Source organism: Bifidobacterium animalis subsp. animalis ATCC 25527, assembly GCF_000260715.1.
Classification (GTDB): domain Bacteria; phylum Actinomycetota; class Actinomycetes; order Actinomycetales; family Bifidobacteriaceae; genus Bifidobacterium; species Bifidobacterium animalis.
Genome location: NC_017834.1, coordinates 865072 through 922080, shown reverse-complemented (window position 1 = coordinate 922080; position 57009 = coordinate 865072). Strand labels below are relative to the sequence as shown.

The 57009-nt window shown below is 59.1% G+C and carries 55 protein-coding genes, 5 tRNA genes and 1 pseudogene (2 of these 61 cut by a window edge); 6 read left to right on the top strand and 55 right to left on the bottom strand.

Going from position 1 to position 57009, the window contains the following annotated elements; translation table 11 throughout:
* Positions 1–238 carry the 5' end (the start) of a ThuA domain-containing protein gene (locus tag BANAN_RS03915; protein WP_014697634.1) on the bottom strand. Its footprint begins 407 nt before the window's first position, so 238 of the gene's 645 nt are visible here — the first part of the coding sequence; the start codon lies at positions 236–238; the stop codon falls past the left edge of the window.
* 251 nt (positions 239–489) lie between these two features.
* Here BANAN_RS03915 and BANAN_RS08435 point away from each other — a divergent pair, with 251 nt between their 5' ends.
* On the top strand, positions 490–639 hold the full coding sequence (locus BANAN_RS08435; RefSeq protein ID WP_014697633.1) for a hypothetical protein: 150 nt from the start codon (positions 490–492) through the stop codon (positions 637–639).
* Between the two features lie 239 nt (positions 640–878).
* A complete protein-coding gene (locus tag BANAN_RS03910) occupies positions 879–1469 on the top strand; it encodes a uracil-DNA glycosylase family protein (protein ID WP_014697632.1) in 591 nt (196 codons plus the stop codon).
* Between the two features lie 77 nt (positions 1470–1546).
* Here the strand turns inward: BANAN_RS03910 and BANAN_RS03905 are convergent, their stop codons facing one another.
* From BANAN_RS03905 to BANAN_RS03830, 17 genes and pseudogenes are all read right to left on the bottom strand, one after another.
* Entirely contained in the window at positions 1547–3106 is a 1560-nt protein-coding gene (locus BANAN_RS03905) for a chorismate-binding protein (RefSeq protein ID WP_041776996.1), read from the bottom strand.
* A 2-nt stretch (positions 3107–3108) separates the two neighbouring features.
* The gene (gene hisI, locus BANAN_RS03900; protein WP_041777118.1) at positions 3109–3522 is read right to left on the bottom strand and encodes a phosphoribosyl-AMP cyclohydrolase; all 414 of its coding nucleotides are present in this window, start codon (positions 3520–3522) and stop codon (positions 3109–3111) included.
* 81 nt (positions 3523–3603) lie between these two features.
* Complete coding sequence (hisF, locus tag BANAN_RS03895; RefSeq protein ID WP_014697629.1) at positions 3604–4374, bottom strand: imidazole glycerol phosphate synthase subunit HisF; 771 nt, start codon at positions 4372–4374, stop codon at positions 3604–3606.
* Positions 4375–4515: 141 nt separating this feature from the next.
* Complete coding sequence (locus BANAN_RS08715; protein ID WP_232311467.1) at positions 4516–4854, bottom strand: ABC transporter permease; 339 nt, start codon at positions 4852–4854, stop codon at positions 4516–4518.
* Positions 4855–4960: 106 nt separating this feature from the next.
* Positions 4961–5215 (bottom strand): annotated as a pseudogene (locus BANAN_RS08710) (ABC transporter permease); the annotation flags it as partial.
* A gap of 37 nt (positions 5216–5252) precedes the next feature.
* Positions 5253–5918, bottom strand: a complete 666-nt coding sequence (locus tag BANAN_RS03885) for an ATP-binding cassette domain-containing protein (RefSeq protein ID WP_080988421.1) — start codon at positions 5916–5918, stop codon at positions 5253–5255.
* Between the two features lie 54 nt (positions 5919–5972).
* A complete protein-coding gene (locus BANAN_RS03880; protein ID WP_014697627.1) occupies positions 5973–6557 on the bottom strand; it encodes a TetR-like C-terminal domain-containing protein in 585 nt (194 codons plus the stop codon).
* A gap of 133 nt (positions 6558–6690) precedes the next feature.
* Complete coding sequence (rlmN, locus tag BANAN_RS03875; RefSeq protein ID WP_014697626.1) at positions 6691–7887, bottom strand: dual-specificity RNA methyltransferase RlmN; 1197 nt, start codon at positions 7885–7887, stop codon at positions 6691–6693.
* Between the two features lie 13 nt (positions 7888–7900).
* Positions 7901–8869 carry a phosphatidate cytidylyltransferase gene (locus BANAN_RS03870; RefSeq protein WP_014697625.1) on the bottom strand — a complete coding sequence of 323 codons (969 nt, stop codon included), beginning with the start codon at positions 8867–8869 and terminating at the stop codon, positions 7901–7903.
* Positions 8870–8961: 92 nt separating this feature from the next.
* Positions 8962–9516, bottom strand: coding sequence for a ribosome recycling factor (frr, locus tag BANAN_RS03865; protein ID WP_041776995.1), 555 nt, complete (start codon positions 9514–9516; stop codon positions 8962–8964).
* A 51-nt stretch (positions 9517–9567) separates the two neighbouring features.
* Positions 9568–10314 (bottom strand): UMP kinase, encoded by a 747-nt coding sequence (gene pyrH, locus BANAN_RS03860; RefSeq protein WP_014697623.1) that lies wholly within the window; start codon positions 10312–10314, stop codon positions 9568–9570.
* A gap of 144 nt (positions 10315–10458) precedes the next feature.
* Entirely contained in the window at positions 10459–11316 is an 858-nt protein-coding gene (tsf, locus tag BANAN_RS03855; RefSeq protein ID WP_004218011.1) for a translation elongation factor Ts, read from the bottom strand.
* A 109-nt stretch (positions 11317–11425) separates the two neighbouring features.
* Entirely contained in the window at positions 11426–12337 is a 912-nt protein-coding gene (rpsB, locus tag BANAN_RS03850; RefSeq protein ID WP_014697622.1) for a 30S ribosomal protein S2, read from the bottom strand.
* A 277-nt stretch (positions 12338–12614) separates the two neighbouring features.
* Positions 12615–13097: a peptide deformylase gene (locus BANAN_RS03845; protein WP_014697621.1), complete on the bottom strand. Its 483-nt coding sequence runs from the start codon at positions 13095–13097 to the stop codon at positions 12615–12617.
* Positions 13098–13102: 5 nt separating this feature from the next.
* On the bottom strand, positions 13103–15178 hold the full coding sequence (locus tag BANAN_RS03840) for an AMP-dependent synthetase/ligase (protein WP_014697620.1): 2076 nt from the start codon (positions 15176–15178) through the stop codon (positions 13103–13105).
* Between the two features lie 48 nt (positions 15179–15226).
* Entirely contained in the window at positions 15227–15808 is a 582-nt protein-coding gene (locus BANAN_RS03835; RefSeq protein ID WP_014697619.1) for a hypothetical protein, read from the bottom strand.
* Positions 15809–16021: 213 nt separating this feature from the next.
* Positions 16022–17143: a GuaB3 family IMP dehydrogenase-related protein gene (locus tag BANAN_RS03830; protein ID WP_014697618.1), complete on the bottom strand. Its 1122-nt coding sequence runs from the start codon at positions 17141–17143 to the stop codon at positions 16022–16024.
* Positions 17144–17269: 126 nt separating this feature from the next.
* On the opposite strand from BANAN_RS03830, the gene BANAN_RS03825 reads away from it, so the two are divergent.
* Both BANAN_RS03825 and BANAN_RS03820 read left to right on the top strand, forming a co-directional pair.
* Positions 17270–18493, top strand: a complete 1224-nt coding sequence (locus tag BANAN_RS03825) for an NADP-dependent isocitrate dehydrogenase (RefSeq protein WP_014697617.1) — start codon at positions 17270–17272, stop codon at positions 18491–18493.
* 115 nt (positions 18494–18608) lie between these two features.
* Positions 18609–20123 (top strand): type 1 periplasmic-binding domain-containing protein, encoded by a 1515-nt coding sequence (locus BANAN_RS03820; protein ID WP_014697616.1) that lies wholly within the window; start codon positions 18609–18611, stop codon positions 20121–20123.
* Positions 20124–20143: 20 nt separating this feature from the next.
* Here the strand turns inward: BANAN_RS03820 and BANAN_RS03815 are convergent, their stop codons facing one another.
* From BANAN_RS03815 to BANAN_RS03805, 3 genes are all read right to left on the bottom strand, one after another.
* Positions 20144–20722: a M23 family metallopeptidase gene (locus tag BANAN_RS03815; RefSeq protein ID WP_014697615.1), complete on the bottom strand. Its 579-nt coding sequence runs from the start codon at positions 20720–20722 to the stop codon at positions 20144–20146.
* Positions 20723–20958: 236 nt separating this feature from the next.
* Positions 20959–21336, bottom strand: a complete 378-nt coding sequence (locus BANAN_RS03810; protein ID WP_004218027.1) for a hypothetical protein — start codon at positions 21334–21336, stop codon at positions 20959–20961.
* A gap of 51 nt (positions 21337–21387) precedes the next feature.
* Positions 21388–21463, bottom strand: a tRNA-Asn gene (locus tag BANAN_RS03805).
* A gap of 202 nt (positions 21464–21665) precedes the next feature.
* Between BANAN_RS03805 and BANAN_RS08225 the strand changes: the two genes are divergently transcribed.
* A complete protein-coding gene (locus BANAN_RS08225) occupies positions 21666–22217 on the top strand; it encodes a hypothetical protein (RefSeq protein ID WP_014697614.1) in 552 nt (183 codons plus the stop codon).
* On the opposite strand, the gene BANAN_RS03795 is transcribed toward BANAN_RS08225, so the two are convergent.
* The 24 genes from BANAN_RS03795 to BANAN_RS03680 form a co-directional block, all read right to left on the bottom strand.
* A tRNA-Asn gene (locus tag BANAN_RS03795) sits at positions 22196–22271 on the bottom strand. The genes BANAN_RS08225 and BANAN_RS03795 overlap by 22 nt on opposite strands.
* A gap of 133 nt (positions 22272–22404) precedes the next feature.
* Positions 22405–23448, bottom strand: a complete 1044-nt coding sequence (gene tsaD / locus BANAN_RS03790; RefSeq protein WP_014697613.1) for a tRNA (adenosine(37)-N6)-threonylcarbamoyltransferase complex transferase subunit TsaD — start codon at positions 23446–23448, stop codon at positions 22405–22407.
* A gap of 40 nt (positions 23449–23488) precedes the next feature.
* A complete protein-coding gene (rimI, locus tag BANAN_RS03785; protein ID WP_014697612.1) occupies positions 23489–23986 on the bottom strand; it encodes a ribosomal protein S18-alanine N-acetyltransferase in 498 nt (165 codons plus the stop codon).
* A complete protein-coding gene (tsaB, locus tag BANAN_RS03780) occupies positions 23983–24825 on the bottom strand; it encodes a tRNA (adenosine(37)-N6)-threonylcarbamoyltransferase complex dimerization subunit type 1 TsaB (protein ID WP_014697611.1) in 843 nt (280 codons plus the stop codon). Before tsaB ends, rimI begins: the two co-directional genes overlap by 4 nt.
* Positions 24826–24900: 75 nt before the next feature.
* The gene (gene tsaE / locus BANAN_RS03775; protein ID WP_014697610.1) at positions 24901–25530 is read right to left on the bottom strand and encodes a tRNA (adenosine(37)-N6)-threonylcarbamoyltransferase complex ATPase subunit type 1 TsaE; all 630 of its coding nucleotides are present in this window, start codon (positions 25528–25530) and stop codon (positions 24901–24903) included.
* Entirely contained in the window at positions 25527–26489 is a 963-nt protein-coding gene (gene holA / locus BANAN_RS03770) for a DNA polymerase III subunit delta (RefSeq protein WP_014697609.1), read from the bottom strand. The genes tsaE and holA overlap by 4 nt, the downstream gene beginning before the upstream one ends.
* Before the next feature lie 65 nt (positions 26490–26554).
* Entirely contained in the window at positions 26555–28321 is a 1767-nt protein-coding gene (locus BANAN_RS03765; RefSeq protein ID WP_041776992.1) for a ComEC/Rec2 family competence protein, read from the bottom strand.
* A complete protein-coding gene (locus BANAN_RS03760; protein ID WP_041776991.1) occupies positions 28303–29079 on the bottom strand; it encodes a ComEA family DNA-binding protein in 777 nt (258 codons plus the stop codon). Before BANAN_RS03760 ends, BANAN_RS03765 begins: the two co-directional genes overlap by 19 nt.
* A 111-nt stretch (positions 29080–29190) precedes the next feature.
* Positions 29191–32157 (bottom strand): leucine--tRNA ligase, encoded by a 2967-nt coding sequence (gene leuS / locus BANAN_RS03755; protein WP_014697606.1) that lies wholly within the window; start codon positions 32155–32157, stop codon positions 29191–29193.
* Between the two features lie 85 nt (positions 32158–32242).
* Positions 32243–33133 (bottom strand): transporter substrate-binding domain-containing protein, encoded by an 891-nt coding sequence (locus tag BANAN_RS03750; RefSeq protein WP_041776990.1) that lies wholly within the window; start codon positions 33131–33133, stop codon positions 32243–32245.
* Positions 33134–33141: 8 nt separating this feature from the next.
* Positions 33142–34092 (bottom strand): magnesium transporter CorA family protein, encoded by a 951-nt coding sequence (locus BANAN_RS03745; RefSeq protein ID WP_014697604.1) that lies wholly within the window; start codon positions 34090–34092, stop codon positions 33142–33144.
* Positions 34093–34233: 141 nt separating this feature from the next.
* Positions 34234–35058, bottom strand: coding sequence for a histidine phosphatase family protein (locus BANAN_RS03740; protein ID WP_014697603.1), 825 nt, complete (start codon positions 35056–35058; stop codon positions 34234–34236).
* 98 nt (positions 35059–35156) lie between these two features.
* Positions 35157–35561 (bottom strand): pyridoxamine 5'-phosphate oxidase family protein, encoded by a 405-nt coding sequence (locus BANAN_RS03735; protein WP_014697602.1) that lies wholly within the window; start codon positions 35559–35561, stop codon positions 35157–35159.
* Between the two features lie 134 nt (positions 35562–35695).
* Positions 35696–35771, bottom strand: a tRNA-Ala gene (locus tag BANAN_RS03730).
* Between the two features lie 48 nt (positions 35772–35819).
* Positions 35820–35892: transfer RNA gene (locus BANAN_RS03725), tRNA-Ala, on the bottom strand.
* 139 nt (positions 35893–36031) lie between these two features.
* Positions 36032–36979 (bottom strand): hypothetical protein, encoded by a 948-nt coding sequence (locus BANAN_RS03720; RefSeq protein ID WP_014697601.1) that lies wholly within the window; start codon positions 36977–36979, stop codon positions 36032–36034.
* A gap of 99 nt (positions 36980–37078) precedes the next feature.
* Complete coding sequence (locus BANAN_RS03715) at positions 37079–37783, bottom strand: histidine phosphatase family protein (RefSeq protein WP_014697600.1); 705 nt, start codon at positions 37781–37783, stop codon at positions 37079–37081.
* A 10-nt stretch (positions 37784–37793) separates the two neighbouring features.
* Positions 37794–38207: a ribosome silencing factor gene (gene rsfS / locus BANAN_RS03710; protein WP_041776989.1), complete on the bottom strand. Its 414-nt coding sequence runs from the start codon at positions 38205–38207 to the stop codon at positions 37794–37796.
* Between the two features lies 1 nt (position 38208).
* Complete coding sequence (glmU, locus tag BANAN_RS03705) at positions 38209–39591, bottom strand: bifunctional UDP-N-acetylglucosamine diphosphorylase/glucosamine-1-phosphate N-acetyltransferase GlmU (RefSeq protein WP_014697598.1); 1383 nt, start codon at positions 39589–39591, stop codon at positions 38209–38211.
* 65 nt (positions 39592–39656) lie between these two features.
* Positions 39657–39727, bottom strand: a tRNA-Gln gene (locus BANAN_RS03700).
* 87 nt (positions 39728–39814) lie between these two features.
* Positions 39815–40834: a ribose-phosphate diphosphokinase gene (locus BANAN_RS03695; RefSeq protein WP_014697597.1), complete on the bottom strand. Its 1020-nt coding sequence runs from the start codon at positions 40832–40834 to the stop codon at positions 39815–39817.
* A 91-nt stretch (positions 40835–40925) separates the two neighbouring features.
* The gene (gene nadD / locus BANAN_RS03690) at positions 40926–41630 is read right to left on the bottom strand and encodes a nicotinate-nucleotide adenylyltransferase (protein WP_041776988.1); all 705 of its coding nucleotides are present in this window, start codon (positions 41628–41630) and stop codon (positions 40926–40928) included.
* Entirely contained in the window at positions 41627–42244 is a 618-nt protein-coding gene (locus BANAN_RS03685; RefSeq protein WP_014697595.1) for a hypothetical protein, read from the bottom strand. The genes nadD and BANAN_RS03685 overlap by 4 nt, the downstream gene beginning before the upstream one ends.
* A gap of 17 nt (positions 42245–42261) precedes the next feature.
* Positions 42262–43575 (bottom strand): glutamate-5-semialdehyde dehydrogenase, encoded by a 1314-nt coding sequence (locus BANAN_RS03680; protein WP_014697594.1) that lies wholly within the window; start codon positions 43573–43575, stop codon positions 42262–42264.
* A gap of 136 nt (positions 43576–43711) precedes the next feature.
* On the opposite strand from BANAN_RS03680, the gene thrC reads away from it, so the two are divergent.
* Positions 43712–45199 (top strand): threonine synthase, encoded by a 1488-nt coding sequence (gene thrC / locus BANAN_RS03675; protein ID WP_014697593.1) that lies wholly within the window; start codon positions 43712–43714, stop codon positions 45197–45199.
* 94 nt (positions 45200–45293) lie between these two features.
* Here thrC and BANAN_RS03670 read toward each other — a convergent pair whose 3' ends face one another.
* The 10 genes from BANAN_RS03670 to BANAN_RS03625 form a co-directional block, all read right to left on the bottom strand.
* Complete coding sequence (locus BANAN_RS03670) at positions 45294–45977, bottom strand: HAD family hydrolase (protein ID WP_014697592.1); 684 nt, start codon at positions 45975–45977, stop codon at positions 45294–45296.
* Positions 45978–45984: 7 nt separating this feature from the next.
* Positions 45985–47706 (bottom strand): DNA repair protein RecN, encoded by a 1722-nt coding sequence (gene recN, locus BANAN_RS03665; protein ID WP_014697591.1) that lies wholly within the window; start codon positions 47704–47706, stop codon positions 45985–45987.
* Between the two features lie 133 nt (positions 47707–47839).
* A complete protein-coding gene (locus BANAN_RS03660; RefSeq protein WP_041776987.1) occupies positions 47840–48808 on the bottom strand; it encodes an NAD kinase in 969 nt (322 codons plus the stop codon).
* Positions 48809–48903: 95 nt separating this feature from the next.
* Complete coding sequence (locus tag BANAN_RS03655) at positions 48904–49554, bottom strand: potassium channel family protein (RefSeq protein WP_004218061.1); 651 nt, start codon at positions 49552–49554, stop codon at positions 48904–48906.
* 91 nt (positions 49555–49645) lie between these two features.
* Positions 49646–51109 (bottom strand): TrkH family potassium uptake protein, encoded by a 1464-nt coding sequence (locus BANAN_RS03650; RefSeq protein WP_014697589.1) that lies wholly within the window; start codon positions 51107–51109, stop codon positions 49646–49648.
* Between the two features lie 257 nt (positions 51110–51366).
* The gene (locus BANAN_RS03645) at positions 51367–52155 is read right to left on the bottom strand and encodes a TlyA family RNA methyltransferase (protein ID WP_004218063.1); all 789 of its coding nucleotides are present in this window, start codon (positions 52153–52155) and stop codon (positions 51367–51369) included.
* Between the two features lie 29 nt (positions 52156–52184).
* On the bottom strand, positions 52185–53225 hold the full coding sequence (locus BANAN_RS03640) for an HAD-IIA family hydrolase (protein ID WP_014697588.1): 1041 nt from the start codon (positions 53223–53225) through the stop codon (positions 52185–52187).
* Entirely contained in the window at positions 53222–54895 is a 1674-nt protein-coding gene (locus BANAN_RS03635) for a helicase (protein ID WP_014697587.1), read from the bottom strand. Before BANAN_RS03635 ends, BANAN_RS03640 begins: the two co-directional genes overlap by 4 nt.
* Before the next feature lie 135 nt (positions 54896–55030).
* The gene (tyrS, locus tag BANAN_RS03630) at positions 55031–56353 is read right to left on the bottom strand and encodes a tyrosine--tRNA ligase (RefSeq protein ID WP_014697586.1); all 1323 of its coding nucleotides are present in this window, start codon (positions 56351–56353) and stop codon (positions 55031–55033) included.
* Positions 56354–56441: 88 nt separating this feature from the next.
* A protein-coding gene (locus BANAN_RS03625) for an HD domain-containing protein (RefSeq protein ID WP_014697585.1) crosses the window boundary here: on the bottom strand, positions 56442–57009 show its 3' portion. 20 nt of this gene lie beyond the right edge of the window; only the last 568 of its 588 coding nucleotides appear in the window; the start codon falls outside the window, past its right edge — the gene reads right to left on this strand; its stop codon occupies positions 56442–56444.

The following is a 57009-nucleotide window of genomic DNA, read 5'->3' as shown; positions in this document are numbered from 1 at the left end:
GCGCTACCAGTCCCATGCCGGAGAGCACGGTCTGTTGCACACGAGCGACAACCTCGTCACTGAATTCAGTCTGCAGGGCATGACTCCAGAACACCAGCACATCGGTGTCGTCAAGCACGGACTGGGTGAGCCCATGCTCGGATTCCCCGAAAGTGGCGGTGCGAACCGACAGGTCTGCATCCACACCAAGCGCACGGGCCAGGCATGTATGAATACCGTCGGGGTAGATTGCGTGCACCCCTCGTACTCACGATCGTGTTTGAATTCATTCCAGATTGTCACCCGTATCATATGCCCTCCGTAACGCCCTGACCATCGACTATCCTCAGCATACGCCATCGCAATGGTCGGCCGTGTAGGCCCTGAGTAGACGCAGGCAGCGACAAGAATCCACATTGTCCTTACCGAACAATCTGGAATGGCATACCCCAGAACATGCTGTAATGGATGAAGTGCCACAAAGGCACACACAAGCGAAAGGAGCCAATCATGAGTGATATGGCTGAAAAGATCGGTGAACTCAAGGGCAAGGCCGAAGTCAAGGCAGACGAGGTCAAAATGAAGGCCGGCGAGCTCAAGGGCAAGGCCGAGGCCAAGCTCGACGAACTCAAGAAGGATCACGAGGACCAGTCCAAGTGACATCGCGTCCCCAGACCGCTTCGAATCCAATGAAAGGCGTGAACCTCAGGTTCGCGCCTTTTCCTTTTGAACCGCAGAGTGTTCCGGGCAATCAGCTGCCACCCCATGCTCGATTACGCCCGAGTCCTATTCGACGGGGCGCTCCGCGTGACGCCGTCGGCGGAAGTGGGCCACGTTTCTGCGCCGGTTCGCCCAGAACGTGCTAAGCCGGTCTGGTGGAGGCATGCTAAGGAGTGTATATGGAAACGATTGAATCGATAACCAAGCAGATCATGGACGACCCGTGTGACGCGGAGTTCACGAAGCGCGGCGAGAAGCCGGTTTTCTCGGCGCCGTCCACCGCGCTCATCACGATAGTCGGGCAATCACCGAGCCTGGACGCGCAGACGCGCGGCCTGTGCTGGGACGACCGCAGCGGTGATACCCTGCGCAAATGGCTCGATGTGGACAAAGAGACGTTCTACGATTCCGGAAAGTTCGCACTCGTGCCGATGGACTTCTACTATCTTGGCGACGTGCCTGGAGACAAGGGCATGGAGGAGCCGCGCGAGTGGGTCGCCCCAACCTACCATCCCGCGATCATGAAGCTGCTGCCGGATGTCAAGTTGACGATTCTGGCCGGATCGTATGCCGTGAAGTACTACCTCAATCAATGGTCGAAGGCGCGTCTCGAGGACACGGTGAAGAACTTCCAGGAATACCTGCCCAAGTACTTCCCGATTGTGCATCCGTCGGGCCGTACCGACATCTGGCGCACCGAGCATCCGTGGTTCGATGGGACGGTGGTGCCGGCACTGCGCGAGCATGTGCATGCCATCCTCGGCAAGTGAAATCGCTCAATTCCAGTGGTGTAAGTCCCCTGTATTCGTTGTGACGGCGAATACAGGGGACTTCGACATGCGGGCGCTCACACCTGTTTGAGTTGTGCGGCGATTTTGATCGCCTCGACGCTCGCGCCCGCTTTGTTGCGCGTCTCCATCCATTCGTTCTCCGGAACGGAGTCGAGCACCAGACCGGCTCCCGCCTGCACACTCGCCTTGTGATCGCGAATGAATGCGGTTCGGATTGCAATGGCCATGTCCATATTGCCGGAGAAATCGAAATAACCGACGGTGCCCCCGTATATGCCGCGATCCGCTGGTTCCATCTGATCGATGAGTTCGATGGCCTTGGGCTTCGGCGCGCCCGACAACGTACCTGCCGGGAATGCCGACGTGAACACGTCCATCACGGAAAGTCCCGGCAGCACACGTCCGGTGACGGTGGAACAGATGTGCATGATGTGGCTGTAGCGCAACACATCCATCAGGGAAACCACCTCCACCGATTCCGGCTCACAGACACGACTCAGGTCGTTGCGGGCCAGATCGACGAGCATGATGTGCTCACTGCGCTCCTTCGGATCCGCAAGCAACTCGTCATGGAGACGTTCATCCTCCTCCGGGGTCTTGCCTCGCGGGCGTGACCCCGCAATCGGGAAACTCATCGCCAATCCGTTGTCGACTTTGATGAGTGTCTCCGGAGAAGATCCGATCACGTTGAAATCACGGCCCTTCGCGTCGGTGAGCGTCATGAAGTACATGTATGGACTCGGGTTGAGCGTGCGCAGTACACGGTAGACGTCAAAGGGATCGGCCGGCGAATCGATGTCGAGACGCTGCGAGCCCACCACCTGGAACACGTCTCCGTCAATGATGTGCCGGCGGGATCGTTCGACCATCGTGATGAAATCTTCCTTCGCCGTCCGGAAGCGCAGCTGCGGTTGGGGAATGGATGTGTCTACGACGTTGACGCGGAATTCGTCCTGTGCCGGAGTCGCGGCCTGGATCTCCATCTGCCCGACGCGCGCGACCGCCTCGTTGTAAGCGGCATCGGCACGGGTCGGCTTGTCGTCCACGTTCACGGCATTGGCGATGAGCCACACGGATCCCGTCTTGTGGTCCACCACGGCAATGTCGGTGGCCAAAGCCAACGTGAGCTCGGGCTGCTCGGTCTCATCGGGCGCATTCGCAGGCAACGTCGGTTCCCAATGTCGAATGGCATCCCAGCCGACATTGCCCACCAGCCCACTGGTCAGATTCGGCAGGCCCTCCACTTTCGGCGATCTGAGCACATCGAGTGTCGCACGCGCCACATCGATGACATCTCCGGTGAGAGGAACACCGGCAGGTACCTTTCCCAGCCAGTCGGCCTCGCCTTGATTCGAACGCAGCTGCGCCATGGAATTGACGCCGATGAAGCTGTACTGACTCCAGGTGCCATTAGTCTCGGCGGATTCGAGAATGAAGGTCCCCGACCGGTGCCCTGCAAGACGTTCATATAACCCCACGGGGGTCAACGAATCGGCAAGGATCCTTCGCACGATGGGGATGATGCGGTACCCTTCACCGGCAAGTTCATGGAACCGCTCGCGCGACGGCCAGGTTTCCCCCCAACCCAGATTCTTCACACTGCTGGAGTCCTGCATGCTCACTCTGCCTCCTCCTGAGGTTCGCGCTCGCCCATGACCACCGGCAACGGCCCACCCTCGTCGAAGCAGCTGCGCTTGCCGGTGTGGCATGCAGCGCCCACCTGATCCACTTCCACGAGAATGGCGTCGCCGTCGCAATCCAGGCTGAGACCCTTCACATACTGCACATGACCGGACGTATCTCCTTTGCGCCAGTATTCCTGCCGCGATCGCGACCAGAACGTGACTCGACCAGTGGTAAGGGTTCGGCGCAATGCCTCATCGTCCATGTACCCCACCATGAGCACCTCATGGGTGTCGTATTGTTGGACGACGGCGCAGACCAGCCCCTTGTCGTCATATTTGAGACGGTCCTTGATACGCTGATCCAGCGTCTTGGTGTTGTCGTATACGATTTCAGATTCACAACTCATGCCTGCTCCAATGCTGTCGGTGTTCATTCATGTTCATTCAATTGATGGCTGGGGAGTATCCAGAGCATCCCCTTGGCCTCTCTAGCGCACGGCGTAGCCGGCACGGCGCAACTCGTCCTTGACCTCGCCGATTGTCACCTTGCCGTAGTGGAAGATTGATGCGGCAAGTACGGCGTCCGCGCCGGCGGCGATGGCAGGCGGGAAATCCTGTGCTTTTCCTGCGCCTCCGGAGGCGATGATCGGAATCGACACCACCTCGCGCATTGCACGGATCATCTCCAGATCGAAGCCCTGCTGCGTGCCATCCGCATCCATCGAATTGAGCAGCACCTCGCCGGCACCAAGCTCCTCGGCACGTCTCGCCCACCACAGGGCGTCGATGCCGGTGGATTTACGGCCACCCATCGTCGTGACCTCGAATCCGGATTGCGTATGCTGCTCCCCACGCTCACGCCGGGCATCCACCGACAGCACCAGCACCTGATTGCCGAAACGCTCGGCAACGCGGCTGATCAGCGTCGGATCGTTAATGGCCGCGGTGTTCACGCTCACCTTGTCTGCACCGCAACGCAGCAACGAATCGACATCTTCGGGCGTGCGCACGCCTCCTCCGACCGTGAGCGGAATGAAAATCTGTTCCGCGGTGCGCGTGACGACGTCGACCATAGTCTGACGATGCGAGCTCGAGGCGGTCACATCGAGGAACGTGAGCTCATCGGCCCCCTGACGGTAATATTCCGCCGCGAGCTCCACTGGATCCCCGGCATCCCTGAGGTTTTCGAAATGAACGCCCTTGACCACACGTCCGTCATCGACATCCAGGCAGGGAATCACACGTACCGCCAACGACATGCTCATGCTCTCCGTTTCATCTTGGGACTTGCATACCGTGCTCTAGCGTACCGATTCCCTGTTACATCGCCATGTGCCTGCTATGGGGCGCCCATATTGTGATATCGCGACCCTGCATATATTCCTCAGGAATACCGGCAACTACCGGTTCACATTGCGTTTGGGCAGACCGAACACGATGACTGCGGCAAGCCAGAACCCCACGGCATACGCAATCACGATCCATGAATGAGGCCAGATTCTCCCGTAGCCGCCCCCAACGGCCGCTACAGCGGACTGCGCGGCATTGTAGAACGGTAATGCCTTCGCGATATCCTGGAATGTCGACCCCATGATCTGGATCGGCACCGTGACCCCGGAGAGAATGAACGCGATTGTCGTGAGCATCGCGCCGCACACACCACCCACGGCCTTGTTGCTCATCAGCGTGCCGCACAGCAGGCTTATCGCCGTGTACATGAGCGCCGTCGGCAAAACCACAATCACCCCAAGCAACATGCGCACGCCGATCGGATGCCCCGAACAGCCTGGCGAACAGGAACGTAACAAGCGACTGTGCCAGTGCCACCACGAGCATGGGCAGCGAATACCCGAGAATGAAATCCGCGGCGGTCATCGGCGAGGCAAACAGGCGTGCGAGAAACGACGACGTGCGATCCTTGGCGATCAGCATGCCGGAGAACAACGAGACGAACACCGGCGCATAGGCGGCGATGGCCGCGGCCAGCTCATCGCTGGAGATTGTCGCAGCATCTGGCACCTGCTTGTATATCAACGACAATGCCCACAGCAGGAGCATCAGGAATGCGAGGCCGAAGAACAGATTCACCGGATCGCGCATGATCTCCTTCATGGTGCGGCGTGCGAACAGCCACGTCCTATGCCAGCTCATTGTTCCCTCCCGCCAGTTTCACGAATGCGTCTTCCAGACTGTCTTCACCGGATTGCTTCTTGAGCTCGGCCAAGGTGCCGACGGCGATGATCCTGCCGGTGACCATGATGGCGATACGGTCGGCCAGCGCCTCCACCTCTTCCAGATAATGCGTGGTGAGCAGTATCGTCACCTGCCCCTTAAGCCCTTTGATCACGTTCCACAGCTCACGACGGGCGAATACATCCAGCCCTACCGTCGGCTCGTCGAGGAACAGGATCTTCGGATTGGTGATGAGACCCATTGCGATGCTGAGCCGGCGTTGCATGCCGCCGGAGAGCGTGTGCGCCTTCTGGGTGGCCACAGCGGTGAGTCCGAATTCATCAAGCGCCTGCTGTGCGCTCGCCTTGGCCTGCCGCACTGTCTGCCCATAGATTCCGGCGATGAGTCTGAGATTCTCGGCGACGCTCAGATTCGGTGCCACGGCCGTTTCCTGGGGCGAGAGATTGATCTGCGGCTTGATGCGCTTCGCATCGGCCAGTATCGATTCTCCCAGCAAGTATGCATTGCCGCTTGTCGGTTTGGTCAATCCGCACAGCATCGAGATCGTCGTCGTCTTGCCTGCGCCGTTCACGCCGAGCAATGCGAAGATCTCGCCCTGCGCCACGGTGATGTTGAGTTTGTCGACCGCGGTGAGGCTGCCGAAGGTCTTGGTCAGGTCGACGGTTCATATGGCGTCCATCTCACTCCCCTGTTTCGTTTCCGTGTACTCGCTCAGCGCATGGAACATGTCGGAAAGGGAACGTTCCGTGAATGTCTCGTCCCAGTCGAGATAACCGGTGACGATCATTGAGGCGATGCCATGCACATACACCCACATTCGCATATGGAAGGCATAGGCTTCGTCATACCCCACACCCAATCGCCTGGCGATGAGTTCGATCACCGGACGCAGTTGGATGCCGGATTGTTCCATCTGCTCAGGCGTGCGCCGATGCATGAACAGCAACGTGAACAGATTTGGCTCCGTGCGCGCGAACTCGATGTATGCGAGACCGCTGGCCAGATATGGCGGTCGATCACCTGCACTCATCGCCGCATCAAGCCTCTCGAGGTACCATGCATTCGCCCGTTCCCAAACGGCCTGCCGTACCTCGTCCATGGTGTCGAACAGGCCGAAGATCGGCTTGACCGAACATCCAAGCTTCTCGGCGAGGGAACGGGCAGTGAGGGATTCCTCGCCGTCGTCGCGGACAATGTCGAACGCGGCTACGGCGACCTTCTCCTGCGTGAATCGTGGTGGACGTGGCAAGGCAATCTCCTCAATCTATTAAGTAACATTTGTTGCGCAACTTATGTTACCTTACAAGAGCAGACTGCTTATGTCAAGTTGGGTATGAAAAAGCGGCACCGAATTGGTGCCGCCTCTACCGAGAATATGCCCATTATGCGTTGTTGGTTTTGGCCGCAAGCTGGCCGCACGCGCCATCGATGTCCTGCCCGCGGGTGTCACGCAATGTGGCGGTGATGCCGGCATTGTGCAGAATCTCGAGGAACCGGCGCTCGTCCTCGGGCTTCGATGCCGTCCACTTCGATCCTTCAATGGGATTGAGGGGAATCGGGTTGACGTGGGCCCAGTTGTCACCGTAATGGTTGAGCCGGTTCGCCAGTTGACGTGCATGCACCTCCTGATCGTTGATGCCCCGCATCAACGCGTATTCGATGCTCACGCGGCGTTTGCTCGCCAGATAATAGTCATGTGCGGCATCGAGCACTTCATCCACATTGAAGCGACGGTTCATCGGTACCAACTCATCACGGAGCGCGTTGTTGGGGGCGTGCAACGAGACCGCCAACCGCACCGGCATGCCTTCCTGCGCGAGTCTGCGAATACCAGGAACCACGCCCACGGTCGATACGGTGATGTTGCGCGCAGAGATCCCGAAGCCTTCCGGAGGCATCGCACTGATCTGTCGGACTGCGGAAACAATCGCCCGATAGTTGCCCATCGGCTCCCCCATGCCCATGAACACGACATTGCTCAATCGGCCGGGACCTCCGGCCACCTCACCCCGTTCCATCATTGCGGCGGCGATGCGCACCTGTTCGAGAATCTCGCCGGTGGACATGTTTCGTGTCAACCCCAATTGGCCGGTGGCGCAGAAAGGGCATCCCATGCCGCAACCCACCTGCGACGAGATGCACAACGTGGTGCGGTTCGGGTAACGCATGAGCACCGACTCGATCTTCGAACCATCGAACAGCTCCCACAGAGTCTTGATCGTCTGCCCGTCATCAGCGACCTGCCGGGTCACTTCGCGAATCAACGTCGGGAAGAATTCACGCGCCACCTCATCGCGTTTGCCTGCCGGGAAATCGGTGAAATTCCCAGCATCTGCGTCAAAGTGCCCATAGTAGTGATTGGCGAGCTGCCGAACCCGGAATTTCGGCAATCCGAGCTCCTTCGCCTTGGCGATGCGCTCATCGTCCGTCAGATCGGCGAAATGAACCGGCGGTTTGCCGCGGCGCGCGTGGTCCTTGCTGAGTACGTCACGGAATGCGCCATTGCGGCCACCTTCAGTGATGCCGGTCTCGACGGTCTCGGAAACCTGATTATCGTCAGTCACTCTGAAATCGCTCATAATCCTTATTCGTCTACAGTCCAGTTGCCCACAGCAATACGCATATGAAAGGCGCGCACATGAGGATCGAATCCACACGATCGAGCACCCCTCCATGGCCTTTCAACATATGCCCCATGTCTTTTATGCCCATATCACGCTTGAGCATCGACGCGCACAGATCACCATAGGTGCCCACAATGCCGATGATCACGCCGGTCAACAACGGCGCCCACCAACGCGTGGTCCACAACGCCGGCTCATAGGTGCAGGCGAATACGGCATAGGCTCCGGCCACCGCGAAGAGCATGGATCCGCACAGCCCCTCCACGGATTTCTTCGGAGAGATGCGCGGACTCAGCTTGTGCCTACCGAACAGTATGCCTGCAAACAGGCCACCAGTGTCGCTCAACGCCGGCATGAACACAATCAACATCGCGTGGGCGAAATAATGCTCGTTGAACGTGAGAGGCATCACGATGCAGGAGGCCAGCAGTGGAATGTACAACACGGTGAACATCGCGACAGCCACCTGAGTCAGATGGCTGTGTTGCTCGGTGCGACGATCGGGCGCATCTGGCGTGGTCAGGGCCTTATTATCAAGTTCCTTCTCCACACGACGTCCATGCCAGACATGCAGAGTGGCGCTGAATGCGACGGCTATGAGCGACACGGCAACACAGACCGCCATGGCCACGACGTGGCGTGGGTAGAAGTACACCGCCAGCAATGTGACCGTGGAACAGATCCATAGTGTGACAAGCGGAATGTGCAGGTTGATCGTCGCGAAGTCCACGCGCAATTCCCATAGCCCCGCGATCATGAACAGCACCACCAGCACCACGAACAGTACGGGGCTGGCCCATAGGCATAGCAGAATGATGGCGATGAGTGCGATTGCCGTACCCACTGCCTGTGGCATATTGCGGCCGGCTTTCCTATTGATCGCGTTGATTGCCTCGTCGGCCTTGGCTTCCCTGTCGCGCTGCGTTTGTGAATCCATTTCCCTACGCCTTACTCATGACGTGACCACTCAAGATGAAAGGCAATGGCATGCTGGATATGCATGCCATTGCCTTTTGGACCATTTGGAGATCAGACCTCCATGATCTCCTTCTGTTTTGCCTCCAGCAATGCATCGAGCTCATCGGTGGTGGACTTCGTCACCTTGTCAAGTTCCTTGAGCAGGCGATCGCCTTCGTCCTCGCCCATCTCGCCATCTTTGACGGCCTTGTCGATGGCTTCCTTGGCCTTGCGGCGAATGTTGCGCACGGCGACCTTGCCATCCTCGGCCTTCGACTTGGCGAGTTTGACGTATTCCTTGCGGCGGTCTTCCGTCAGCTCCGGCATCGTCAGCAGAATGGTGGCTCCGTTGCGACGTGGGCTTGCCCCCAGATCTGAGTCGCGCAGGGCCTTCTCCACTGCATTGGCCTGCGATGGGTCAAATGGTGTGACGGAAAGTGTGCGAGGCTCTGGGACACCAATGGTGGCCACATGCTTGAGCGGGGTGGGAGCGCCATAGTATTCTACCACGATGCCGTTAAGCAAGGCGGGATTGGCTCGGCCTGTGCGGATGCCTGCAAAGTTCTCCTTGGTGGACTCCACCGACTTCTTCATTTGTTCCTTGGACTGATCTACAACGTTTGCCATATGCATGCTCCTCTAGTTTTTGCTGCTTCGTGTGTTCGTCACCGCCGGCGCCTACGCCAGCGAGGAATCTCCATTGGACACCAGTGTACCGATGGAATCGCCCATCAGCGCGCGGGTCACATTACCTTCACCCTCCAAGCCGAAGACGCGAATGGTCTGGTTGTTGTCACGGGCCATGGCCATTGCCGAGGCATCCATGACAGCCAGATTGTCAATGAGCGCGCGCTTATAGCTCAATGTTTCGAAACGCTGGGCACTCGGATCCTTGCGAGGATCGGCGGTGTACACACCGTCCACGCCGTTCTTGCCCATGAGGACCTCATCGCAATGGATCTCCAGCGAACGTTGAATCGACACGGTGTCCGTGGAGAAATACGGCATGCCGGCGCCGGCACCGAAGATGACCACACGGCCTTTCTCCAAATGGCGAATGGCCTTGAGCGGAATGTACGGTTCGGCGACCTGACCCATGGTGATGGCGGTCTGCACGCGTGTCGCCTGTCCGGCCTGCTCGAGGAAATCCTGCAGCGCCAGACAGTTCATCACCGTGCCAAGCATGCCCATGTAATCGCCGCGGGAACGGTCTATACCCGCCTCCTGAAGTTCGGCTCCGCGGAAGAAATTGCCGCCGCCGGTGACGATGGCCACCTGCACTCCCTGCTCCACTGCAGGAACGATTTCACCGGCGATGCGACGGATGGTCGCAGTGTCCACGCCGACTTTGCCATTGCCGAATGCCTCACCGGAGAGTTTGAGCAATACTCGGCGCGGCTGTGCCGAGTCGTTTTCCAATGCCATATTCTGCCTTCCGTTTGCTGCGCCTTCGCGCAGTCACTATTGTCTACAGGGTATCCATGCACGCAGACACCGCATACATATGAAAACGGAGGACGCGGAATTCCGCGTCCTCCGTTTTCATATGTATGCGGTGATCAGTCAAGATCAGGCATCGGCCTCAGGAGCCTTGCCAACCTCGAGACGAGCGAAAGCGAGGGCCTGGCCACCGACTTCTTTGAACAGATCGCCGATCGTCTTGGACGGATCCTTCACATAGGCCTGCTCAAGCAGCACATTCTCCTTGAAGAAGGCATTGAGACGACCTTCGACGATCTTCGGGACGATCTTCTCCGGCTTGCCTTCGGCAAGGGACTTCTCGGTGGCGACACGTCGCTCGGTCTCGACGACATCCTCGGGAACATCGTCGCGGGTGAGCCACTGGGCGCCCATGGCAGAGATCTGCAGGGCGGCCTCATGGGCCACGGCGGCACCGGCCTCATCCGTGGCAATCATCGCGACGATGCTCGGGGGCATCTCAACGGACTTCTTGTGCGCGTAGATCTCGACCTTCGGGCCTTCGATCTTGGCGAACTGACCGACCTTGACATGTTCGCCGAAGAGCGCGGAAGCCTCTTCGACGGCTTCCTTCACAGTGCCATCCTGCGACGGGGCGGCGAGAACGGCGTCGATGTCATCGGCCCCGGCCTTGACGGCGTCCGCGAGCACGGTGTCTGCGAAGTCGATGAACTTCGGGGTCTTGGCCACGAAGTCGGTCTCCGAGTTGAGCTCGACGGCATAGCCGGTCTGGCCCGCCGCGGAATCGATAACAGTGGAGGCGATGGTGCCTTCCTGGGCCTTGCGGCCTTCACGCTTGCCAGCGGCCTGAATGCCCTTGGCGCGAATGATTTCCTTGGCGCGTGCGACGTCGCCGTCGGCCTCGGTGAGCGCCTTCTTGACGTCCATCATGCCGGCGCCGGTCTCCTCACGGACCTGCTTGATCAAAGCTGCAGTGATTGCTGCCATTGATTACTCCTTGTTTGTGTGAAAAGCATGGGTGGTGGGCATAACCTTGCGGTTTACGCCCACCAATGCAACAGCGGCGGAAGGCAAAAGCTTCCCGACGCCGTAGAGATCATTCGACCTCTTCGCCCGGCTTGGCTACAGCCTCTTCATTCTGGGCGTCGGCACGTGCGGCTTCGGAGGAAGCTCCCTCCTCCTCATCGGCCTTCTTCACCTCATTCTCGGTGACCACAGCGTTTTCACGCAGGGTGGCCTTCTCGTCCTTCTCGAGGAGTTCCTTCTCCCAAGCGGCCATCGGCTGCTCGGAGTTGCTCTCGCTCTTGGAGGCGTTGCCGGAGCGCTCCAGCAGGCCCTCGGCGACTGCATCCGCGAACAGGTTCGTGAGCAGTTCGATGCCGCGGATGGCGTCATCGTTGGCCGGAATCGGATACTCGACGGCTTCCGGATCGGCGTTGGTGTCAACAATGGCGACCACCGGGATACCCAGCTTGTGGGCTTCCTCAACGGCCAGGGCTTCCTTGTTGATGTCGACGACGAACATCGCGGAAGGGGTGCGGGTCATGTTGCGGATGCCTCCAAGCTGACGCTCCAGCTTGTCCTTCTCGCGCTTGAGCAGGAGGAGTTCCTTCTTGGTGAGACCGGAGCCGTGCACGTCGTCGAAGTCCATCGTCTCGAGTTCCTTGAGACGGTTGACGCGCTTGGAAACGGTCTGGAAGTTGGTGAGCATGCCGCCGAGCCAGCGTTCGGAGACATACGGCATGTTCACGCGGGTGGCAGCGTTCTTGATCGCTTCCTGAGCCTGCTTCTTGGTGCCGACGAACAGCACGGTGCCATTGTGGGCGACAGTGGTCTTGATGAAGTCGTAGGCGACATCGATCAGATCCAGCGTCTTGAACAGGTTGATGATGTAGATTCCGTTACGCTCGGTAAGGATGTACTGCTTCATCTTCGGGTTCCAACGGCGGGTCTGGTGACCGAACTGGAGACCAGCCTTCAGCATTTCGCTCATAGTGATCTGAGCCATGGTATTACTACCTTCCTAGTCGGTTATTGCCTGGCCATGCGATCCTGCGTGCAGCTGCCCCATACAGGGCTGCCGACCGACACAGGCCGTCGCGGGCATGACGCGAATTCATGTGCACCGGTAGACGATATTCGGTTGGCTCGGAAAGCTGCGACTGCCTTCTTCACCGGTTGGCGCACAACGCTCGATAATACCACAGGGGGTCGCATTTCAATTGCGACCCCCTGTGGACATTCACACCAGATGTTCCCACTGCGTTCGGCATGGCTAGTCAGCACTATTCGAGACTGCGCATGCGGCGCATCGCCGCACGCCGCTCGTCCTTCTCCAAGCGGTCTATATAGAGATGGCCGTTGAGATGGTCGGTCTCGTGCTGGAGCATACGGCCCATGATGCCGTCTCCCTCGAGCACGATCTCATTGCCGTCCAGATCCATGCCGCGCACGCGCGCGTAATCCGCCCGCTTGGTCTTGTACCATAGATTCGGCAGGCTCAGGCATCCCTCATCGCCGTATTGTTCGCCTCGGGTCTCCTCGAGCACCGGGTTGAGCACATAGCCGATCTTGCCATCGATGTTGTACGAGAAGGCTCGGAGGCTGACGCCGATCTGGTTGGCGGAGACGCCCGCTCGGCCTGGATCATCCACAGTATCGAGCAGATCCTGCACGAGATTGCGTACGGCCGGCGTGATCTCTGTAATCGGATCGCATGGCGTGCGCAGTACCGGATCGGGAACGACCCGAATTTCACGAATTGCCACTCTTGTCACTGCTCCTTCGTGTTCTGTTCGGAGGAATCCGAATTCGTTGTGGTCGAGGCCCCATGCTCAGGCTTGGCCGAGGAGGATTCATCGGACCGACCATGCTGCTGAAGCTCCTCAAAGCGTTCCTGTACGTTGTCGAATGCCTGACGAACCTTCGGGGTGACCGTCTCGGCGGTGTGCTGCACGGCTTGGGAGGCTTTCTTCACGGTTTCCGAGGTGCTTTCGATGATCTGCATGCTCACCGGAACCGGACGCGCCGCGTTCTTCGGAGCATAGAGCTCCGCATCGATGAGCTCGCTGTATGTCGAGAGCACCTTGGGGCGCACAACTTTCTGGCTTGGCGTGAGCGTACCTTCCTCGATGCTGAAATCGGAGGGAAGCACGATGAACTTGCGCACCGACTCTGCACGGGATACATTGGCGTTCGCTTTGTCCACGTACTGCTGGATGAATGCGTGGACACCGTCGCTGTGGGCCAGATCGTCCATCGAAAGATTCGTTGGCATGCCCTGATTATCGAGCCAGCTGCGGGTCATCTCCTCATCGAGGGTCACCACTGCGCCAATGAACGGCTTGTTGTCACCGACCACCACCACATGAGACACAATCGGGCATTCACTGATCGCGCTTTCCAGCGGCGCCGGGCTCACGTTCTTTCCACCCGCGGTGATGATGAGATCCTTCTTGCGACCGGTGATGTACAGGAATCCGTCGTCGTCAATGTACCCGAGATCGCCGGTATGCAGCCAACCGCTTGGCTCCAGCACTTCATCGGTAAGCTCCGGGTTCTTGTAGTATCCAAGGAACACGTTGGGGCCTTTGACCTCGATCTCCCCGTCCTCCGCCGTACGCACGGCCATTCCCGGTCCGGGACGTCCGACGGAGCCAACGCGGTTGGCTTTCTGCCAATTGACGATCATCGGAGCAGCCGTCTCCGTCATGCCGTACCCCTGAATGAACGTGATGTCGTCGATGCCATTGAAGAAATGCACGAGGTCCGGATTGATCGGCGCTCCGCCACAGGCGAGATACCGTAGGTTCGGCCCCAGGGCCGAACGGAAGGACGAGGCCACGGTGCTCATATAGAACGAATGCTTGATTCGCATCATCGGCCCCGGATGCTTGTGTTCCGACATCATCTCCGACCAGGAGACGAAATGGTTGACGGCATTGGCGAAAATATGCCCGCGAATGCCGGCGCCGGCCTTCTGGGAAGCTGCGTTGTAGACCTTCTCGAATACGCGAGGCACACCGAGCAGGTACGTCGGCTTGAAGCCACGCAGATCGGCCAACAGATGTTTGGCGTCAGGCACATAGCCCACCACTCCATAACCTCCGATGGCCACATACTGGATGTAACGCGCGAAGCAATGGGCAAGCGGCAGAAACAGCAGCAGACGGTTCGGGGCATCGTACAGCATCTCGGGCAGGATCTCGTAGCCGTTCTTCACAATGTGGGTGAAGTTGCGATGCGAAAGCATGGCACCTTTCGGCTTGCCGGTGGAACCAGACGTGAACACGATGGTGAGCAGGTCATCGGCACGCACCCGGCCGATGGCCGCATCGAGCTCGTCCTCGCTCACCGATTCGCCGTAATTGATGAGCGCTTCCAATGCACCATTCTCGAAGTTGAATACGTGGCGCAGGCATTTGACCTGCTCGGCGATGCGTTCCAAAGTATGGGTATGGTTCTCGTCACCGCCGAATGCGATGGCAGGCTGTACCTCCGTGATGATCGAGTCGGCCTGCTTCTGCGAATCGGTCTCATAGATCGGAACGCTCACCGCACCAATGCTGGCACATGCGAAATCCATGACACCCCACTCGTAGCTGGTGGCGGAATAGATTGCCACCATAGTGCCCGGACGCGCCCCTATGGCCATCAGGCCTTTCGCAACGCTGCGCACCTGGGCCAGCATCTCGCCGGCCATGACATCGACCCATTGGTTCGTCTGAGGGTCTTTGAACTGGGCAATCAGTTCATCGGGGCGTTCCAGAGCACGTTTCGACAGCAGCTGATATACGGTGTCGTCATCCGTGGTCACGTATTTGTTATCGAGTCCATATTCCCTGAGCATGGTTCAACTATATCCAATCGTCTGCCATTTCATCGGATGCCATCAAGTTCATCCCATATCCAAGTAGGTGCATATCCAAGCACTGCCGCGAAGGTCGAGCACCATGTTCACCCAATACTGGAGGGAACCCACCCTCACCTCGATGGTGATTTCGAATCTCATCGGAGACACCGCGGTGCCGTCGATGAGAACGGGCATGGGTTGCGCATAGAAACGTTTGGAATGCAAATCGACATGGCTGCTGGTGGCGGACTTCATGAGATCCCGCATGAGTTCCAACCGCTCGCAGCAGGTGGTGGTGACCATGCCTCTCAGCGCCTGCACCCCCACCCTGCCTCGCACAACCTCAAACGCTATGCAGCAGATCTTGAAAGCACGCTCGCTTATGCCATATGCCGTGATGGGCAGCAGTTTCACATTGACGCAGCTGCGTATGCGGAACCGCACCGGGCATAGGCTGTGATTACGTGAGAGCATGCCGCTGTGCACCGGCAACGGCGTCCGTTCTATGTGCATGTCCACATCGGGAGGGCATGCCTCCAGCTCCTCCTTCAGCGGAGGAATGTCTATAGGCTGCCGCATATTGCCCGCATGTGGTTTCGTATTCGATGGGTTCGATGGTGTATGCATGTTTCCTCTTGAGTCCGATACGGTCCCCTTTGCCGTATTCGGTATCGAATGTATCGAAGCCACGATTGTCCCGCAACCCTGACACGAGGAATTGTGGATTTGTGGATAATTTATTCACATTCCTCCTGCATTCTTGCCGTTGCACCCTTTCTCCGATAATGCCAAAGCGCCGAGCCTGATGAAATGGCAGGCTCGGCGTTTTGATGTTCCCGTTCAGGATCGGTTGGCGGTGACCACCACGGGGCATCGTTGGAAGCTCTTGATGTCCACATAGCCACACGATGCCATGGCGCGGCGCAATGCCCCTATGAAGTTCGTGGTGCCGTCCGCCTTGTGGCTCGGACCATACAGAATCTCTTGCAGGGTGCCAACCGTACCGACTTCAGAGCGCAGGCCACGCGGCAGTGTGGCGTGACGAGCCTCGGACCCCCAATGCGTTCCATGCCCCGGTGCCTCTTGGGCACGGGCCAGCGGCGCACCGAGCATGGCCGCATCGGCTCCCATGGCGAGGGCAGTGACGAAGCTGCCTGATTCGCCCATGCTGCCATCCGCAATCACCTGTACGTATCGGCCCCCCGACTCATCCATGTAGTCACGTCGCGCCTCGGCCACATCGGAGATGGCGGTCGCCATCGGGATGGACACCCCGATGGTCTGGCGGTTGGCGGATGTCGCGACGCCACCGAACCCAACCAGCACACCGGCAGCCCCAGCACGCATCAGATGCAATGCAGCCCGGTAGTTTGCCGCACCGCCGACTATCACCGGCACGTCGAGGTCGTAGATGAACTGCTTGAGGTTCAAAGGCTCATGGTTCTTCGAAACATGCTCCGCCGACACGGAAGTGCCGCGGATCACGAACAGGTCCACACCGGCATTGAGCACAGTCGAATAGTACTGCTGCGTGCGCTGCGGGGAAAGGGCACCTGCCACGGTTACCCCTGCATCGCGAATCTCGTGGAGTCGTTCAACAATGAGTTCGGGCTTGATTGGCTCCGCATAGGCTTGTTGCAGATACGCCGTGGCATCGTCGGGATCCAACGAGGCGATCTTCTCCAGAATCGGTTCGGGATTCTCGTATCGGGTCCACAGACCTTCCAAATCGAGTACGCCAACAGTTCCAAGTTTGCCCATGGCTATGGCCGTCTGTGGGCTCGTCACCGAATCCATCGGGGCCCCGATCACCGGGATGTCGAATTCATAGGCATCCACCTGCCACGAGGTGGACACGTCCTGCGGATCGCGGGTGCGACGGGAGGGGACGATGGATATGTCGTCCAAGCCATAAGCGATGCGGGCCTTCTTGCCAAGGCCGATTTCTGTTTCCTGAGCCATGCCTTTAGGCTATCCGTGCCATGTGACACGTCACCCACACCGTTTGCAGAATGGACAAATATTCATGTTGGTAACACTTTTGCATTACACATGGGTTTGTTACCCGCAACGACTGGAGGACACAGCATGGCCAAAATCAAGGTCGAAGGCAAGGTGGTTGAGCTCGACGGCGACGAGATGACACGCGTCATCTGGAAGGACATCAAGGATCGTCTCATACTGCCGTATCTCGACATCGATCTCGACTATTACGACCTGGGAATCGAGAACCGCGACGCCACGGATGACCAAGTGACCATCGACGCGGCAGAAGCGATCAAGCGCGAACATGTGGGTGTCAAATGCGCCACGATAACCCCCGACGAGGCGCGTGTGGAGGAGTTCGGCCTCAAGAAAATGTGGAAGTCGCCGAACGGCACCATTCGCAACATTCTCGGTGGTACGATCTTCCGCGAGCCGATTGTCATAGACAACATTCCTCGTCTGGTGCCTGGTTGGACAAAGCCGATTGTAGTGGCTCGCCACGCGTTCGGCGACCAGTACAAGGCCACCGACTTCAAGGTGCCGACTTCTGGCACTCTCACCGTGACCTTCACCCCGAATGACGGCTCCGAGCCGATCGAACATGTGGTGTTCGATTATCCCGGGAGCGGCGTGGCGCAGGTGCAGTACAATCTCGATGAATCGATTCGCGGCTTCGCACGCGCATGCTTCAACTATGGACTCCTGCGGCACTACCCCGTGTACCTCTCCACGAAGAACACGATTCTCAAGGCCTACGACGGCGAGTTCAAAGACATTTTCGCCGAGGTGTTCGAAACCGAATACAAGCAACGTTATGAGCAGGAGGGACTCACCTACGAGCACCGGTTGATCGACGATATGGTGGCCAGCTCGCTCAAGTGGCATGGCGGTTACGTGTGGGCCTGCAAGAACTATGACGGTGATGTGCAGTCCGACACCGTGGCGCAGGGATTCGGGTCGCTGGGACTCATGACGTCGGTTCTCATGACTCCCGATGGCCAAACCGTCGAAGCCGAGGCCGCCCATGGAACGGTCACACGCCATTACCGTCGCTGGCAGAAAGGCGAGAAGACCTCCACGAACCCGATCGCCTCGATCTACGCCTGGACCGGCGGCCTCAAGCACCGCGCAAAACTCGATGGCACCCCACAGGTCGCCAATTTCGCAGAAACACTGGAACAGACCATCATCTCGACCGTTGAGGGCGGCCAGATGACCAAGGATCTGGCCATACTCATTGATCCAAGCCATGAATGGCTCGACACAGAGCAGTTCATGAACGCTCTGGATGAGAACCTGCAAAGGAACCTTGCCGAGCAGCGTTGAATCTGACATCCTCACGACATTCGGGGCCTGTGCATACGCACAGGCCCCGAAGTGTTGCAGGCCGGGTACAATGTAACGGCATACGCTGCGATCTAGGCAAAGGACAAGGGCGGTTATGGGCAAAGGCACCTCTCACATCATTCGCGCATTCGTCTCGTTGGCGATGGCTGGCTCACTGATGTGTGCAACGGCCGGATGCTCCACCGATCCATCGACCGGCACCGCCACCACCAGCCCCTCGGCCACCACCGCAGCTTCGACAGGGCACGTGGCGCTCTTCCTTCCATCGAACTCCCCCAATCTTTCGCAGAACGTTCCCCTGAACAACTGGAACACTCTCAATGATTCGCTCGAGAACGCGCTGTCCACTGACGGATTCTCCGGCAAGTCCATGAACCGTGAGACCAGCGGTTCGTTGGCAAGCCAGAGCGATGCCTTGAAGCGGTATGTGCAGGAACGGCTCAATGCGGATTCCAAGGAGCAATACGGCGACCCGCAAACCGAGCAGGGGGCAACGACGATTGTCATCGCCCCGGCCGTCAGGCTTGACAGGAACTACGGCGAATACAGCCATTTCATCACCACTCCGAACCAGGAGCCCTCCGACCAGGATGCATCCGACACTGACTCAGATGAATCCTCTTCCATGCGCCAGATAGCCGATTCGCTGAACAAGGCGAAGAACGCGGGGATGCATGTGGTGGTGCTGAGCAACCCGATCGACGGCTTCGTTCCGAACGTCTACGTCCCATTGGTGACTGCCGCCGACATCGGCCGTATGCAGGCACAGCAGATCGTATCCAAACTCGATCTCGATGCGGTGAGCGAGTCGAATCCCAAAGCCATAGAGGTTCTCCTGCCGAACACAGACCCGTCCGGCAAAAACAATTCGTTCCAAGCGCAGGCATTTGAAGGCATCTGGGAGGTTCTGGGGCCGTATTTCCGGCAGCGCAAGGCATATAGCCCCTCACAACGCCTCTCGTTCTTCACCACGAAAAGCGATTACAAGGATGTGATGTTCAAGGCGACGAAGGACTCCCAGATAGAGGATGAGCTCAAGTCACGCCTCGAGACGAAAGGACGCGATGCAGCCGTACGCATCGACGGTATCTTGGCGATGAACGATTTCACTGCGGCCGCATCGATCAAGGCACTGAAAACGATGGGCTATTCAGGATCCTCCATGGATGTCAACCCCTCCATCACCATTTTCGATGTGGTGGGCAACATTGCAGGAAGGAAGCCACTGAACAGACAACGTGTGCCTAATCCAGCACAGTCAGGTGATGAGTCCGCGCAACCATCCCAGACAACGAAGACGGACTCCAAGCAATGGCCCATTATCACCGGTTTTGGTGCCTATATATCCGATATCCCGAACATTGTGAATGGATTGCAGTGGATGACCGGTCTGGTGGACGTCCATGCCAACACCGGCACCATTGCACAAATCGCACTGCAGCTCAACCGCAAGGAGAAGCTCTCCAACATTGCCGAGCTCAAAACCAGCGACGACTACGGTTCGGAGATCCCCACACTGCATATAACCCTGCTGGCCGTGAGTGCCGCAAATCTGAAGGCCGCATTGATCGATCCGGGGTACATCTCATTGGCCGACGCCGACATGTGATGCGATGTGCCGGTGGGACGCTATTCGGAATAGGGAACCAGCCGAATCTGCATTGGGCGCAGGAACCACGCCGGATCGAGATAGTCCCTACGTCCAGTGCGCTTGATACCCCAATGCGCGCAACTTTCCCCACAGTGGTCGCTCTGGCCTCCGACTGAGGCGAATCGCTTTCCGCGATGCACTTTGTCGCCTACCGCCAGTTGAGTGTGCGCCGGTTCGAATGTGAGCGTGTACGGACCTGTGTCGATACTCACCACCGATTTCCCCGCCACCATCCCGCTGAAACTGATGGCCCCATCGCTGGGTGCCAGCAACTCATGCGTACCATTCAACGAGATATCCACTCCCCTATGCCCAGGGCTCCATTGCCATTCCGGCCGGTCGAACCCCCTGACAATCAATCCGTCGGGCACGGGCGACAGCATGCGAGCATGGCACATTTCCCCTGCGATTGCCGTACAACCAGCAACGAGCTCCATGCCATGAATCTCACTCGACGAGACAGCGAGCGGGACAACGGCACCGCAAACCAGGCATAGCGCCAGAATCAGCAGTTCATGCTGCATCCGCAGCAACCGCAGCATCCACAATCTCACCATCCTGAGTCTGCGAGCCCGCCATCGACGCCAGCCATTCCAGGAAGTCCCATGATGTGCCATATCTCCTCCAGCCACGTAGTGATCTGGATTCCACTATGACCGGTTAGCATCCACGTGTCCAGTCTGGCAGGTCATTGTGGTCGGAGAACGGGTTATGCACCATCACCTCATTGCCGTCAATGGCACGCACTCATTGCCGAGACAGATGAGAAAGGTCGATGGCGAATCCGAAGACGTCATTCCAGCGAATCGAGCACCTCGTCAATAAGCAGTCGGGTGCGAACAGCTCCCGGTCGAAGACGAGGAAATCTGCGCATGGCATTCGTTGGATCCGAATCGGCGGCACGTGCCACGTTCGATTTGCTGGTGCCATGTTGCACGGCTTTCTCGGCCAATCTGTCCACCAATGAATCCGACACCTGCCGCAGCCGTTCAGCCACCCAGAGTTGCGAGACGTCGGAAGAGAGTCCGTAATCCTCTTCCAATTCCGACGAAGCCTCCTGAACAGCCGCCCACAGCACCATGAAGGGCTTACGGTAATAAGCAATCTGATCCTCCATGCGTTCGCTCTCGATCGCTGCAAGAGCACGCCGGTCATCAGTGTTCCTGCTCATACGCGCACACCCACCTCCTGTATAACAAAAAAGCCGCCCGAGGGCGGCTGATGGCTCCTGCGACTGGGCTTGAACCAGTGACCGTCCGATTAACAGTCGGATGCTCTGCCAACTGAGCTACGCAGGAATGCGCTTGCATGATCTCTCACACGCAACAGACATATAATTTACACACGATATTTTGAATACGCAAATCCGGCGTGTCGGCATACTCCCCGGATTCATATGACACGACCGTCATTTTCTCCGATGCGCGTAGAATGCAACATAGAGAGAAATCCGCATAATATGCGATGGGCTTATGCCCCGCAAACCCAATCAGGGAGAATATGGAGCCAGTGCAGCCGAATATGCCGAAATCCAGCAACGACCATGGTGACACCAGCAGCCCGGCATCATCCACACATCGGAATGCACCGATCATCGTCATGCTCTGTCTTGCCATTGTCTTCGCAGCCGGCGCCGCACTCATCGTGCACAACATGAACGTCTCCTATCTCACCCATGCCAGACATATGTGCGCCGCGGCAAGCGATGAACTGCGCATCGCGATGAACACCTACACATACCTGCACGATAGTGAGGCAAGCAAGGCATACCATCTTGGCACCTATGACGTGCAGGACCCCAATGTGCTCGTGCAATTCGCCAAGGAATATGAGGAGAAGGTCCCGGAAATCACCGGGTGCAATGCCAACAGCGTCGAGGAACTGCAGCGCCGAACCGGCCGCATCATGGAGAACACAGGCTGGTACACCACTCATCACGACAGACTCAAGGAGCTGACCGAATTGGTCAATGAGTCGCGTCGCGACACCGTATCTGGCACACAATGGAAAAGCCGCCCGAGGGCGGCTGATGGCTCCTGCGACTGGGCTTGAACCAGTGACCGTCCGATTAACAGTCGGATGCTCTGCCAACTGAGCTACGCAGGAATGCGCTCGCATGATCTCTCACACGCAACAAATGTTTAGTTTAGCGGGTGAGTCGAAAAATGCAAATCAACGCGTGTCGCACCGTATCCCCGGCGGGATGCCGCACCAATCCGGAGACAACCACTGCAATACCTCACATGCTGATCTTGGTAAGCGGCATCGCAGAGTCGATGGGGAATTCCATGTCAGACGGCGCCACACCGGCCTCCACCAAATTCGAACCAAGCATCGCCACCATGGCACCGTTGTCCGTACACAGTTTGATCTGCGGTATGCGCACGTCGACCCCGTGATTGCGCCCAGCCTCCACAAGCGCCTCCCGGAGCTGCGAGTTCGCCGAGAACCCACCGCCCACAATCAACGTGGTGGAATCGAACTGCTCGCATCCTCGCATGCTCTTTCGGGAAAGCACCTGCGCCACTGATCCGGCCAGCGACGCGCATACGTCGTCCACCGGGATCTCCTGCCCTCTCCCCTGCCGTTCTTCGATCCAACGGGCAATGGCTGTTTTCACCCCGGAGAAGCTGAAATCGTAAGGGTGTTCCTTACCGGCGCGACCTTGCGTGAGTCCTTGTGGCACCTTGATGGCATGCGGATCGCCATGCTGGGCATGCCGGTCGATGTATGGGCCGCCGGGGTATGGGAATCCCAGCAGTCGGGCCACTTTGTCGAAACACTCCCCTGCCGCGTCATCCAATGTCGTCCCCACCACCTCGACATCACGCGCGATATCGTTGACGTGCAACAGCGAGGTGTGTCCGCCAGAGACGATGAGCGCCATCGTATTGGCAGGGAGATCACCAAACTGCAATTGCGTGACGGCCACATGCCCAATGACGTGGTTGATGCCGTAGATCGGCTTGTTGGCTGACCAGGCCAATGCCTTCGCCCCCGAGACGCCGACCGCAAGGCACCCTGCCAAACCGGGGCCTGCCGAGACGGCGATGGCATCGACATCGTCGATGGTCATGTTCGCGTCGGCGAGCGCTTTCGATACCACCGGCACGAATGACTGTGCGTGCGCACGGGAGGCGATTTCGGGGATGACGCCACCGTATCGGGCGTGTTCGTCCATGGATGAGGCGACGACATTCGTCAGCAGTGTCTTGCCTTGCACGACGGCGGCGGCGGTTTCGTCGCAGGTGGATTCGATGCCGAGAATGATTTGGTTGCTCATTGTTTTCTTTCTTGGGCTTGTTGGCGTGGCGCTGTTGGGATCAGCATTGTGTGTTCGATGGTATGGCGAATCCTGCGGGTCGGTGGTCGCACAGGGTGAGACTCATGGTGTAGGCGTCTTTGTTTTCCGGCTGGTAGTAGCGTTTGCGGATTCCCATGGTTTCGAATCCGAAGTGGCGGTACAGGGTGAGTGCCGGTTCGTTGTCGACGCGCACTTCGAGCAGCATGCGTTCGGCGTGGAGTTCGTTGGCCTTGGCGATGAGCTGGTTGAGCAGTTGGGTGGCTATGCCTTGTCGTTGGCGTTCGGGGCTGACGCCTATGGTCATGATCTGTGCGTCGTATCCGTCGTACCAGAGGCCGGCGTATGCGTCTATGGTTCCTTCGTCGTCCACGTTCACATAGTAGCTGCGGTGTGGTGCGCTGAGCTCTTCGTCTATGAGTGTGTTGCTCCATGCTCCTTTGCCGAACAGTTGTTGTTCCATCTTGGCTATTTGCGAGCATACCGTGGTGCGCTCGAGCGTGTTGGCGTCGACGATCATGCGTTTGCCTCGTTGCGATGTGCTCCTTCGTGGTTGAGCACATGTTTGAGCGGGTTGGGCACGCTGACGTCGGGTCTGCGCAGGTAAAGGGGCTCGATGGGGCGTAGATTGGCGTCGGCGTCGGCATCGTGTTCTGCGAGTGCGGCGAAGGCTTTCACCCCCCATGCGCCGGTGTCGAGGAGTGAATGGTCGAGGGTGATTCCGTGCCAGGGTTGTTGGTTCCAGATTTGCTCGTATTTGCTTGCACCGTGTCCGACTATGTCGACGGCGATCGGCTGGTCGGGATGGCGTTGCTGCATGGTGGCGACCGCTGCGCTTACTTTGGCCGCGATGTTCGATGGCGTGTCTATGTTCATGTCGAGTTGGATGCGTTCGTCTTTGGTGTCTGCGTTGGTGTTTGCGAGCAGGGTGTAGTAGAGCTGTTTGCGGCGCGCGTCGTTGACGCTGAGGGTCAGATGCAACGCGGCGCCCGCATTGGCTGGTGCATTCCAGTTGCCGAATATGGCTGTGTTCAGCAGGTTCGGATCGCCGTTGTAGGCCACTTGCATCATGGTGGCCTGTCCGCTTAGGGAATCCTGTCCGAGGAGTTGTGCTCCGGTGGCATAGGCGATTGCCTTGGCTGCCACGATGCCTGCGCGTAGTCCGGTGAAGGGTGCCGGGCCTATTCCTACGACTATGCGCTCGATGTCGTGAGGTTGTATTTTCGCCTCTGCGCAGACTTGCGCGATGTCGTGCTGCAGTTTTTCCACGTGTGTGCGCGAATCCTGTTCGCAGATTGGTTCATGCCCGGTTATGCCTACTGTGGATCCGAATGATGTGTCGATGACTAACGTGTTCATGTGTCTCGTGTCGCTTGTTTCGTGTGTTGTGTTAGGGTGCGGTTCTTGTATTGTATGCGTTGTCCGTCGGCGTCGTCAGGCTTGGGCGTCGGCTGGTTCCGCCAGGGCGAATCGTGTTCCCACTGGGGTGATGGTGACGATGCGTTCACCATCTGCGGTGGGTTCGTTCCGGCCTATGGGGGCAGACACATGGTCGGTGGGTCTTTGGATGCGGATCTCCAAGCGTTCGTCGGCGAGCGCAGCTGCCATTTGTTCGCCCCATTCCATGAGGATGATGGTGTGTGTGCCGGGTTCTTCGAGTTCCTCGTCGAGGCCGAGGGATTCGAGTTCGTCGAGGAGCAGGTCGGTCTGTGCCTGACCTGGGGCGTAGTCATTGGATCCAAGCCGGTAGGCATCCACGTGGATCAGATGTGCGGGCGTGCCGTCAGCGAAGGTGCCGTCGAGTTCCCTGGCGATGGTGAAGGTCGGTGAGACGATGGGTTCTTGAATGCCCAGGCCTTTCCCCAATCCTTGCGCCAATGTGGTCTTGCCTGCGCCGAGGGGCCCGGAAAGCAGGATCACCTCACCACCGTGCAGGCTGCGGGCGAGTCGCTCGCCCAGCTCGTGCATGGCCTGTGCGGTCGGCACTTGCAAGGTGATCGTGCTGTCAGGTTGTCGTGGTGCGGGCGACGGGTTGGGCTCGCGCATATGGTGGATGGTGTTCATTGGATTCCTTTGGCTCCGATGAGTTCTATGGTGTTCTCAAGTGCGTATATGGGGTCGCCTCCGCGGCTCTTGCATTGTTCGTCCGCCCAGGCGAGTCGTTGCATGCAGGCGCTGATGCCCTGCGATGTCCACCCTCCCAGACGTCCGTTGGCCGTTCGCAGCGCCCATTCGTTCACCGCCGCCTTGGTTTTCGAGATGTCCCCTTGACGAATGGCCGCGGCTTTGGCGAGGTTGCGCATTTGCAACGCGAGCGCGCCGATGAGTGCAATCGGTTCCGTTCCTTGGGCGAGCGCGGATCTCAGGGCGATCACTGCACGTGCGGTCTTCCCGCCCATGGCGAGGTCGGCCACGTTGAAGCCGGTGACTTTCGGGTTCCCTGTGAGGTATTGGTTCACACGGTTCACTCGCATTGGGTCGTCATCGAAGTCGAAGCATAGCTGCCTGATCATTGCGGCCAGCTCTCCCACATGGTCGCCGAGCACATTGACCAGTTGCTGTGCGGCCTGCGGGTCTATGCGCCTGCCACGCGATTGGAACTGCTGGTACACATAGTTGAGTTTGTCCTTGGCCTTGTCGAGTTTGGGAACCGTGTCGACGGGAATGTTGTTGCGGCGCATGAGCGCTTCCACGGAACGGCCTTTTGGCGTTGCGGCGCATTGCATCACCACCACCGACGCTTCTGGGTCCCGATTTGTTTCGTTGGCGTAGGCCACGATGGCGTCGAGCAGTCCGGGGTCGGCGTCCTCCGCATGTTCGACCCACACCACCGACCTCTGCGAGAGCAGGGAGGGACTCACCGCCTCGTCGAAGGAGTAGGCGTCGGCGCTGCGGGCGTCGACGCGTGCCAATTCGGCATCCCTATGTTCCTCGAGCAGGCGATACACGGCATCCCGGGCGTTCTGTTCGTTCAGGTACTCATCGCCGCCGTAGATGAGCAGGCATGGTGTTGCTGCGGTCATATCTTCAATGTCGACGTATGTTTGGACAAGTCTTGCGACACCGGTCCTTGCCTGCATCCTTCGTCTCATCTGCGCCATGTCAGCCACCCCATCATTTCGAACGTATGTTCGAACCATTGGGTGAGGCGTTCCCTGACCGGCATGCGCAGGGGACGGCCATCACCGTTGGTGACCGTGCCGTCATAGGCTCGCAGCAAGTCCCCGATGCATACGATCAGCACCCATGCAGTCAGTTCCGTCACGATGAGCACCGCAGCGCCTGGTATACCCTCCATCCATGCCAAGGTGCTCGACTCCTCCGAGCCGAACAGACGTGCCGCATATTCGATGACCGTCGTGCATTGTGAGCACGCCCATGCCAGGAATCGTGAGACGCCCGGCGCCATCCATGCGACGAACAACGAGCACAGTCCCAGAATCGTCGCGGCATTGACGAATGGTGCAACCAGCAGATTCGCCGGCAGCGACCATATCGACACCTTGTTGTCCATGAGAATCTGAACGGGACCAGCGAATAGCTGTGCACAGCATGACGCCGCCAACGGTTTGGCCAAACGGTCCGGAAGCAGATGCGACACCCATGCCGTCATACGCGTGCATGCCGTCGACAAGCCGAACACCGCCGCACATGACAACGCGAAGCCGTAACTCGAAGCCAATGACGGATCGAGCAGCAATCCGAACACCACCGTCAGGCAGAGCAGGTGAACATTTTGCCTGCGACGCCCCAACACCAGGAATCCAAGAGACAGCATCGACATCAGCATCGCCCGTGTGACCGACCTGCTGGGTGCAAGCACCATCGTGAGCATCGGGTAGACCATTGCGAGCGCACCGGCCTTCACAAAACGGTTCCAATGGAGTCGTGCCCCCAATGCCATCACCAATGTGCCGACGAGGGCGTAATGGCCTCCGGATACGGCCATGAGATGCATGATGCCTGCACGGCGACATTGTTCTTGCAGGAGTTCAGCGTATTCGTCGTCCACTCCACCATCTGCGCAGTGCACCATCGCATCGTGTCCGAGTACCCCCAAGGTCACGCCGGGAACCAGCACAACGCCCTGATCGTCGAGTCCGCGGGTCGTTTGCAGGAATGCCATGCGCATCCGATGAATCGCACGCCATGGCGCCGGTGGATCCTTGACGGTCATCGTGCCACCGTCTGCAAGCACCCATATGGGCATCTCACCATATGCCGCTTCCTGAATGGTTCCGACGATGGCGTAGTACCCCTGCTGCGCGATGCGCCCACAGGCCGGCTGTCGGGCGAACACCCGTACACCGCGGGACGATGGGCGTCGAACGTCATGGCGCACGACGGACCGGGCATTGCCGTCGACCTGGCAGTCGTATCCCCTCATCGACGTCGCCAATGGCAGTGATCGTGCTGTGAACGTCAGATTCACACGCTCCGTGGAGGAGGATGCCGACACGTTCACCGGGTCGGCATGCTCCGTCAGGTTTCGCGCCGCTGTGGCAAGCGTGGCCGCGAGCATGGCGAAACACACCGTCAGCAATGTACACAGAGTCCGGTGAGCATGCGCCACGGCCAATCCATGGTGTTTCCCCGTCCCCTTCATTATGAAGGGAATGAGCACCAGTGCGATGAAGATGGCCGCCGATGCCGCCGCCAGGCAGGCCATTTGCAGCATGCGGCCATGCTGCCAGAAAACGTCATGCCCCGATCCGGGTTGGGAGCATATCCATCGGGTCAGCAATGTGGCGCTCCAAACGCCCACAGCCACCGGCAGCATGCGCAGGTCTCGGCTGCCCGCGATCCCCCTGTGCTCCCGGTCGCATACCGGTGCCGTCATTGTGCGCATGCCCATGGTCTCAGCTTCTCTACGGTCTTCATGCCGATGCCCGGCACATTCACCAAGTCGTCGAGACTGGCGAAGGCGCCATGCTGGGTGCGGTATTCGACGATCCTCGCGGCCGTCACCGGCCCGATCCCCTTGATCTCCTGCAGTTGCGCCTCGTCTGCCGTGTTGATGTTCACCAAGGTGTCCTGCTTGTTGTCGGATGCCGATGGCGACGGCTCCGGTGCAGCCGTGGATGGCGTCGAATCCCGGACGGATGGCGATGCCGTGGCCGTCGTATGAGATGACGCGTTCGCCGTGGCCTGCGTGTCCAAGGCGCCCATGTTGGAGGCCTGCTGCACCAGGAGGGTCAGGGTGGTGGCCAGTGCACAGACCAGTACCATGATGCACAGCAGCGCATGCTTCGGTTCGAGTTCGAATCGGGGTCGTTCCAGACGGCGGCCTCCACGTTCCGCTTCGAAATCGTCATCGTTCACCACGGTCAGGCTCGACAGCAGTGCGCTCGCCTTCTGGTCATCTCCAGAAACTTCCCTCACGCCACCTGATGATTGCTCGTTGCTTGCCGTGACCGAGGGGTCCTGAGCACCGGGAGGTGGCGGCAGGGGCACCGACGGCATCTGAACACTGAAGCCTGGACCGGTGGATGAATCGGCTGTCATGCAGCGAGACGATGGCCCTTCCAGATGGCGCAGCCGCGTCACAGCCCCATCCCTCACCACGATGACGGCGTCCGGGCCTTTACGCCGTCCGGAATAGACAATGCCCATGCCGCCACTTAATCATGACGGCATGGGCATTGCAATGAGGACGGCCACCTGTGGTCGGAGGACGTGATATCCACCACGCAGGTCATCCACAGGTGCACGACCTGCGTGCGATCATTCGCCCGGGACGATCGAAACGATCTTCGGGGCCTTGACGATCACCTTGCGCGGCGGCTTGCCTCCAAGACGCTCAGCCACAGCCTCCAAGGCCATCTTCTCCAGTTCATCCGGATCGATGTCGGCACTCACCTCGAGTTTGGCCCGCACCTTGCCCTTGATCTGCACCACGGCGGTGACGGTGTCCTGTCCGACATAACGCTCGTCGGCCTGTGGCCATGGATGGTGGGCCAACGACTCGCCATGGCCGAGCCGGTTCCACAGCTCCTCGGCTATATGCGGTGCGATCGGAGCCACCATGAGCACCAGCGGCTCCACGGCGGCGCGAGGCACGCCGTCCATGCCGGTCAGGTGATTGTTGAGCACGATAAGTTTGGCGATGGCGGTGTTCGGACGCATGGCCTCCATCTCACCGGTCACCTCGGCGATCGTATTGTTGAGCAGTTTCAACGTACGTTCATCCATCGCGTCGTCGGTCACCGTGACCTCGCCGGTGTTCTCATCGATCACATTGCGCCACAAACGCTGCAGGAATCGCATGCCGCCCACCACATTGCGGGTGTTCCAAGGACGTGACTCGTCAAGTGGCCCCATGCTCATCTCATAGAGACGGAACGTGTCTGCGCCGTAATGGTCGTACATGTAGTCCGGGGTCACGATGTTCTTGAGGCTCTTGCCCATCTTGCCGAACTCACGGTTGACCGGTTCGCCTTCGTAGGTGTACACGGTCTTGCCGTCCACTTCGCTCTCCTGAACGTCCTCGGCCGGCACATACTGACCGCGGTCATCGGTGTAGGCATACGCCTGGATCATGCCTTGGTTGAACAGCTTGTGGAACGGTTCGAACGAATCCACGTACCCTAGGTCGAACAGGATCTTATGCCAGAACCGTGAATAGAGCAGATGCAGCACCGCGTGCTCCACACCGCCCACATACAGATCGACGCCTCCGGCCTGCCCCGCCGCCAGGGAGTGCTTCGGACCCATCCAATAGTCGTATTCGTCGCGCTCCACCATGTGCTCGGTGTCATGGGGATTGAGGTAACGCATGTAGTACCAGCAGGAACCCGCCCAATTCGGCATCGTGTTCGTGTCATGATGATAGGTCTTCGGACCATCGCCGAGATCGAGCGTGACCTTCACCCAATCCTCGTTGCGGCTCAACGGAGCCTCCGGACTCGACTGGGAATCCTCCGGGTCGAAGGTCTTGGGGCTGTAATCCGGGACGTCAGGCAGATTGATGGGCAGCATGCTGTCGGGCACCAGATGGGGCACCTCATGCTCATCGTAGACGATCGGGAACGGCTCACCCCAATACCGCTGGCGACTGAAGAGCCAGTCGCGCAGACGGTAGCTCGTGGCTCCCTTGCCCACTTGGGCCTCCTCGAGCCACGTGGTGACGACAGCAATCGCATCATCCACACGCATGCCGTCAAGGCAGAGCGCGTCGCCACGGGCCCACGTCGCATCGACGGTGGAATTGATGACGATGCCGTCATGCGAAACGAACGGGGCGGTACCCTCATAATTGGCCAGATCGTCACCGGAATCAGGAAGCGGCGCAACCGTGTAGATCACCGGAAGGCCGTACTTGATGGCAAAATCGTAATCTCGCTGGTCACCACCCGGAACGGCCATGATGGCACCGGTGCCATAGTCCATGAGCACATAATCGGCCGTGAACACCGGCAGCTTGGCACCGGTGATCGGGTTGATCGCGTACAGGCCAGTGAACAGACCCGTCTTCTCACCGTTGTCGGCCACACGGTCGGCCGCGGTCTTTGCCTCGGCAAGCTCACGGTATGCGGACACGGCCTCGCTCGGCGTGGCATAGCCACCCGTCCATGCCGGATCCACGCCTTCCGGCCAGGATTGGGGCACATGCTCCAGCATCGGATGTTCAGGAGAAACCACACAGAACGTGGCACCGAACAACGTGTCAGGCCGCGTGGTGTAGATCTCCATATCTGCCATCTCACCGTCGACCGGCACCTTGAAATGCACGGAGGCGCCATGCGACTCCCCGATCCAGTTGCGCTGCATGAGCTTGACCTTCTCAGGCCAGTCGATGGAATCGAGATCCTCTATGAGACGATGCCCGTATGCGGTGATGCGCATCGACCACTGACGCAGCTCACGCTGGAACACCGGGAAATTGCCACGTTCGGAACGCCCCTCCGCCGTGACCTCCTCATTGGCGAGCACCGTGCCAAGCCCGGGGCACCAATTGACAGGCGATTTGGAGATGTAGGCGAGACGGTACTCATTGAGCACCTCGGACTGCTCCACCTCGGTGAGCTCATCCCAGGCCTTGCCCTCATGCCCATCGATCGGACGCGCACCGGCGCGGAATTGTTCGATCAGCGTGGAAATCGGGCGCGCGCACCCCATGGACCCACTCGGATTCCTCGTCTCCGGATCGTACCAGGCATCGTAGATGCGTGAGAAGATCCATTGGGTCCAACGCACGTATCCCGGTTCGATCGTGGCGAAAGAGCGGCGGTCGTCGAAGCTCAGCCCCATGCGGCGTAACTGTCGCCGCATATTCGCGATGTTCTGTTCGGTCGTGATGCGTGGATGCTGGCCCGTCTGCACGGCATACTGTTCGGCGGGAAGCCCGAATGCGTCATAGCCCATGGCGTGCAGGACGTTCTCGCCTTTCATGCGATGGTATCGGCTCACCACATCGGTGGCCAGATATCCCAACGGATGGCCGACATGCAATCCTTTGCCCGAAGGGTAGGGGAACATGTCCATGGCGAAGAAGGACTGACGGCCATCAGCATGACTCCCCTTGCCGTCAGTGAGTTCGCCGCTCACGTTCGCGGCCCAGAACGTGCCTTCGCTCTCCCAGATGTCCTGCCATTTCTTCTCAATGCGCTGGGCCATTTCCGTCGTATAGCGGTATTGTGGCGTAGCCGACGCATTCGATGTCGCTTGCGCGTTCGTATCGTTCTCACTCATAGGCAACGATTATCGTGACGCAACTGGACAGTGGAGGCGCCATGTCCACCAGTCGACCCGGTTGCACCGGGAGGGGATGCGCCCCTTATCCATCGTCCTGCGAGCGTGCAACCGTCACCGGGTTGAGACTCAGATCCACATGCATACCCAACTTGGTTTCCATTGCGTCGATCTGGGCGTCCCATGTGCCGTCATCGACCATCTGCTGCAGGGCTGTGTCGATGAGCTCCATGAGCTTGCGCTGGTCCGCCTTCACTGCGATGCCGAAGGCCTGGGTGCCGTAGCTGTCCTCCTGCAGATGCAGGTATCGGGTGCCACCGTCCTTGCGCAGTCCCGCCAGAATCGGCTGTGGACCGGCTATGGCATCGCTCTGGCCCACCAGCAATGATGCCGAGCATTCGCTGTAGTCGGCACGTTGCAGGATCTTGATTCGTGGGCGACGGTCATGGAGTTGCTCTCCGGAGTACTCGCCGGCGACCGTGCACACGGTCCTGCCATCGAGTGACTGTACATCCGGCAGCCGACGTGCGTCATCGGCACGAACCAGCAGTTGGTTGCGAGCGACCAGATATGGGCCCGAGACCTCGTACCGGGTGCCATCCGCCGTTTGAGTATGGTCCATCTCCAACGCATTCTTGCCACCGTCATAGGCGAACGTGACCATTGCGAAATCGACGCTGCCGTCATCAAGCCTGCCCAGGCGCGTGGCGGGGGTCTGGGAGTGGAAGAAGAGCTGCTCGTCCCCATAGCCGAGCACCTTTGCCACGTATTTGGCCACTTCGACACTCAGACCGCTGTATTCACCGTCATGGTACCAGCCCACCCCCGGTTCGTCGGCCGGCACGCCGATCGACATGACTGGTCCCTTCGCCTGCCCCGGGGCGCTGACATTCACCGAGGTGCCGCAGCCGCAAAGCCCCACTGCGAGGGAGATGGTGAGGATCGCACGGGACATGGTTCTCAGTCTTGCATGCATGGCGCGCCTCACTTGAACAGTCGCGAGCGTGTGAGGAACCAGATCACCGCTCCCGCCAAGACGCAGGCAAGCAGGACGATGACGAGGAACCCCCATTGTGAATCGCTCAACGGCATGCCGATCATCCCCTGCTGGAAGTTCATGCCGTACATGGAGAAAATGAGAGTCGGAATCGATAGCGTGATCGAGATCATCGTGAAGATGCGCATCACATTATTCAGGTTGTTCGACACGATTGAGGCGAATGCGTCCGTCATGTTCGCGAGAACGCCGCTGTAGATGTTCGCCATCTCGATGGCCTGCTTGTTCTCGGTGATCACATCTTCAAGCAGATCCTCATCTTCCGGGTACTGCTTGATGCGTGTGAGCGTCATGAGCTTCTCCATGACGATCTCGTTCGATTTGAGCGACGTGTTGAAATACACCAAGGTCTTGCTCAGTTCGAGCAGCATGAGGATCTCACGGTTCTGCATGGAGTGGCGCAGACGCAGTTCGAGTTTATCGGTCTCCCGGTCGATGATGCGCAGGTACCGCAGGTACATCGTCGCGTTGCGATAGAGGATCTGCAGAATGAATCTGGATCGCATGAAGGTGTTGAATCCACGGATCGTGCCTTCCATGAACGGATGGAGCACCGGGGTGTCCTGCATGCACACGGTGATGATCATCGTCTTCGTCACGATGATCGACAATGGTATCGTCTCGTACCAATCCCTGCCGCTGCGTTCCTCCACGGTGGGAATGTCCACGATGATCATCGTGTAGTCATCCTCCACGTCCACGCGCGAACGTTCCTCGTCATCGAGCGGGGCACGCAGATCGGCGAGGTCGATGCCCGTCTCCTGCGAGACGGTGGCGAGCTCGACATCGGTGGGATCGGCCAACGCCAGCCAGGAGCCGTTCTCGGGTTTCGAAATCTGCCGTACCTGGCCGTCAACGGTACTGAACATACGCAACATGGGGCATCACCCGCCTTCATCGTGTCCGGCATTCGCCACTGGACCCGCGACGTCACACGTGAGGGCGTGCATGCGTCGCGGGCGCTTTCAAGCCAACGCACCAGCATAGTCGCAGGGTTGAGACAGCCGGACAGCATCGGCCTAGATCAGCGGCTTCCACATCGGCATGTCCGGATTGTGCAGGTACGCCGGCCCGTTCTCCCAGTCAACAGCGTCCGCCACATCCGGCCCCTTGTCATATTCCGTAAGATGGAACAACACGGAATTCGAAGTGTACTGGGGCTCCATACGGCTCCAGAACGCATTGCGCATGCCGGTCAGATTGTCAAGCTGCGAGTCTGGCAGACCCATGAGATTCCCGATGGTCGCGGCGATCCATGAACCGTGGGAGACGACGAACAACGTGGTGGGCTCATCCATGTATTGGGGGTCGTCGCAATAGGAACGGATTGTGGAACCGCCACGTTTGCCAAGGTCGGGGCGGCTTTCCACCCCATAGGCCGCCTCGCCGCCCTCATGGGCCTTCCACGACGCATATCCTTCCGGGTACCGCTCATTAATCTCCTCTCGGCTCATCCCTTCCCATTGGCCGAAATCACGTTCGCGCAGACGCGGATCGAGTGTCACGTCCAATCCCAGCGGGTCGGCGAAAGCATGGGCCGTCTGTTGGGCCCGGAAGAGATCCGAGCTCACGACCACCATGCGGCGTCGCGACGCAGGGGCTTGCTCATATTCCGTGATGTCGCTGCGACGAATCCGGGGATCGGAGGGCTGGGGAAGCCTGTCTGGATGCCGGGCGATATTCGACACCTTGGCCCAATAGAACCGTTGGGCGAGTGTGAATCCACTCATATCCACCTGCCACTGCCCCACGATATCGAGTGGAATGTCGATCTGCCCCTGCAAGCGCCGTTGCAAATTGAATGCGGTGCGCCCGTGGCGCATGAACATCACTTCATCGATCATTTCTTCCCGTCCTTTCTGTTCCCATCGCCCAGCATCGATCCGCATGGAACGAAAATGCCGGAGCCAGACGACAGGCTTCGGCATTTTCGGTATATGGCTCAGTCGTGCGAGATCACCGTGCCGGCCTTTGCACCTGCGGAGAGGTCGTCGATCTCGCTGATCTCCAGCACCGGGACGCAGGCGGGAACCTTGGTGCCACGTTCGTTGGCGAGCTTGACCTGTTCGTCGTAAATGGCGTCGTCGGTGTGCAGCACCACTTCACCACGGAAGCGGTAGCCCTTCTTCTGTTCGAAGTTCACGAACGCCACGACCAACGGGCTGCCGTTCTCGAGGTTGCGGTAGGTCTGTCCGGCAGTGCGCTCATGATAGGCAAGATGGTTGTCGTCGAGCACGAACATCGACATCTTCGGACCGAGGTCGGGGATGCCGTCCTGGTTCACGGTTGCCACCCATGCCAGATTGTTCTTGATGAATTCCTTCATATCTTCAGTCAGTTGCGCCATGATGTTCCTTTCGTCATGTATGACTACCACACTACGCGATGACATGGCGGCATATTTGGGTTTGCGCTGTGGAGGGATATGGGGAATGTGATAATTCAGAAGACGAAAACAAAAACCCGGCATAGCCGGGTTGGTGGTGGAGCTAAGGAGATTCGAACTCCTGACCCTCTCCATGCCATGGAGATGCGCTACCAGCTGCGCCATAGCCCCAAACAGGTGTATACCACATACCTGCCATCGCAGATTGCCTGCGATTCGTGGAGCTAAGGAGATTCGAACTCCTGACCCTCTCCATGCCATGGAGATGCGCTACCAGCTGCGCCATAGCCCCGTCGTTCTTCGAACGAACCTGTGTTAGATTACAACATTCTGTTTCGATGAGCAAATCGGCGTGTCGCATTGACGCGTTCGGGCGGAGCATATATGGGGATGGCCGGGAATCGATTCCCGGCCATCCCCATATATGCCTACTATTGCTGAGCTTGCGAACCGTCTTTCTTCTGGTTTGTGCCTGAATTGGTTCCCTCATTGCCGGAACCTCCCGAATCACCATTGCCGGAATCCGTGTTCTGCGCATCACCCGAATTGCCGTCCTGACCAGCGGAACCGGTGCCCGCAGTCCCGGACCCATTCGAGTTCTGGGACCCGGACGACCCTGAGGATCCGGGGTTCGATGAGCCAGAGCCTGAGTTTCCCGAACCAGTATTCGCATTGCCCGAAGAGGATCCCGAGGATTGTCCATTCCCGGAGGATTGTCCATTCCCGTCCGATGTCGAAGAATCCTTCGTATGACGCGAATCGGTATCACTTCCCTCTCCGCTCTGCGTGGGCGCCGGTGTCTGTGTGGGCGTCTGGGTGGGCATCTCGGCTGGCGTCTGCGAGTAAGTGGGACTGACCACGTCACGCACCACGGAGTCGGTGCCCTTGCCTCCCGTCAAGGCGAGGATGACACCTGCGGTGATGCCCACCGCCACCAGACCGGAAATCAGTGCGACAATCACGGCCACACGTTTGTCATGCTTGGTCATCTGCGTCTTCGTACCAGCCTGCGGGTGCTTCGAAGCATCGGTGGCATGGGTTCCGGAGACCACGGTGCGTGCGCCACGGGAGTCATCCGAATGCACAGGTGCGATGGTCTGTGTGTCGTCGATATCAGCCGTGGAGTGGTCGCCTGTATGTGCATTGGCATGCGACGGAGCAACCCCAACCTGTTGTGCGGCATCCTGGAGTTTCTTGCTCGACGCGTCAATCACGTTCTGATAGAGCTGGGAAGCCGCAGTGGAGACGATGGAGGCCACGGCCACGCCGATTACCGAACCTGCGATGCCGATCTTCGACGACAGCAGAAACGATGTCACCGCGGCCAAGGCACCTGCCAGCAGCTGCGAGAACGATATTCCTTTGAAGAAGTTTTTCACGGTGCTTTCAATGTTCAGATATGGTTGGAGGCGCGATCGTCATCCACGCCTCATAGTTTTCGTCTTCACAGCATACACGCCGAGACTTGAGGTGTCCTGTCATTTCGCTGGCAAGGTGTCTGGGCGTTCCCAATACTGTGTATCGGCCAGGGCGGGTCCATGGTTGTAGTCCTCCATGATCCACCGGTTGTCCATGTCGATATCGGCCCTTCTCAGTCTGGCCCAGTGCGCGTTGCGCATCGAGGTGAGCGAGATGAAATCCGGGTATCGTCGTTCGATGCCGAACAGCACCTGCAGCGCGTTTTCGATGAGCGCGCCATGGGAGAATACGAACAGGTCGGTGTCGTCATCGCATTCATGGGCCCAATCATTCATGGCCTCCATGCCGCGGGCACCGGCATGTTCGTGGGATTCGGCGCCATGATTCATCTCGCCGCCCATGCCCCGGCACCACGAGTCGAAGTCCTGCGGGAAATTGGCCTGCAGGTATGCGCCGGATCGGCCTTCGAATTCACCGAAATGCCGCTCGCGCAACCGTTCGTCGGCATGCACTTCGAGCCCCAGTCGATCGGCGAAGGCATGTGCCGTCTGCATCGAACGTTCGAGGTCGGAGGACACAACGAGCTGGTGCCGTGATGGGTCCGGGAGCACATATAGCTTAATCAGTGACTGCGCGGACTGGTTCACCTGCCACAGCCCGACCTCATCGAGCGGAATGTCGATCGATCCCTGCACCAGCCCTTGTCTGTTGTATGAGGTGCGGCCATGGCGCACCAGCGTGACATGGCGTGCGTACGGTTCCATTCGTCCGCCGTCACTCTTCGGTATCGGCGTCGCTGGACTCGATGCCCCGGCTTTCCGGATGCTCCAGTTCGAGGTCAACCGGTTCACAATCACGCCACAGGCGTTCGAGATTGTAGAAATCACGTGCCTCGTCATGCATGATGTGAATGATGAAATCACCGTAGTCGAGCAGCACCCACTGCGCCTCCTCGATGCCCTCCCTGGACCGCGGCTTACGGCCTCCATCCTTGAGGAACAGCTGCTTCTCAACCTCCTCGGCAATGGCCAGAACCTGACGTTCGTTCGAAGCGGAGGCGATCATCATGAGGTCGCAGATGCCGAGTTTGTCGCCTACGTTGTAGGCCACCACGTCCTGAGCCTTCATGCCATCGGCCGCAGTCGCGGCGACGCGCACCGAATTAATGGATTGTTCCAAAGCATTCATTTCAACGCTCCCAAGCTGGTTTCCAGTTGTCTACAACATGCTGCGTGTTCTCGGAGTACACCATCGCGCCGTCCGGGACATCATGTCGGATGACCGATCCCGCACCGCTGGTGACACCGTCCCCCACATTGACCGGCGCGACGAACAGATTGCCGGCGCCGATATGCACATCGGAACCAATATGGGTGTGGTTCTTGTGCACACCATCGTAGTTGGCGGTGATGGTGCCGCCGCCGATGTTCGTGTTTTCGCCGAGATCGGCATCGCCCACATAGCTCAGATGGGGCACCTTGGTGCCATCGCCGATGTGCGCCTTCTTCATCTCGACGAAAGCACCCGCCTTTGAACCAGTGCCGATCTCGTTTCCCGGACGCAGGTACGTCCATGGTCCAATGTTCGCTTCCCGGCCTATGCGGCTCTCCTGCACGCGGGAACGCTCCACATGGGCCCCCAGCTCGACCGTCGCATCGATGAGCGTGGTGTAGGGGCCGACCACAGCGTCATGGGCGATTGTGGTGTGTCCCTGCAGGAAGCACCCCGGCAGAATCACAGCATCCGACTCTATCTCGACCTCGTCTTCTATCCAAGTGGTCTGCGGATCGACGATGGTGACCCCGTCGAGCATCCACTGCCTGCATACACGCAGATTGTGCGCCTTGGCCAGCGACGCGAGCTGCACACGATCGTTGACGCCCTCGACGCTCAAGGGGTCGGGCGCGGCGAAGGCGCCGACTTTGCTCACCTGCCGCGCGACAGTGAGCGCATCCGTCAGATAGAACTCGCCTTGAGCGTTGTCGGCATTCAGATTGGCGATGGCCTGTTCGAGCACCGCGGCATCGAACACGTACACCGATGTGTTCACCTCACGGACCGCGAGTTCGGAACTGTTGCCATCTTTCTGCTCCACGATCTTGAGCACGTTGCCGTCGGCATCGCGAATGATGCGACCATATCCAGTCGGGTCGTCAAGCACGGTGGTGAGCACGGTGGCTCCGTCACCACTGTCACGATGGTAATCCAGCAATTGCTTGAGTGCGGAGGTGTCGAGCAGCGGCATGTCAGACGCGGTGATGAGCACAGTGCCAGAAAGAGGCCCCCGCTCCCCGAGCTGCTCCATCGCGCATTGCACAGCACGTCCCGTACCCGGGATCTCGTCCTGTTCCACAATGAGCACAGCGTCATCATAGGAGCGGGCCGCTTCGGCCACTCGCTGTGCCTGATAACGCACGACAACGGCGAGCGTCTCGGGATCGAGCGCCCCGACCGCATCCATGACCCTGTTGAGGAAGGTCTTTCCTGCAAATTCGTGCAGCACTTTCGGTTTGCTGGAACGCATGCGCGTCCCCTCCCCTGCTGCGAGGACGATTGCCGCGGTCAACGTCATGGACTGCCTCCAAACCTATAAACGACGAACGCCTAATCCGCGTATGCGGACCAGGCGTCCAATTGCTCCCCCACCTGGACTCGAACCAAGACAAAGGGTTCCAAAGACCCGTGTGCTGCCATTACACCATGGGGGAACGGCGGAGTGACTCCGCCAAGTGTTCATTATGCCATATGCCCAGACTTTTCGCCGCCGGTGTGTTTCACATCCGCACAGCGACCAATCAGGCGAACAGGAATCCCTGCCCGTGATGTTCAGGGTAGGTGTCGAACAATTCGGCCACTGAGCCGTCCTCGAATACGGCTTTGATGGCGGAGGAAAGCAACGGCGCGATGGAAAGCACCGTGAGACCATCCCACCGCTTCTCCTCGGGAATCGGAACGGTATCGGTCAGCACCACCTCACGAGCGCCGCATGACTTGAGACGATCGACTGCCGGTCCGGAAAGCACGCCATGGGTGGCCACCACGGTCACCGACCTGGCTCCGGCCTCACGAAGCACCTGACATGCCCCGGCGATGGTTCCCGCGGTGTCGATCAAATCGTCGACCAGAACGCAATCCTTGCCCTTGACATCGCCCACGACACGGTTCGCCTTGGCCTGATTCGGCCGCGTGATGTCACGGGTCTTGTGCACGAAGGCCAGAGGACCGCCGCCCAGGCGTTGCGCCCACTGCTCAGCGACACGGATGCGCCCGGCATCCGGCGAGACGACGGTGACATTGTCGAGATGACCATCGAAACGATCGCGAATATAGTCGACCAATACCGGCATGGCAATCAGATGATCCACAGGTCCGTCAAAGAACCCCTGGGTCTGGGCCGCGTGCAGATCGACGCTCATCACTCGATCGGCGCCGGCAGTACGCAGCAAATCGAAGACAAGACGGCAGGAGATGGGTTCGCGGCCACGATGCTTCTTGTCTTGACGGGAATAACCAAGCAATGGGCATACAGCGGTGATCGACCTGGCTGAAGCGCGCTTCAGTGCATCGATCATGATGAGCTGTTCCATGATGCTTTTGTTCACCGGAGTGCAATGACTCTGCAGCACAAACACGTCGGCTCCGCGAACGGATTCGGTGTAGCGCACATACATCTCGCCATTGGCGAAGTCGTAGGCGGTGGTCTCGAGAACATCGATGCCGAGCTGGTCCGCAACGTCGGCGGCCAGCTTGGGATGCGCCCTGCCTGTTACGAGAATGAGATTTTTATCGGGTTTTCCCTCGAGAATTGCACTCACCGTGTCTCCAAACGTCGGTCGTCGGTTACGCGTCCAATCATAAATCGCTGTTTCGACTGAGCGGCGCGATACCAGTGCCGGTGACGTGCCGCTACTTCGCGTCCTCGTCGTAGATGCCGTGCTTGGCTATGTATTGCACCACGCCATCCGGCACCAGGTACCACACGGGTTCCCCGTTGCGCGCACGTTGACGAACATCGGTGGAGGAAATGGCCAGTGCGGGAATCTCCAACATGTCTACCTTGCCGACCGGCAGCGGGACCTTCGAAGAGTAACCGGGGCGTGTCACCGCCACGAAATGGGCGATGTCGAACATGCGCTCGGCGTCTTTCCACCGCATGATCTCCGCGACGGCGTCGGCACCGGTGATGAAGAACAGCTCGGCATCGGGGTAGCGGGCGCGGATGTCTCGCAGCGTATCAATGGTGTAGGTGACCCCGGGGCGGTCTATGTCGACACGCGAGACGACAAACTTCGGATTCGAGGCGGTTGCGATGACCGTCATCAGGTACCGGTCCTCCTCGTTCGTCACATGCTTGTCAAGCTTGAAGACCGGACGCCCGGTGGGTACGAAGATCACCTCGTCAAGGTCGTAGACCCACGCCACTTCGGATGCCGCCACCAGATGCCCGTTGTGAATCGGATCGAAGGTGCCGCCCATGATGCCGATACGCGCATGGGAGTGCCAGTTGCCCCGAGCCGAACGTCGCCCATGCTGCGAGATGAGCTCCACCTCGCGTTGTGCGTAGGGCGACAGCTCGGACATGCTCCGATCCATGGGTGTGGTGCCGTTCATTCGCTGGTCCGATCCGTGCCGCGACCAGCTTCATCGGCATCAAAGGCGGCTTTTTGCACATCCTTGGCCAGACCGCTCTCCCCGTTGTCGTTCATCACGGTATCGGAATCGATCTTGCCCATGTCCTCATCCCATTCATCTTGCACCACACGACGGATTTCCGCGAAAGTGGGCAACAGGAACTTGGGCTGGTAGATGCTGCGTACACGGGCCACTCGCTCAGTGATGCGAATGAGGGTGTCGGTCATGCCGTCGATATCGCCATCCTGTTCCATCGTGCGGAACTTGTCGACATACTCCTCCATCAGGCGAATCTGCTCGTCGATGGTGCGCCGGTCCTCATCGGTCGGTACGTTCAGGCCTTTTGCGTGTTCGTCCGGCCATCCGATGAGCACGGCATCCGCATACTCAAGCGACGCGCGCTGTCCTGCGGTCGCAATGCCGTCCTCGATCTGCACCACGAACACATACCGCACCAGGCTCAACCGCTCAGCGGTGAGTCGGAGCGCGATGAACGGGTCGTCCAAGTCAAGCCCCCACGGGTTGACGGGCGCGTCAGACACCACCTCGGTCATGCCGCCGGCACCGTCTTCGCGTTCATCCAACTGTTCCATCCCATCCTGCACCCCGTTCATGCGCGCACCTGCCCGTTGCCGTAGCCGACCCATTTCGTCGTCGTCATCTCCTGAAGTCCCATGGGACCTCGTGCATGGAGTTTCTGGGTGGAAATACCCAGTTCGGCGCCAAAGCCGAATACCCCGCCATCCGTGAAACGCGTGGAGGCGTTCACCATCACCACGGCGGAATCGATGGCCTTCGTGAAGCGTTCGATGTTCGTGTAGTCCTGGGAAAGGATCGATTCGGTGTGATGTGTGGAGTACCGGTTGATATGGTCAATGGCCTCGTCGAGTGAATCGACGATGCGCACGCCAATCTCCAACGCCAGGTATTCGGTGCTCCAATCCGCTTCGTCGGCGGCGAGCAATTGGATGTCCTTGATGTCTGCATCTCCCATGATCCGCATCGATAGCTCGTCCGCATGGATGGTCACATGAGCACGTGCCAATGCCTGAGCCATTCTCGGCAGGAACTGCCGGGCGATGTCCCTATGCACGATGAGTTTCTCCGCGGCATTGCATACACCCACGCGTTGCGTCTTCGCATTGACCACGATGTCGATCGCCTTGTCGATGTCGGCGGAGGAATCGACGTAGATATGCACATTCCCGGCCCCGGTCTCGATCACCGGAACGCGCGACTCACGCACCACGGATTGAATGAGACCGGCGCCACCCCGAGGGATGAGCACATCGATATGACCGGTGGCTCGCATCATCGCACGCGCACCTTCCCGGCCATAGCGGTCGACCGATGCCACAAGTGCCGGATCGAAATGCAGTTCCTGTAGCACCTCGTCTATCACCTGCAACGTAGCGGCGTTCGTGCGCTCCGCGGCATGGCCGCCACGCAGTATGGCCGCATTGCCCGACTTGAGGCACAGGGCCGCCACGTCGACGGTCACATTCGGACGCGCCTCGTAAATCATGCCGATTACGCCAAGCGGTACACGCTGCTGCTGCAATCGCAGCCCATTACCCAGATCATAGCCTCGCACGATCTCGCCAACCGGATCCGGCAGGGTGGCTACATGGCGCACACCCTGTGCCGCTGCGGCCACACGTACGACGTCAAATTTGAGTCGGTCGAGCTTGCCCTGATCCATGCCTGCGTCAAAGGCGGCCTGCATGTCCATGGCATTGGCGTCGGCGATATCGCTCGCATGCGCATCCAATGCATCGGCAATCGCCATCAGCACACCGTTCTTGGTGTCGGCGGTCGCTTGCGCCAGTTCATGCTGTGCCATGGCCGCCGCGTCGGCGAGCGCGTTCACCGCCTGCTGCACGTCGCCGCTCACCGGGGTCTGAAGCTCATTCGTATTCGTCATAGACCCAAGAGTAGTGGCAGTTGCCTACAGCGCACAACGGTTTGTTCCATTGGACGGACGCGTGTCGGTGTGCTCCATACGCTCCACATATAATGTGTCTCGGCAATCCGTCTATTGGCGAAGGACACAGTAACGCATGAGCACTTTCCATAGCACACGCAGCAGCGACGAGGCATTCACATCCAAGCAGGCGATACGCAAGGGCATCGCCGACGATGGCGGTCTGTTCGTCACCGATGCCCTTGGGGAGACGAAGATTGACATCAGCGATCTTGCGGGTAAAAGCTATCAGCAGATTGCTTTGAAGGTGTTGTCGGTGCTGCTTGACGACTACACCGAGGAGGAGCTCTCCCAGTGCATCGCCGAGGCATACGGCTCCCAATGGAGCGATGAGCGCATCACTCCGGTCAAACCGCTGGGCGACGACTTCATCATGGAATTGTTCAACGGGCCGACCTGTGCGTTCAAGGACGTCGCGTTGCAGATCCTTCCCCGGCTGATGGCCCGCACCACTCCGGCGGACGGGGATCGCGATGAGAGGATCATGATTGTCACCGCGACCTCCGGGGATACCGGCAAGGCGGCGCTTGCCGGATTCGCGGATGCGCAGGGCACCGGCATCACGGTGTTCTATCCGCAGGGCAAGGTCTCCCGCGTTCAGGAACTGCAGATGACCACGCAACAGGGGTCCAATGTGAACGTATGCGCGGTGGATGGCAATTTCGATGATGCCCAGTCCACGGTCAAACGCATCTTCGGCGACCGTGATCTCGCGTCACGCCTTGAGGCGGACGCGCATGTTCGCCTTTCCTCTGCGAATTCAATCAATGTGGGGCGTCTCGTACCGCAGGTCGTCTATTATTTCTCCGCTTACGCACAGCTGCTTGAACAGCAGGTGATCAACGTGGGCGACCAGGTGGACTTCGTGGTGCCCACCGGTAATTTCGGCAATGTGCTTGCCGGATATTACGCCAAACTGCTGGGCCTGCCGGTACGTCAACTCGTCGTCGCCTCCGACCGCAACAATGTGCTCTTCGACTTCCTCACCACCGGCACCTACAACAGCAAGCGGCCGTTCTTCGAGACCACGTCGCCGTCCATGGACATTCTCGTCTCCTCGAATCTGGAGCGCATGCTCTACTACATGAGCGAGAGGGATCCGCGTATGATCACCTATCTCATGAACGATCTCGCCGAATGGGGAACCTACGAGGTGCCTCCGGAGATGCTCATGGAGATTCGCAAGGTGTTCGCCACCGGTTGGGCCGATGAGGATCAGGTGCGCGAGATGATCGCCGACTGCTGGGATCGCAACCACTATGTGATTGACCCGCATACCGCATGCGGTTATTTCGTGATGCAGCAGATGCCAGCGGATCCGCAGGTGCCTCGTGTGCTGCTGTCCACTGCCAGCCCGTACAAGTTCCCGCGCGTGGTCAATGAGGCGCTTGGGCTGAAGGCGGATGGCACCGATTTCGAATGCATGGACGAATTGCACGCCAAATCGGGCACGCAGATTCCGCAGATGCTGCGGAATCTGGAGAATGCCGAGGTGCGGTTCCGCGACTGCGTCGAGGTGAGCGACATGAGCCACTACGTCGAGGAATGCGCCGACCGGCTATAGTCATGCGCGATGCATATGGGGCCGGTCCCCTCCGCGGAGGGGACCGGCCCCATCATATTAGTCAACGAGAATCGGACTGTCGTGTTTCCTTGAATCATGTGAGCTGACGCGGTGCCTGGTTGAAGTCGAACAGCACGCCATCGGCGGTTTCGCAGATGCGTTCCCAGTGCATGGTCGAGGAGTCGTCCTGCACTCCCCACACATGCATGCCGGCACGTTTCGCAGATTCCACCGCCGTGAGCAGATCCTCGAACACGGTGCAATGTGCTGGCTCGACGCCGAGCAACTGCGCCGTGTGGAGGAAGATGACCGGGTCGTCCTTGCCGCTGCTGCCGTCATCACCCATGCCCACGACCACGTCGAACAGATCGTAAATGCCCGCATGACGCATCGCCGGCTCCCGCAGTGAGGGGAGCATCGACGTGGCCACCGCCAGCCGTGCCCCACTTGCACGCAGCCATTCCAGATATGCCCGCGCGCCCGGCTTGAGCTCGACTGTCGTGGTGTACGCCTCATAGGCGAGATCATTCCACTCCCGCATGAGTTCCTCGGGCGTGTCGTCGAGACCGAATCTGCGGATCGTATATGCGGCGATGTCGTGGAACTGCATCGCACTCACCTTCTGCATGTAGTCTGCCGGCACGTCGAATCCGCGTCTGCCGAGGAATTCGACATCCACCGCGTCCCATACGCCCATCGAGTCGAGCAGCGTGCCGTCGAGGTCGAAGATCGCCGCCCTTCCACTGTTGACTCCGGCTGCATTCACCATATTCGCCATGTGCCCCCTATTCAATCTCGGATTCGTGCAGTAGCTCGCGCGCATGTTCCAGGGATGTCTTCGACTCGCTGCCGGCGAGCATGCGTGCGATTTCGCGCACACGTTCACCGCCGCTCACCTCACGCACGGTGGTGTGTGTGCCCTCTTTACCGGTCTCCTTACTCACCACATACTGGCGTTCGGCCCACGATGCCACCTGCGGCAAATGCGTGACGACGATCACCTGATTACGGCGTGCAAGTCTGGCGAGACGTCTGCCAAGTTCCACTGCCGCCTTGCCTCCCACACCGGCATCCACCTCATCGAAAATGAACGTCATGTCCGCGCTCGCATTCTGAGACGAATCCGATTCCTGTGAGGAATCCGCGGCACAGAGCTCCAAGGCGAGCATAAGACGGCTCAGTTCGCCGCCGGATGCGCTTTTGCCCATGGGAAGGGGCGCCGATCCCGGGAAGGGGGTGAAGAGGAATTCGATGTCGTCGATGCCGGTGGCGTCGAGCATCCCTTCCCCGTTGCGGGGTGTGACCACGATGTCGAGTTTCGCTCCGGACATGGCGAGCTGTCCGAGCTCACGGTTCACCTGGGCGCTCAATGCATTCGCCGCGTCTGTTCGCACCTTCAACAACGCCCGCCCGCGGACTATCGCCTCATCTCGCAGCCGGTCACGTTCCTGTTCCAAGGAATGCAACTGTTCCGGCGACGCGTCGAGATCCTCCATATCGATCTTCGCGCGATCGCGCCATTGGAGTACGTCGGCGAGAGTGGGCCCCCAACGCTGTGCCAACTCATTGAGATCATGGATGCGCCCGTTGATTGAATCCAAATTACCTGTCTCACCGTCCGCATCGAGGGAACGGGATAGGGAGAACACGACGTCGTCTATTTCAGCGCCTGCCGATTCAAGACGTTCGGCCAATTGTTCGTAATCCCCCACCGCATGGATGCCGCGCAACGACTGCACCGCGCCGGCGATGAGCTGACCAACACCGGCTGTGCCTTCCGCACTCTCGAATTGTGAGGCATCCAAATATGCCAACGCATGCTCGACACCGCTGGTGATCTGCTCGACATGTTCGATGCGGTCACGCTGGTCCATGAGTTCCTCGAGCTCGCCATCGTGCGGATCCACATGGTCGATGTGTGCTATGGAATCCCTGAGATAGTCCGCCTGCTGGCGCATGGACGACTCCTGCGTCTGCATCCTGCGCAGCCGCTCGCACACACTGCGGTATTTCTCATAGGATTGGTTGAACGATTCACGGGTCTTGTCATCGCGGGCATAGGCATCGAGGAATTCACGCTGTCGGGCAACCGAGGCGATACGCAGTTGATCGGTCTGCCCATGAATGGTGATCAGGTTCGACGCCACTTCGCCGAGCAATGAGCGCGGCACGCTTTTGCCGCATAGCACGGAACGCGAACGCCCCTTCGCCGGCACACTACGCGAGAGGAAGAGCCCATCGTCATCGACCGGAATTCCCGCCTCGGCAAGCATGGCACGCAACGGATCCCGCTCCCCCAGCGCGAAAATCCCCTGGGCCCATGCCTGGTCTGCTCCGGATGCCACGCGACTCGCATCCGCAGTCCCTCCGGAAATCATGCGCAATGCGTTGAGTAGCATGGATTTTCCGGCACCGGTCTCTCCGGTGATCGCCGTCATCGACGGCGCGGGAGTGATTGTCGCTGAATCAATCGGCCCCAGGTCTCGAAGTTCGAGCTCCTCAAGCATGTTCACCATCCATGTCGTCTACTCACACTGCCGCCGGTTGGTTTCGCCATCGCGGCATCGCTGAAATCTGCAGCTTCACAGTATACCGTGCCAACTCTTAGTTGGCCAGACTGATGCGGCTGACGAGCGACTCCTAGCACTCATCCCCCTCATCCCCTTCGCCTTTGAGTGAGGTTCCCTGCAGATCGGTGAGGAGGCGTCCGTCGGTGTCCTCATGTTTGGAGGCGTTCTGTTCACGCCAACCCTCCACCGGCAGATTGAATTTGGTGACCAGCCGGTTTGTGAACGGCACGTCGGAGAGCCGCGCCAGTCGGAGTTTGCTTGCAGATTGGCGAATCTCCACGCGCGTCCCCTTCGCCAATGCCAGCTGACGGCGCCCATCACAGCAGATCCAGCCGCCTGAAGTGGAATCGTCATGGATCGTGAACTGCAGTGTTGATGTGGAACCGATCACAATCGGCCGGGAGAACAGCGCGTGGGCGGCCAATGGCACCATCAGAAGAGCCTGCACATCCGGCCAGATGATCGGCCCTCCTGCAGAGAACGCATAGGCGGTCGAGCCGGTGGGAGTCGAGACGATCACACCATCGCATCCGAACGAGCTCATGGCCACCCCATCGATGCCGATGCTCATCTCCACCATCTTGCCGCGGTCGGCACGCTCTATCGTCACATCGTTCAAGGCCCAGTCGCTCAAAGCCTCGGTGGCCCCCGGCAACCACACGTCGACGTGGGCCACCATACGTTCGTCTATCCGGTAATCATGGTCGCAGATGCGCCGAATCGCCTCCTCGAGCTGGAAGCTTTCGAATTCCGCAAGGAAACCAACATGCCCCATGTTGATACCTATGATCGGCACATCAGTGCAATGCACCAGTTCCGCGGCACGCAGAATGGTTCCATCGCCGCCCAGCACCACGACGATCTCGGTGTCGGGAGGAACGGTCTGCGGCAGCGTGCCGAAATCGGGAATGGTGTCCGTGTCTACCAGTGTGACATCGAAGCCGCCACGTTCGAGCTGCAGCAATGTGTCTTGCACAATGGTGCCGGTCTCACGCAATTTCTTATGGGTCACCACAACTGCATGTCGTACCTTGGCCATCTTCACCTCGCAAACGCTCTTCGCATATCATAGCCCAATACATGCTAGGCACCGTTCCGTGGAATCAGAACGGCAACCGTCACACAGGCTCTCAGTCAGCCCCGAATGAAGTGGTCGATCTGGTCCTGTTTGCCCATGATGATCAGTTCGTCGTTGCGTTTCAATTGCAGATCGTTCGAAGCATATTGGAATTCATGGCCCGGTGATTTCACGCCGACGATCGTCACACCGTACCTGTCATGAATCTTCGCCTCACCAATCGTATACCCGACGAATTGCGGTGGCGTATGGATCTTGACAACGCTGTAGGCGCCTTCGAGCTCGATGTAATCGAGGTAATTGCCTGAGACGAGGTGGCCGACGCGCTTGCCGGCGTCGGTTTCGGCGTTGATGATGTGACGGGCACCGATGCGCTGTAGAATGCGGGCATGTTCCTTCGACACGGATTTGGCCCAGATGTCGGAGATGCCCGCGTCCAGCAGATTGCCTGCCGTGATGACGGAGGCCTCCACCGAATCGCCGATGGCGACGACGGCGGTGTCGAAGTCGGAGGCGTTGAGCTGCTCAATGGCGAGCACGTCGGTCATGTCGGCCTGCACGGTGGGAATCTGCGATGACCATCGGTTGACGAGCTCCGGATCCTTGTCCACGGCAAGAACATCCTGTCCAAGCGCATCGAGAGTCGTCGCGACGGCACTTCCGAATCGACCAAGCCCCACCACAAGCACACTGCGGTTTTCCGGCATGTTCCTCCCTTTCCTGCGCAACACGCGCTTATCTCATCACACCACTATATCCGCCGGTGGGGTCTCTTCCCCGTCGCGGAATTGAGCCCCATCAGCCGACGACTATCTGGCCTTCTGGGTAACGGACCACGTCGAGTTCCTTCGGCCTGCTCACGGCGTAGGCCAGCGTCATCGGGCCCAGCCGCCCTACAACCATGGCGGCAGCCAGCACATAGAGCGACGCAGGATTGTTCTCCTGGGCCACACCCACCGTGTAACCGCCCAGACCGAAAGCCGAGCAGGTGTCGAACATGGCATGGCTCAACGAGGAGTCCGTGATGAGCATGAGCGCCACCGAGGCGATGAACACCAAGGCGACACAGGAGGCCGTAATCGAGATGGCGGTCATGATCACATGCTGCGGTATGCGTTTGTGGAATGCATTGACATCGGTATGGCCGGTGAACGCGGCCTTGCACACCAGCAGAATCACAGCCAGGGTCGTGACGCGTATGCCACCCGCCGTCGAAGTGGAGCCTCCCCCGATGAACATGACAATGCTCATGAACACCTTCGTGCACTCCTTCACCCCCGGCACCCAGGACAGATCGAAGCCGCTGCTCCGCGGCATCACGGCAGCCACCATCGCACGCCGCATGCGGGTGTCTACATCACCGTCCTTGAATAGGACCGGATTATCCCATTCGACGGCAAGGAACCATATCAGTGACATGAATACGATGGCGAAGGTCATGATCATCGTGATCTTGGTGTGCAGCGACCAGTGCTTCGGTGATTTGTGCATGCGCGCCGTACGGAAAATGTTGAGCAGCACGGGGAAGCCGAGCGTCCCGCAGAAGGCGCTCATCATGATCGGCAAACCAACGGCCCAATTGTTCACGTACAGACCCGCACCATCGGGTGTGAATCCCGCATTGTTGTATGACATGACAGCGAAGAACAACGACTCCCACAATGTGCGCCCCACGTTCCCCTTGTTTACGGAGAGCAATCCCGGGAACAGTGCGAAGAACGTGACGACCTCGATGACGAGCGTGGTCATGAGCACCACCTGCAGCACGCCGCGGATCTCCGACAGCTTGTTGGTGCCGAGTTCATTCGCCGCCAGCAACCGTTGCATGGCTTTCAAATGGTGGTTGACGGCCAGGGCAATGAGCGAGGCGAAGGTCATGACGCCCAAGCCTCCCATCTGCACCGAGAAGATCAGCACCACCTGCCCGAAGATCGTCCAATGGTCCGTCGTGTTCACCACTGAGATGCCGCAAGTGGACAGAGCTGAGACCGCGGTGAAGAACGCGGTTGAGAACGTGCTCTTCTTCCCCGGTTGGGTGGCGATGGGTAGGCACAGCAACGAGGTCGAGATGGTCATAAGTGCAACGAAATAGATGATGGTGAGACGACCCGGATGCGAGTTCAGGCGATATGACAACGAGCGGCTGTGCGGATTGCGCTCCTCATAGGCGTTGCGTTCGAAGGTGTCACCAGAGAACCACCAACCGAATCCCTTGGAGGTCTCGGAGTTGGATGCCGATTCATCGAACAAGAGATTGGCCATGCGTCCTCCTGTTCGTCACCGGTCAATTTCGTCTGTGGGCAGGTCTGGGTCGCGGCGCGCCCGCAGCGGTCCATGCCGCGAAACGGGACGCGACGGCACCTGTTTGCATAAGCCATTGTAGGAACACAAGGGACCAAAAGCGAATTCACCGCTCATCGAAACAGATGCCTGTCAGGAGGTGTCGCCCCAACTCCTCGCAGGAATCCCGCACCGCCGACGCTCGCCACGTTTTATATTCCATAACGCAGCATATAGAATCACGACGATTGCGACATACGCAGATAGAGAAGATATTCGGCATTGCCATGGGTGCCTTCGATCGGAGAGGGAGCGCTCGCCACAACCTGCAGACCGTGTTCGCGCGCACAGCGTTCCACCCGTTCGAGTGCCTGCTCTCGCAACGACGGATCGGTGACGATGCCGTTCTTGCCCAGTCTCCCCTTCTGTCCCACTTCGAACTGCGGCTTCACCAGCAGCACAATCTGTGCGGCAGGTGCCGCCACCTCGGCAATGGCGGCCATCAGATATGTCAGGGAGATGAACGAGACGTCGGAGACAATGACGTCCGGCCGATATGGCAGGTCGTCGACCCCCACATACCGCATGTTCACTCCGCTCATCTCGATGACACGTGGATCGTCGGCAATACGTGGATCAAGCTGCCCGTGGCCGACGTCGAGCGCGATCACCTGTGCGGCTCCCCTACGCAACAGCACATCGCAGAATCCTCCCGTGGAGGCACCGATATCCAGGCAATGCTTGCCTTCAACCGAGGTGAATCCCGCTGGCGCGAACGCGTTGAATGCTCCCAGCAGCTTGAGTGCACCGCGCGACACATAATCGTCTTCCATGGCCATGTGCACACTGATGGTCGATTCCGGCTGCACTGCGTATGCCGGCTTTGTCTGTGGATGCCCGTTGACGTGCACCTTGCCTGTTTTGATCAGACGTTGTGCCTTGGATCGCGATTCACCTGTCGCATTGGCGACCACGACGTCGAGACGCTCTTCGCGCATCCCCGTGTGTTCATATTCCATATGGGTCATGCTGATTCATCCACGACACGCAGGCAGGCTCACTCGCCGAGACTGAATTCAGGCAATGTGAATGCAGCGACATCCTGCCCGCTGTCCGCGGCTTGCCAAGTCAAAGCGCAGGCCGCCCGCAGCGCATTGACATCGTTGGGGTCGTTCACGGTGAGTCGCCGATGGGTCAGACTGGCCTGCGCTTGCGCGCAGGTTGCCCGAGTGCCGGCTTCATCCACGTCGATTTGTGGGTATGCCTCATTGAGACCGCGCAAATCACGCACAATGTAGGTGGGGCGCAGATGCTTCGGGGCGCACATCAGTTCGGTCGGATTCGTCACACCGGTGAGCACGGCCAGTGAGTCATAGCCACCGCGGTTGCCCGCCTCGATGTCGGTGTCGAGGCGATCCCCGATTGCCAGGCTCCTTGCTTTGCAGACCGGTTCTGTGTCGCCTTGCGCGGCAAGTTCGCGTGCTTCGTCATACATGGCCGATTCCGGTTTGCCCGCCGAGGCGATGGGTTGCACGCCGGTGGCATTGATGACTGCCTGAATCATTGAGCCGCAACCTGGTGCGATGCCAGCTTCGCGTGGAATCGTCAGGTCTCGGTTCGTCACGAAATACATGGCGCCGTTCTCGACGGCGAATGACGCCTCCGCCAGCATCTGCCAAGTCATCTGCGGGAACCATCCCTGAATGACCGCCGTCGGATGATCGCTGGCGTATTGCACTGGTGTCAGGCCGGCTTTGCCCACCTCGTCCTGCAGGTGTTCCGCGCCCACCACCAACACTTTGGCACCCTGAGGTACATGCTTGAACACCATGCGTGCAGCAACGACCGACGAAGTGATGACCTGCCAGGGCTCCACGTCCAGTCCGAAACCACGCAATTGGTCGGCCACGACAGACTGCATCCGCGATGAATTGTTCGTCGTGTATTCAATGGTCATGCCGAGATGTTCGGCCTGACGAATGCTTTCGGAGGCAAAGGCCACCGGATCCTTGCCTCGATACACGACCCCGTCGAGGTCGAGCAGTGCCAAGGAATACGTCTGGCTCAACGGTGCTTCGGTGGCCTTCAACAATGTCACTCCGTCTCTTCCTTGATCTCCTCTTCGGAATCGCCGATCTCGGCGTCCTCCTCGTCGATGTCGTCCTGCGCATCCGTCAGATCGGGATCTGCCATCAGACCATCCTCGTCGCGACGAGTGTTGCGCTCCTGCATTTCAGCCGGTTCAATGTCCATTTCGGCCCCTGCACGCTGCTCCTCGGCGGGGATGCGCGTCTCATCGTCCATGTTCACGCCATCCTCATCGTCGAACGGCGCATACTGGGCGTCATCTGGGGTGACACCCAGCTTGGCCTGCAGATCCTCTGGAAGATCCTCGACGTCGTAGTCCACCACGAAGTCATCGTCGGTCTCATCCTGTTCGACATCGGCATAGCGATCCTCGAGATCGTCAATGAGCTCATCCATCGCCACGGCCTCGTCACTGCGTCCCGATTCCTCGAGGAAGTACTGCTCGGCCTGGGCGGCACGCATACGGTATTCGCCTGCAAGGCCCTTGGCATGCACGAGCTTGGACACGACCTCAATGGCCTGGTTCCACAACTTGAGATCGGCCAGGGCACCGGCGTAAACCAAGAACATCTCGGCCTTCGCCTCACCGGTGAGATGCTTCGCGTCATCACCCATGCACAGCTCGATGGCCTTCTTGGGCTTGCCGAGGCCACGCTCGCAATCGGCCATGAACGGCAGGTAATCCAAGTAGCCGTTCATGCGGAATGCTGTCTGGAATTCGCGCAATGCAAGCTTGTAGTCACCCTGACGATACGCGATCATGGCGAGCGTTTCGCGGGCGATGTCGACACGGGACGCCTGCTTAGCGGCCCACTTCGCATGGGACAGGGCGCGGTCGGGATCGTTTCCCTCCAAGGTGTAGGCAGCCAGGATGTGTAAGCCGATGTTTTCGGCATGCTCCTTGGACAGGCCGCGCAGTCGCTCACGCTCGTCCTTGCTGAGCATGCTCCATTCGAGCCCCTTCGGCAGTTTTGGCTCTCCTGGGCGCAGATGGTCGTATGGGTTCTGCGAGGGGAAACTCACCGTCCCATCGGAGTTCCTGCGCGATTTCGACATGTACTCATCGCGCTTGCGATCGTGATATGCCTGACGATTCTCGCGGTTGAACTCGCGACGTTCGTTGCGGTTGTTGCGGTCGCCATGACGGTCGTTGCCGTGGCGGTCATCATCGCGGTTATAGCGCGGGTTGTTACGGCGGTCATTGTTATGGCCGGTATGGTCGAAGCGGTCATATCGACGCTCGCCATCATGACGCCCGTTGGAACGATGGTCGTTATCATGACGGAATCCGCGATGTTCACCATCCCGGCGGTTGTCGTCGCGATTAAAACGACGATCGCCATCGTTGCGGCGCCTGAAACCGCCATTGCCGCGGCGTTCATCATCGCGGCGGAATCCGCGGCGCTCTCCGTTGCCGCGACGGCTGCCATCACGGGAATCGCGACGGTCGTCGCGGCTGTAACGGCCGTTGCCGTTGCCATCCCGACGGAACTCACCGTCACCCTCATGGCGGTAGCCGCGATCATTGCGGTTATGGGAGTTAAAGCGGGAACCGGAATTGCCGCCACGGTGGAAACCACCGCCATTGCCACGGCCACGGGGGCCGGAATTGCCCCTCGAGTTACCGTAGGAACGCCCACGGGAGTTATTCGAATTGCGCGAACCACGTTCGTCTGCCATGTTGCACCTCTGCGTAAGAGACGGGCCTTTGCCCGCCTTCGTGTTCTGGGTCTAAGTCTAACGGATGCAGGCCATGCAAGCCTGTTTTCTTCTATGCGTCAAAAGCCGATGCGGCCAATGGCGTCAGGCACGGCATCAGCTGCGTGCCACAACACCGAGGGCCTTCTTGCCACGGCGCAGCACCACGAACCTGCCTTTGAGGAAATCACCATCGCCGAGCAACTGCTCCTCATCTTCCACACGCACATTGTTCACGTACACGCCACCGGACTTGATCGTCTTGCGCGCCTCCGAGATGGACTTGAACAGCCCGGCACTCACACCGGCCTGTGCAATCCGGTCTCCAGGAAGGGCCTGTGCGAACACTTTTTCCCCCGCCTCATTCTCGACTTTGAGACCGTCAAGCACACTTTCCAGGGTCTCCAAATCGATGTCGGCGGGATCGCCGCCGCGGCCGAACAACGAGGCCGAAGCGTCAATGGCCTTGCGGGTGGGCTCATCGCCATGCACCAAGCTCGTGACTTCCCAGGCAAGCACCCGCTGTGCCTCACGGGCACCCGGATTCGTGTCGGTGGCCTCGACAAGGCGTTCGATCTCGGCCTTCGGCAGGAACGTGAACGCCTTGAGCAGGCTGGCCATCTCGGCATCGGGACGATTGAGCCAGAACTGGTAGAACTTGTAGACGGAAAGCATGTTGGGGTCAAGCCATACCGCATTGCCTTCCGATTTTCCGAACTTCTTGCCATTGGCGTCGGTGATGATCGGGCTGGCCATCACGTTGACATTGACGCCGCGAACCTTGTGAATGAGATCGAGACCGGAGGTCAGGTTGCCCCACTGGTCGGAACCGCCGAGCTCGAGCACGCAGTCGTAATGGTCGTACAGGTGCAGATAGTCGTTGCCCTGCAACACCTGGTAGCTGAATTCAGTGAAGGAGATGCCCTCTTCGGAATTCAAGCGACGGGCGACGATGTCCTTCGAGATCATCGTTCCCACGCGGAAGTTCTTGCCGACGTCACGCAGGAAGTCCAATACGTTCATCGTGGCGGTCCAGTCGTAGTTCGAGACGAAGGTGACGGGATTGGAGCCCTCCTGTTCAAGGATGCCGCCAATCTGGATGCGCAAACGCTCACACCACTGTTCCACTATGTCCTTGGGGTTGAGGATGCGTTCGCCGGACTGACGTGGATCGCCGATCAAACCCGTGGCGCCACCCACCAATGCGATCGGATGATGACCGGCTTCCTGAAGGTGGCGCATGATGATGAGCTGGACGAGGTTGCCGATGTGCAGCGACGGCGCTGTCGGATCGAAACCGCAATAATAGTGAACCGGCTCTCCGTTGAGTGTGTGCGCAAGCCGATCCCTATCTGTGGACTGAGAGATCAAGCCGCGCCATTCCAATTCATCGAGCACGGAATCAAATCCGGCTTCCTTGAAATCGATGACGTGAGCCATACCTATTCTCCTCGTGTGTTGTGATCCCGCGATTGACGGGCAGTCTTAGTGTGTCATAGGTTCGCGACACTTGAAACCCTCTATTTGCTTAGGGTTTAGCGGCATGGAAACGGGAGGGCGACAGGGTCTCGCGTAGTGCGCACAGGGTATCGGCGATGTTGACGATGACTCCTTCGAGGTATTTCGGAGGAATGGGTGTGAGGGGGAACATGTGGGTGCGAATCGAGTTGGACACGATGTCGTCGAGTTCGAAGTCGGCACGGGCGTTGCGTTCGGCAGTATACGGATGCCGGAAACCATGCAGCCTGTGCGATCCGTTGTCTTTCTCATGCCAATCGTAGAGGAAGTAATCGTGGAGCAGCGCGGCCCGGACAAGCGAACGCAGGTTCACATGATGCCAAAGGTGGAGGCGATCTGCGATTTTCACACTCAGACAGGCCACGGCGATGGAATGCTCATAGGTGGTCACGGCACCATGCTGCAACGAGTTCCTCTCGATCTGCATATGCTCATGGGAGAGAATATCGGCACCATATGCGTTTACGATGGCATGGATTCCGCCGTCATCAAGCATGCCGTCTCCTTCGCCCTGGTATGTGCCGGCATATGCGGCGAGTTGCATATGCGATGCATGCGCTTTTCCAATATAATCGGAT

What these genes read in the sequence shown, in the direction of transcription:
- BANAN_RS03810 (WP_004218027.1), bottom strand. Translation starts at nt 21,336, where the DNA reads ATGAGCAGGAACACTGATGACCGGCGTGCTCTTGCAGCGATCGAGAGC.
- hisF (WP_014697629.1), bottom strand. Translation starts at nt 4,374, where the DNA reads ATGTCGTTGGCGGTACGTGTGATTCCCTGCCTGGATGTCGATGACGGA.
- BANAN_RS08435 (WP_014697633.1), top strand. Translation starts at nt 490, where the DNA reads ATGAGTGATATGGCTGAAAAGATCGGTGAACTCAAGGGCAAGGCCGAA.
- BANAN_RS03765 (WP_041776992.1), bottom strand. Translation starts at nt 28,321, where the DNA reads ATGGGCATGCGCACAATGACGGCACCGGTATGCGACCGGGAGCACAGG.
- BANAN_RS03635 (WP_014697587.1), bottom strand. Translation starts at nt 54,895, where the DNA reads ATGGCAGACGAACGTGGTTCGCGCAATTCGAATAACTCCCGTGGGCGT.
- BANAN_RS03820 (WP_014697616.1), top strand. Translation starts at nt 18,609, where the DNA reads ATGGGCAAAGGCACCTCTCACATCATTCGCGCATTCGTCTCGTTGGCG.
- nadD (WP_041776988.1), bottom strand. Translation starts at nt 41,630, where the DNA reads ATGAACGGCACCACACCCATGGATCGGAGCATGTCCGAGCTGTCGCCC.
- BANAN_RS03670 (WP_014697592.1), bottom strand. Translation starts at nt 45,977, where the DNA reads ATGGCGAATATGGTGAATGCAGCCGGAGTCAACAGTGGAAGGGCGGCG.
- tsf (WP_004218011.1), bottom strand. Translation starts at nt 11,316, where the DNA reads ATGGCAGCAATCACTGCAGCTTTGATCAAGCAGGTCCGTGAGGAGACC.
- glmU (WP_014697598.1), bottom strand. Translation starts at nt 39,591, where the DNA reads ATGACGTTGACCGCGGCAATCGTCCTCGCAGCAGGGGAGGGGACGCGC.
- holA (WP_014697609.1), bottom strand. Translation starts at nt 26,489, where the DNA reads ATGACCGCAGCAACACCATGCCTGCTCATCTACGGCGGCGATGAGTAC.
- BANAN_RS03815 (WP_014697615.1), bottom strand. Translation starts at nt 20,722, where the DNA reads ATGGTGAGATTGTGGATGCTGCGGTTGCTGCGGATGCAGCATGAACTG.
- BANAN_RS03680 (WP_014697594.1), bottom strand. Translation starts at nt 43,575, where the DNA reads ATGACGAATACGAATGAGCTTCAGACCCCGGTGAGCGGCGACGTGCAG.
- BANAN_RS03740 (WP_014697603.1), bottom strand. Translation starts at nt 35,058, where the DNA reads ATGATCGATGAAGTGATGTTCATGCGCCACGGGCGCACCGCATTCAAT.
- tsaB (WP_014697611.1), bottom strand. Translation starts at nt 24,825, where the DNA reads ATGAACACGTTAGTCATCGACACATCATTCGGATCCACAGTAGGCATA.
- BANAN_RS03745 (WP_014697604.1), bottom strand. Translation starts at nt 34,092, where the DNA reads ATGTTGCGTATGTTCAGTACCGTTGACGGCCAGGTACGGCAGATTTCG.
- rlmN (WP_014697626.1), bottom strand. Translation starts at nt 7,887, where the DNA reads ATGAGCGATTTCAGAGTGACTGACGATAATCAGGTTTCCGAGACCGTC.
- BANAN_RS03910 (WP_014697632.1), top strand. Translation starts at nt 879, where the DNA reads ATGGAAACGATTGAATCGATAACCAAGCAGATCATGGACGACCCGTGT.
- BANAN_RS03840 (WP_014697620.1), bottom strand. Translation starts at nt 15,178, where the DNA reads ATGCTCAGGGAATATGGACTCGATAACAAATACGTGACCACGGATGAC.
- hisI (WP_041777118.1), bottom strand. Translation starts at nt 3,522, where the DNA reads ATGAGTTGTGAATCTGAAATCGTATACGACAACACCAAGACGCTGGAT.
- BANAN_RS03685 (WP_014697595.1), bottom strand. Translation starts at nt 42,244, where the DNA reads ATGGAACAGTTGGATGAACGCGAAGACGGTGCCGGCGGCATGACCGAG.
- BANAN_RS03905 (WP_041776996.1), bottom strand. Translation starts at nt 3,106, where the DNA reads ATGCAGGACTCCAGCAGTGTGAAGAATCTGGGTTGGGGGGAAACCTGG.
- BANAN_RS03825 (WP_014697617.1), top strand. Translation starts at nt 17,270, where the DNA reads ATGGCCAAAATCAAGGTCGAAGGCAAGGTGGTTGAGCTCGACGGCGAC.
- tsaD (WP_014697613.1), bottom strand. Translation starts at nt 23,448, where the DNA reads ATGAGCAACCAAATCATTCTCGGCATCGAATCCACCTGCGACGAAACC.
- BANAN_RS03715 (WP_014697600.1), bottom strand. Translation starts at nt 37,783, where the DNA reads ATGGAACCGTACGCACGCCATGTCACGCTGGTGCGCCATGGCCGCACC.
- BANAN_RS03660 (WP_041776987.1), bottom strand. Translation starts at nt 48,808, where the DNA reads ATGGCCAAGGTACGACATGCAGTTGTGGTGACCCATAAGAAATTGCGT.
- frr (WP_041776995.1), bottom strand. Translation starts at nt 9,516, where the DNA reads ATGGCAAACGTTGTAGATCAGTCCAAGGAACAAATGAAGAAGTCGGTG.
- BANAN_RS08225 (WP_014697614.1), top strand. Translation starts at nt 21,666, where the DNA reads ATGGAGCCAGTGCAGCCGAATATGCCGAAATCCAGCAACGACCATGGT.
- tyrS (WP_014697586.1), bottom strand. Translation starts at nt 56,353, where the DNA reads ATGGCTCACGTCATCGATTTCAAGGAAGCCGGATTTGATTCCGTGCTC.
- BANAN_RS03655 (WP_004218061.1), bottom strand. Translation starts at nt 49,554, where the DNA reads ATGCCGGAAAACCGCAGTGTGCTTGTGGTGGGGCTTGGTCGATTCGGA.
- BANAN_RS03750 (WP_041776990.1), bottom strand. Translation starts at nt 33,133, where the DNA reads ATGCATGCAAGACTGAGAACCATGTCCCGTGCGATCCTCACCATCTCC.
- rpsB (WP_014697622.1), bottom strand. Translation starts at nt 12,337, where the DNA reads ATGGCTCAGATCACTATGAGCGAAATGCTGAAGGCTGGTCTCCAGTTC.
- BANAN_RS03645 (WP_004218063.1), bottom strand. Translation starts at nt 52,155, where the DNA reads ATGACCCATATGGAATATGAACACACGGGGATGCGCGAAGAGCGTCTC.
- leuS (WP_014697606.1), bottom strand. Translation starts at nt 32,157, where the DNA reads ATGAGTGAGAACGATACGAACGCGCAAGCGACATCGAATGCGTCGGCT.
- thrC (WP_014697593.1), top strand. Translation starts at nt 43,712, where the DNA reads ATGAGCACTTTCCATAGCACACGCAGCAGCGACGAGGCATTCACATCC.
- BANAN_RS03835 (WP_014697619.1), bottom strand. Translation starts at nt 15,808, where the DNA reads ATGCATACACCATCGAACCCATCGAATACGAAACCACATGCGGGCAAT.
- BANAN_RS03760 (WP_041776991.1), bottom strand. Translation starts at nt 29,079, where the DNA reads ATGGGCATTGTCTATTCCGGACGGCGTAAAGGCCCGGACGCCGTCATC.
- pyrH (WP_014697623.1), bottom strand. Translation starts at nt 10,314, where the DNA reads ATGGCATTGGAAAACGACTCGGCACAGCCGCGCCGAGTATTGCTCAAA.
- BANAN_RS03870 (WP_014697625.1), bottom strand. Translation starts at nt 8,869, where the DNA reads ATGGATTCACAAACGCAGCGCGACAGGGAAGCCAAGGCCGACGAGGCA.
- tsaE (WP_014697610.1), bottom strand. Translation starts at nt 25,530, where the DNA reads ATGAACACCATCCACCATATGCGCGAGCCCAACCCGTCGCCCGCACCA.
- BANAN_RS03735 (WP_014697602.1), bottom strand. Translation starts at nt 35,561, where the DNA reads ATGGCGCAACTGACTGAAGATATGAAGGAATTCATCAAGAACAATCTG.
- BANAN_RS03830 (WP_014697618.1), bottom strand. Translation starts at nt 17,143, where the DNA reads ATGGCTCAGGAAACAGAAATCGGCCTTGGCAAGAAGGCCCGCATCGCT.
- BANAN_RS03650 (WP_014697589.1), bottom strand. Translation starts at nt 51,109, where the DNA reads ATGGCCAATCTCTTGTTCGATGAATCGGCATCCAACTCCGAGACCTCC.
- rsfS (WP_041776989.1), bottom strand. Translation starts at nt 38,207, where the DNA reads ATGAATGCTTTGGAACAATCCATTAATTCGGTGCGCGTCGCCGCGACT.
- rimI (WP_014697612.1), bottom strand. Translation starts at nt 23,986, where the DNA reads ATGATCGTCGACGCCAACACGCTCGAGCGCACCACGGTATGCTCGCAA.
- recN (WP_014697591.1), bottom strand. Translation starts at nt 47,706, where the DNA reads ATGCTTGAGGAGCTCGAACTTCGAGACCTGGGGCCGATTGATTCAGCG.